The sequence below is a fragment of the Ruminococcus sp. genome, from assembly GCF_017650195.1.
Lineage (GTDB): Bacteria > Bacillota > Clostridia > Oscillospirales > Ruminococcaceae > Ruminococcus.
This window is the reverse complement of sequence record NZ_JAGCFH010000035.1, coordinates 1-40435: the sequence shown is the minus strand read 5'-3', so window position 1 is coordinate 40435 and position 40435 is coordinate 1. Positions and strand designations below refer to the sequence as shown.

General features: G+C 44.1%; 32 protein-coding genes and 2 tRNA genes. 7 read left to right on the top strand and 27 right to left on the bottom strand.

Annotated elements, in window-relative coordinates:
* Positions 1-222: 222 nt before the first annotated feature.
* Together J6U00_RS01590 and J6U00_RS01585 are read right to left on the bottom strand one after the other, a co-directional pair.
* Positions 223-311: transfer RNA gene (locus J6U00_RS01590), tRNA-Ser, on the bottom strand.
* 4 nt (positions 312-315) lie between these two features.
* Positions 316-400, bottom strand: a tRNA-Leu gene (locus tag J6U00_RS01585).
* A 191-nt stretch (positions 401-591) separates the two neighbouring features.
* Here J6U00_RS01585 and spo0A point away from each other — a divergent pair.
* Positions 592-1344, top strand: coding sequence for a sporulation transcription factor Spo0A (gene spo0A / locus J6U00_RS01580; protein WP_296577944.1), 753 nt, complete (start codon positions 592-594; stop codon positions 1342-1344).
* A 202-nt stretch (positions 1345-1546) separates the two neighbouring features.
* On the opposite strand, the gene J6U00_RS01575 is transcribed toward spo0A, so the two are convergent.
* Positions 1547-5173 carry a glycoside hydrolase family 3 N-terminal domain-containing protein gene (locus J6U00_RS01575; RefSeq protein WP_296577942.1) on the bottom strand — a complete coding sequence of 1209 codons (3627 nt, stop codon included), beginning with the start codon at positions 5171-5173 and terminating at the stop codon, positions 1547-1549.
* Positions 5174-5807: 634 nt separating this feature from the next.
* On the opposite strand from J6U00_RS01575, the gene J6U00_RS01570 reads away from it, so the two are divergent.
* Positions 5808-6677, top strand: coding sequence for a hypothetical protein (locus J6U00_RS01570; RefSeq protein ID WP_296577940.1), 870 nt, complete (start codon positions 5808-5810; stop codon positions 6675-6677).
* Positions 6678-6910: 233 nt separating this feature from the next.
* On the opposite strand, the gene J6U00_RS01565 is transcribed toward J6U00_RS01570, so the two are convergent.
* Genes J6U00_RS01565 through J6U00_RS01545 form a run of 5 tightly spaced genes read right to left on the bottom strand, consistent with a single transcriptional unit; the run spans position 6911 to position 12399 of the window.
* Complete coding sequence (locus J6U00_RS01565) at positions 6911-7897, bottom strand: ion transporter (RefSeq protein ID WP_296577937.1); 987 nt, start codon at positions 7895-7897, stop codon at positions 6911-6913.
* Positions 7890-9314, bottom strand: a complete 1425-nt coding sequence (locus J6U00_RS01560; RefSeq protein ID WP_296577934.1) for a deoxyguanosinetriphosphate triphosphohydrolase — start codon at positions 9312-9314, stop codon at positions 7890-7892. The genes J6U00_RS01565 and J6U00_RS01560 overlap by 8 nt, the downstream gene beginning before the upstream one ends.
* Positions 9289-10017 carry a DNA/RNA nuclease SfsA gene (gene sfsA, locus J6U00_RS01555; RefSeq protein WP_296577932.1) on the bottom strand — a complete coding sequence of 243 codons (729 nt, stop codon included), beginning with the start codon at positions 10015-10017 and terminating at the stop codon, positions 9289-9291. Before sfsA ends, J6U00_RS01560 begins: the two co-directional genes overlap by 26 nt.
* Entirely contained in the window at positions 9989-11629 is a 1641-nt protein-coding gene (locus tag J6U00_RS01550; protein ID WP_296577930.1) for a hypothetical protein, read from the bottom strand. The genes sfsA and J6U00_RS01550 overlap by 29 nt, the downstream gene beginning before the upstream one ends.
* Positions 11626-12399: an AraC family transcriptional regulator gene (locus tag J6U00_RS01545; RefSeq protein WP_296577928.1), complete on the bottom strand. Its 774-nt coding sequence runs from the start codon at positions 12397-12399 to the stop codon at positions 11626-11628. The genes J6U00_RS01550 and J6U00_RS01545 overlap by 4 nt, the downstream gene beginning before the upstream one ends.
* 164 nt (positions 12400-12563) lie before the next feature.
* Between J6U00_RS01545 and J6U00_RS01540 the strand changes: the two genes are divergently transcribed.
* The 4 genes from J6U00_RS01540 to J6U00_RS01525 all read left to right on the top strand — a co-directional run bounded on the left by J6U00_RS01540 (position 12564) and on the right by J6U00_RS01525 (position 17871).
* The gene (locus tag J6U00_RS01540; protein ID WP_296577926.1) at positions 12564-13928 is read left to right on the top strand and encodes an MATE family efflux transporter; all 1365 of its coding nucleotides are present in this window, start codon (positions 12564-12566) and stop codon (positions 13926-13928) included.
* A 311-nt stretch (positions 13929-14239) separates the two neighbouring features.
* Entirely contained in the window at positions 14240-16423 is a 2184-nt protein-coding gene (locus tag J6U00_RS01535) for a heavy metal translocating P-type ATPase (protein ID WP_296577924.1), read from the top strand.
* Positions 16424-16571: 148 nt separating this feature from the next.
* Positions 16572-17057: a sigma-70 family RNA polymerase sigma factor gene (locus J6U00_RS01530; RefSeq protein WP_296577922.1), complete on the top strand. Its 486-nt coding sequence runs from the start codon at positions 16572-16574 to the stop codon at positions 17055-17057.
* Between the two features lie 4 nt (positions 17058-17061).
* A complete protein-coding gene (locus J6U00_RS01525; protein ID WP_296577920.1) occupies positions 17062-17871 on the top strand; it encodes a zf-HC2 domain-containing protein in 810 nt (269 codons plus the stop codon).
* Between the two features lie 129 nt (positions 17872-18000).
* Here the strand turns inward: J6U00_RS01525 and J6U00_RS01520 are convergent, their stop codons facing one another.
* From J6U00_RS01520 to J6U00_RS01480, 9 genes are all read right to left on the bottom strand, one after another.
* Entirely contained in the window at positions 18001-18957 is a 957-nt protein-coding gene (locus J6U00_RS01520) for a GTP-binding protein (RefSeq protein ID WP_296577919.1), read from the bottom strand.
* A gap of 18 nt (positions 18958-18975) precedes the next feature.
* Positions 18976-20139, bottom strand: coding sequence for a GTP-binding protein (locus J6U00_RS01515; protein ID WP_296577917.1), 1164 nt, complete (start codon positions 20137-20139; stop codon positions 18976-18978).
* Positions 20140-20262: 123 nt separating this feature from the next.
* Positions 20263-22344, bottom strand: coding sequence for an elongation factor G (gene fusA / locus J6U00_RS01510; protein WP_296577915.1), 2082 nt, complete (start codon positions 22342-22344; stop codon positions 20263-20265).
* A 108-nt stretch (positions 22345-22452) separates the two neighbouring features.
* Positions 22453-24000, bottom strand: coding sequence for a polysaccharide biosynthesis C-terminal domain-containing protein (locus tag J6U00_RS01505; RefSeq protein WP_296577913.1), 1548 nt, complete (start codon positions 23998-24000; stop codon positions 22453-22455).
* A gap of 239 nt (positions 24001-24239) precedes the next feature.
* Positions 24240-25004, bottom strand: a complete 765-nt coding sequence (locus tag J6U00_RS01500; protein ID WP_296577911.1) for a zinc ribbon domain-containing protein — start codon at positions 25002-25004, stop codon at positions 24240-24242.
* A gap of 166 nt (positions 25005-25170) precedes the next feature.
* The gene (locus J6U00_RS01495; protein ID WP_296577909.1) at positions 25171-25914 is read right to left on the bottom strand and encodes a glutamine amidotransferase; all 744 of its coding nucleotides are present in this window, start codon (positions 25912-25914) and stop codon (positions 25171-25173) included.
* Entirely contained in the window at positions 25911-27248 is a 1338-nt protein-coding gene (locus J6U00_RS01490) for a Mur ligase family protein (RefSeq protein WP_296577908.1), read from the bottom strand. Before J6U00_RS01490 ends, J6U00_RS01495 begins: the two co-directional genes overlap by 4 nt.
* A gap of 16 nt (positions 27249-27264) precedes the next feature.
* Positions 27265-33036: a DUF4011 domain-containing protein gene (locus tag J6U00_RS01485; protein WP_296577905.1), complete on the bottom strand. Its 5772-nt coding sequence runs from the start codon at positions 33034-33036 to the stop codon at positions 27265-27267.
* 157 nt (positions 33037-33193) lie between these two features.
* Positions 33194-33859, bottom strand: a complete 666-nt coding sequence (locus J6U00_RS01480) for a UDP-N-acetylglucosamine pyrophosphorylase (protein ID WP_296577902.1) — start codon at positions 33857-33859, stop codon at positions 33194-33196.
* A 181-nt stretch (positions 33860-34040) separates the two neighbouring features.
* Between J6U00_RS01480 and J6U00_RS01475 the strand changes: the two genes are divergently transcribed.
* Complete coding sequence (locus J6U00_RS01475; RefSeq protein ID WP_296577900.1) at positions 34041-34961, top strand: SGNH/GDSL hydrolase family protein; 921 nt, start codon at positions 34041-34043, stop codon at positions 34959-34961.
* A 26-nt stretch (positions 34962-34987) separates the two neighbouring features.
* Here the strand turns inward: J6U00_RS01475 and hisE are convergent, their stop codons facing one another.
* From hisE to hisH, 10 genes are read right to left on the bottom strand one after another with little or no spacing between them, the layout of a single operon-like run.
* Positions 34988-35326: a phosphoribosyl-ATP diphosphatase gene (gene hisE, locus J6U00_RS01470; RefSeq protein ID WP_296577897.1), complete on the bottom strand. Its 339-nt coding sequence runs from the start codon at positions 35324-35326 to the stop codon at positions 34988-34990.
* Positions 35326-35676 (bottom strand): phosphoribosyl-AMP cyclohydrolase, encoded by a 351-nt coding sequence (gene hisI, locus J6U00_RS01465; protein WP_296577895.1) that lies wholly within the window; start codon positions 35674-35676, stop codon positions 35326-35328. The genes hisE and hisI overlap by 1 nt, the downstream gene beginning before the upstream one ends.
* 2 nt (positions 35677-35678) lie before the next feature.
* Positions 35679-36407: an AAA family ATPase gene (locus J6U00_RS01460; RefSeq protein ID WP_296577892.1), complete on the bottom strand. Its 729-nt coding sequence runs from the start codon at positions 36405-36407 to the stop codon at positions 35679-35681.
* Positions 36407-37162 (bottom strand): imidazole glycerol phosphate synthase subunit HisF, encoded by a 756-nt coding sequence (hisF, locus tag J6U00_RS01455; protein WP_296577890.1) that lies wholly within the window; start codon positions 37160-37162, stop codon positions 36407-36409. Before hisF ends, J6U00_RS01460 begins: the two co-directional genes overlap by 1 nt.
* 21 nt (positions 37163-37183) lie before the next feature.
* On the bottom strand, positions 37184-37735 hold the full coding sequence (locus tag J6U00_RS01450; protein ID WP_296577888.1) for a hypothetical protein: 552 nt from the start codon (positions 37733-37735) through the stop codon (positions 37184-37186).
* A 7-nt stretch (positions 37736-37742) separates the two neighbouring features.
* Positions 37743-37901, bottom strand: coding sequence for a hypothetical protein (locus J6U00_RS01445; RefSeq protein WP_296577886.1), 159 nt, complete (start codon positions 37899-37901; stop codon positions 37743-37745).
* 44 nt (positions 37902-37945) lie between these two features.
* A complete protein-coding gene (locus J6U00_RS01440) occupies positions 37946-38512 on the bottom strand; it encodes a hypothetical protein (RefSeq protein ID WP_296577884.1) in 567 nt (188 codons plus the stop codon).
* A complete protein-coding gene (gene hisA / locus J6U00_RS01435) occupies positions 38505-39230 on the bottom strand; it encodes a 1-(5-phosphoribosyl)-5-[(5-phosphoribosylamino)methylideneamino]imidazole-4-carboxamide isomerase (RefSeq protein WP_296577882.1) in 726 nt (241 codons plus the stop codon). The genes J6U00_RS01440 and hisA overlap by 8 nt, the downstream gene beginning before the upstream one ends.
* Positions 39231-39276: 46 nt before the next feature.
* Complete coding sequence (locus J6U00_RS01430; RefSeq protein WP_296577880.1) at positions 39277-39720, bottom strand: hypothetical protein; 444 nt, start codon at positions 39718-39720, stop codon at positions 39277-39279.
* Positions 39717-40337: an imidazole glycerol phosphate synthase subunit HisH gene (gene hisH, locus J6U00_RS01425; protein ID WP_296577878.1), complete on the bottom strand. Its 621-nt coding sequence runs from the start codon at positions 40335-40337 to the stop codon at positions 39717-39719. Before hisH ends, J6U00_RS01430 begins: the two co-directional genes overlap by 4 nt.
* Positions 40338-40435 lie beyond the last annotated feature (98 nt).

Genomic DNA, 40435 nt, shown 5'->3' with positions numbered 1-40435 from the left:
AGGGATAGTAGGTCTTAACTGACTTACTATCCCTATTTTATATAATATTACTATTAGCGGTTATAGCCTTATATAAACTTATAGTCCCAAATAATCACTTACAGTTGCCAATTAGCAAAATAGATTAGCATGGGCAAATATTCTTTAAAAAATGATATTTGGTTAATAAAACAGAAAAAGTCTTAAACAGCTATTTACAGCCATTTAAGACCTCTCTTAAAGCGGACAGAGAGGGATTCGAACCCTCGATACGCTATTAACGTATACACGAGTTCCAGTCGTGCGCCTTAGACCAGCTCAGCCATCTGTCCATTATGGTGCGAGTAATGGGACTTGAACCCATACGTCTCTCGACACACGCCCCTCAAACGTGCCTGTCTGCCTATTCCAGCACACTCGCAAAGTACTATAATATTATACATCAAACGGAATTAAATGTCAAGCAAAAATAATAAAAAAATTATTTTTACTATTTATGCAACTTAAATAATAATACTTTTTTTCGACATTTTACGCTAAAATATCTCCTTGAAATTCAGTTTTACCTGATGTAAAATAGATATCGTAGAAAACAAGAAAGGAGAGTCTACTATGGAAAACGAATCTATCAAAGTGCTAATTGGCGACAATTCAGCGGCAAACGGGGTAAAAGCAGCAGCAAAATTAAGAGAAAACGGCATAATAGCCTACACCCGAAAAATGGATGGGCAGGTAATATTCGACTCTATACTAAGGGACAAGCCCGACGTAATTATCACAGCGCTCACCATGCAGGACACAGATTCTATCGCACTGATGAACCGCATAAGAGATAAGTTAGTAAATGTACCTGCCTTCATTGTAGTATCAGATATCAGAAACAGCTTCATTGAACGACAGGTAATGGAGAACGGTGCGTCTTATTACCTGTCAGCCCCATTTGATCTTGACACGCTTCCAGCGATTGTCAAATCAGTCTGTAACAAGCCAGTAACTTCGAACTGCACTGACACGGAAATAATGGTGACCGACATTATACAAAAGCTTGGCGTTCCCGCACATATAAAAGGCTACCATTATCTCAGAACTGCTATAATAAGCGCAATAAACGACTGTCAACTTATGGAGAGCGTCACAAAGCAGTTATATCCATGTGTAGCACAGAAATACGCCACGACATCATCGCGCGTTGAAAGAGCCATACGTCACGCTATAGAAATAGCATGGGACAGAGGCAATACAGAAACAATAAACAAATTCTTCGGCTACTATGTTGATAGCTACCGCGGACGTCCCACAAATTCTGAGTTTATAGCACTTGTAACCGACAAGATTCGCCTTAAGCTGAAAGTATCGCAGATATAAGAATAATATATCTTCTATTGCTCCAATATTTACTTTTCTTGACCATTATTTATCCAAATCATAATAAGACAAACGAATATATCAATAGCAGCACGCTGAAAACATAGTGATATCAGTGTGCTGCTATTTTTTAATTTTTTCAGTTCATTTTACATGGAACTATTTTAGAATATCCGTGCTTGTTATAATAAGAACATTATTTTTATTTATTGAACCATGTCTCTATGAATTCGGAAGAATCGACATCGGTTTCCACTTCTATAACACATATAAGGTTGTCATCTAGCCTTCTTACATAATATGCGATAACTTCACTGTACTCCTCCCCTGCAGATATCGTATATTCCTCTCTTATGTATTCTTTACCGCCAAGGACTACTTTTGCTCTGTCCTTATATACATGAGTGATGCCCGCTTCTTCATCCCAGTATGTGTCGAAGACCTTGATGTAATCAAGATACTCTTCCTCTGTACACTGCGGATCATCAGGGAATCCCATAGCTGTATTCACAAACTTATATGTAACAGCTGCGTCGAAGCCGTTTTCAAAGATATCGTCCCAGATGACTGCGGAATTATATATCATTTCTTCTTCGGTACTGCTTCCTTCAATAGTATTCTCAGCAATTATGGAAAGATAAACTTCGTTTATCATACTGAAATCGTCGGGGATATCAGCAGTTATACCTGCATACTCGTTTGAATAAACGCCGTTTTCAAATACTCCCTTTGTATAGTTTGTACCTTCCGCTATCGCATCAAAGCCTTCATCTTCCGAAACCGGATCAGGGATCGCCTCAGGCTCTGTACGCGGAACAAAGCCCTCCGGGTATGAGAGACCGTATCCAAGTCCGAAAACATTTTCGTCAGTACCTATCTGCTCTACAGAGCCATACCATGGTTCGGGAAGTCTGCCGGTAAAGTCCGAACAGCCGCAGATAACGTCAGAAACACCTTTGCCCTCTGAACCCGGCAGGTAACACATTACAACGCTGTCCCAGTTACTGTAGTCTTCTTCGTCGAGTATGACCTGTCTACCGGCGACAATACAGGTAACGGTGGGCTTGTCAAGTGCCTTTGCTTCATCAATAGCTTCCCTGTTGCCGTTGAGACCGAGCATTCCGCAAAGCTCAAGGTCTGTTGTATCGCCGTACCATTCTGCGTATGAAGTTTCACCTACGCAGAGCAGTACAACATCAGCATTCTCTGCCTGCTCAGGATCGGTGATAACTTCTATGCCGTAATCCTCTGCATATCTCTCGAATGCCTCCAGTATAGTTGTAACTCCGCTGATATTCTTTGTCGGGCTCTCAACCCAGCCCATGGTCCAGCCGCCGCACTGAACACGCGGATTGTCCGCAGAAGGTCCTGTGATATAAACCTTTGTACCCTCTTTGATAGGCAGTGTTTCGTTCTCATTCTTTAAAAGGACAAGGCTCTTTTCCACGAGCTTTTCAGCAACAGCTCTGTATTCCATAGAACCTGTTTCCTGCTGAACAGTTTCAATTTTTTCACAGAATGGATCGTCGAATATTCCCGCATCCTGCTTTACCTTGATTATTCTTTCAACAGCGTCATTGATACGTTCTTCACTTATTTTTCCGTTTCTGACCGCGTCGATTATGCTGTTTCTTGCGTCATCATATCTGTCAGCCTCCATGAGCATATCTATACCGCTGTTTATTGCTGATGCGACCTGATCCTCGTAGGTCTCCGGCGATGTGAATTCTATAGCCTGATAGTCGCTGATGATGAAGCCTTCAAAGCCCATTTCATTTTTGAGTTTCCATATATATTCGCCGTTTTCATGCATCTTCACTCCGTTAAGAGAAGAAAAGCTGACCATGATCGTCTGGACGCCTGCATCTATCTGCGCCTGATATACCTTGAGGAGTTCGTCTATTTCTTCTTCGGTGAGCTGAGAGTCGCCTCTGTCCATGATACGGGGATAATCTGTCTGTTCACCTGTACCGTAAACCACGTTTCCGTCGCCGAAGAAATGCTTTGCGCAGGCTATGACTCCGCCGTCAATAAGTCCCTTTGTATAAGCTGTACTGAGTTTTGTTATGATATCAAGGTCTGAGCTGTAGCACTCATAAGTCCTTCCCCATCTTGGATCAACAGACTGTGCAACACAGGGGTAAAGATTCCACATAAGGTGGCAGAGCTTGCTTTCATCGGCAGTGATACGACCTACCTGATAAGCGAGTTCCTCATCGTTTGCGGCACCCTGTCCGATATTGTGCGGGAAGTAAACTGCGTCACGGCAGTATCCGAGACCGTGCACATCATCAAGCGCCATAATGTAAGGGATTCCGGTTTCCGAATCTACAGCTCCCTTCTGAAAACCGTCTACAAGCTCGCGCCATTCAGCCGAGCTGTACATACCTGCGTCTCCGTAAACACTTCCGTAGCACTGCTCCTGCATTTCTTCATCGCTGGTCATGTACGCAATAGACTGCACCATCTGAGCCGCCTTCTGCTCCAGTGTCATTTCCTCAACGATCTGTTTGGGAGTCATTTTTGCATATCTTTGGTATGGTTTTCCTACATAAGCCTCTGCCGCCATGGCATAAACATAAGTTGCCTTTGCCATATCGGTGAGAAGCGTGTTATCCTTGGCATTCTGATTGTTCAGTACTCTGTGAACGTATGACAGAGCGCTACACTTGTAATCAGTTCCGTCAATAGTGATCTTGTGGGGAGTGCTGAGCTTCTGAGCGCAGATATTGGAGATCTCGTAGTACTTGTTTCCGCCCTTGTACCTGGGTTTTACTGTCTCATCGTCGATAAGCACATCATCGCTCTCTGTGTAGATCCTTAAGGCAGCTGCGGAATTGAGCACCAGTGAGAGCTTCACGTCGGAGCCGAGGTCTGTTGCGTAATCGCTTACGCTGTCTGCGGTCACATTTTCGATACCGGCAATTGTATTGACGGTGCCGTTGAAGTAATTCTCGGCAGCCTTGCAGTAATTTTCAAGACCGTTAACAAGAGGCTCAAGAGTGGGAGGAGCTTCATACAACCCATATTCCTTGATCTGGTCGATATAGCCGTAAATTGTACATTCGACCTGTGAGTGATTGCAGAGTCCGTAGATTTCATTGAATAATATGAGGCGTCTGCCGTCTTTGTCATAAGCTTTGAGAGTGATCTGCTCATTTCCCTGAGTAGCATTTATGGGATATGAGAATTTGCAATCACCGTTTTCCTGCGTGATGCCTGTAAAATCAGTATATACTCTGTTACCGTTGGGACCGCTCATTATGACCTTTGCAAGGTTCTCGCAGGGTTGGAGATAAACGTTTACTCCGATATTTCCGTCAAGAGTAACGCTGTTGCCTCTAACTATGCAAATACTTGGGTCAAGAGCAGTACAGCCTTTGAACATCCCCAAATAGCTATCATTATATTCACTACTTTTTGTTGTATCAAATCCTGTAACATCAATATATTCAAGACTTGAACAGTTTTCGAACATATAATCCATATCAGTAACATTTGATGTATCAGCATTGGAAAGGTCAATATATTCTGCCCCAAATTGCTCAAACATATAACGGCAAACTTCAGGGAATATTGTACCTTCTTTACAAACTACTTTTTTAACATTTTCATTTTTTGACCATGCTTGTACATCTTCATATACAACGTTTCCATGCAAAGTAAGAACGCCTGTATCATAATCAAATGTCGCGGTAGATGTCTCTGCAAAAGCTGTAAGAATGCTGCCTGATAAGCTACTTTTGTCTACGGGTGCGCTGACAGCTGCGCCTATCATGGCAAAAGCCATTGCTGCTGCGGTGATCTTCCTGATCAGTTGTTTTTTCATTACTACATCTCCTTTTCGAATGCAAGCAGAAAAACTGCATTGCGTGTGATAAAATTGGCTTACTGAGTATAATATACTTATCATAAATATTCCCCGTAATATAATAAGCATTTTATACAATAGATATAAACTTGATGAACTAATTGTATCAAATAATGCATTTTGTGTCAAGGCATTTTAACTTTTGTAAAGGTTTCTTAACCTTTTGTAAAGATTATTTAATAAGATACAAGCTGACAATCTGAAGCAGACATGAGCAATGATTTTTTCAACCAGAAAACTCTTTCATCATAGGATAAGTTTTCGTCAAGTTCAATTTTTACTTCACTTCGCAGTGCATTCATACTATTTCAGTATATAGGAAATTACATATCTCATATGTGTATGTGATCACAAAGATAAAATGCCTAAACGTGAGGCAGTGTAACATGATACAAAAAGCTGCAATAATCCTATGTTATTGCAGCTTCCAATACCATTAAAGTTGACCGTGAATTGACCATTTTATTCTATTGCAAGCTCAAATTACTCTTAAACGACGTATTTTCGCTACAAGGGTTGATATTTGTATTTTAATATGTTATAATAATTCGGAAAGTGAAACCTAGAAAAACATCTATATGGAGTAATCGCTATGTCTGAACTAATCTCAAACAAGTTTAAGAAATGGGAGCAAACCTGCAATGAGCGATTTGACAAGCTCAGAGAAAACGAAGAAAAGCTCAACCGCTTTTTTATTGAGCTTTACGGGATAGGCGAAGAAATATCCTATGAAGTAGACGAGCATGACGTTACAGTACGAAGAGCTGAACTCCAGCGTGAAATAAAAAGTCTTTTAAGCTACGCTGTCGGATGTCTTTTCGGCAGATACTCTCTTGACGCTGAAGGACTGTGCTACGCCGGCGGCAAGTGGGAAGCCTCCTTATACTCGACCGTTATACCGTGCTCCGACAATATTCTTGAATTGAACAGCATGGACAGCGGTCTTGCCGCTGATCTAAAAAAGTTTATAGAGACCGTATATGGTTCCGACACTCTTGAAGAGAATCTCCGTTTTATCGCCGAAGCCCTCGACGGAACCGGAAGTCCTGAAGAGGTCATTTTTAAGTATATTCAGAAGGGATTTTTTGCCGACCACACAAGAATATACAAAAAGAGGCCAATATACTGGCAGTTCAGTTCTGGCAGCAAGGGGGCCTTCAAAGCGCTGATGTATATCCACCGCTACGATATTAATCAGCTTGCAGTACTTGAAAGAGACCATGCTGTCCCACGCTATGAGCAACTGAAAAAAGAACTCCGCCATCTGAACGAAAGCTACAATATCTCATCTGGAAAAGAGCGGACATCTATGCACCGCAGCATAAAAAGACAACAGGCACTCTTGCTGGAAATGGAGAGGTTCCTCCCAAAACTGCACGAGATTGCCGAACAGAGGATTGAACTTGATCTCGATGACGGAGTAAAGGTAAATTACGAAAAACTCAGGGATATTCTTGAATAGTATCCCCATAAAAGGACAAAAGCTGTATTCGCCTATGAATACAGCTTTTCTGATCTGTCCCTCTTTTTCTTACAAAGGAAAAACCTCGGTACAGCATATGTACAGACGCCGACCTTGGTCACGCTCAAATAATAACCCAATTATTTTCGCAATTATATTATATCATTTACAGTCACACTTGTCAATAAGAATGAGCAGTATTTATACAACCCATACAAATAATTCCACAGTTTTTATTTGTCATTTTTTCCCTTGATAAGCTTATCAGTTTTCACTATGATAATATCGTTCTTTTTTATCTTAAGCATTCCGTTCGGCACTACAGTAAGCTCTCCGCGAAGTATCACAAGTATACGTATATTGTACTTTTCGTTTGCCTCCATAACCGACATACCATTAAATGGACTTATTTCATCGACCAGCACTTCACCAACATCACTGAGATCGCTGAACCTTGCGTCGGAATACTGCTTTTTCGTGTACTGCTCAACAAATCCGGCGCTTATAATACCTGTCGGGATAGCAACGACACCAACGCCGAGAAAGGCTATCAGAATCGCCATTATCTTTCCTATCACGGTTATTGGATAGATATCTCCATAGCCCACTGTAAGAAGTGTAGACACGCTCCACCATATACCAGAAAATGCATTGCTGAATGCCTCAGGCTGGGCTTCGTGTTCCGCACTGTATATACCGAGAGACGAAGCGAGCATAAGGACTATTATAATAAAAACTGAAGAGAATATTTGATTCTTTTTTTCAACAAGTACCGATGTGATGACATGGAAGGAATCATAATGTACATTTACTCTGAAAAGATGAAGTATACGCACCACTCTCAGCATTCTGAAAACTATGAAGCCGTCAAGGAAAAAGAATGGCAGTATAGTCAAAAGATCCACTATACCGTCAAAGGAATGTAGGAACCTCAGCTGTGCTTTTATCCCCTTTTTCTCAGGATAGAGCATATCCGCCGTCCATATGCGAAGTATATACTCAACACAGAACACCGCCACAGTAACAGCTTCAATAGTTCTGAAGAAAGACCTTAAGCCGGCAAGCTCCTCAAAGGTATCGAGGAAGACAGTGAGTATATTTAGAATGATTATCGTAACTATGAACCAGTCAAATGAACGGCTTATAAAATCGTCCTTGTTTCCAATCTGGATTATATCAAATATACGCCGTTTCAATGTTTTTTTCTTGACATCAGCCAATTCCGCTCAACTCCATATAAAGTTTTTTCGCATAACCGTCTGTCATACCGCATATAAAATCAGTCACGAGTATAAGCCGCAAATAAAGCTTTTCCTCATCACTCCTGCCCTTTGAACCGATCCTGTAGGCGCTTATATAGTTCTCCGAGACCAGTTTCATTATTAGCTTATCTATGGTCGAAGAAGGATTATCCGTATCATATACCACAGCAGCCCGTGTAAGCTTACTGAGGAGGAATTCATATATCTCCCCTGCTGCTATTTCAAGAGTGTATATCTCCTTTGAACAGAATACGAAACGGGAAGCGATATCGCTGAGGGCAAAAGCAATAACACGGCCGTCAGACGCTGCTAATAGCTCCTTTTGAAATTCTCCGTGCATGATATCTCTGTAATTATCGGTAAAAGAAAGAGATGCACACCTCAGAAGCACCCCTTGAACATATATTATCCAGCGCTGAACAGCATTCTGCTCAGGTAAAGATAAGTCCTTCTCCAAAGCCTGTCCGTAATAGTATTCCAGTCTGCTTACCGCATCATCAAGAACACTGCGCTCACTGTCGTTCATGCATTTATCTTGATATGTACCCTTAAGCTCGGAAACTAGCTTATTATAGCTTATAAACCCCTTTTTCACAGCGTCCTCTATATCTGCTGTCGTATAGGCTATATCATCGGCAGCTTCGAGCACAAAAGCCAGCGGATGACGGCAACCGACCGTTCCGGTGCTGCTGACGATATCATCGAATATCTCCCTATCTGCATAATAGTATCCCATTTTCTTTTCCTTGATATTGCCGCTTTCTTTGTTTACAGCAGTTGATGGCACGGGATACTTGATTACTGTATTCAGCAAACCGTAGGTCAGGTTCATTCCGTTTTCGTCCACAAGGAAGTGAAGTTTTGTAAGTATTCTGAGAGCCTGCGCATTGCCCTCGAAATGGTACAGATCCTCCCTCATCTGAGGACTAAGTATATCCGCAAGCTTCCTGCCGTCAAGCTCCATAACAGGGAGATTGCGCCTGAACCAGCCGCGGACATAGTCCTCGCCGAAGTGGCCAAAGGGCAGATTGCCGATGTCATGAATAAGTCCTGCACATTCCAGTATACTGCATATTTTTTCTATATCCTGTTCATCAAGCTCGCTGTCTATGCCAGAAGCCGTTATCTTGCGGAATATCATCTGTCCCAATGACTTTGCAAATGAGGAGACCTCCAGTGAATGGGTCAGACGTGTTCGCACAAAGTCTCCTCTGTCAAGTGGAAATACTTGTGTTTTATCCTGTAAGCGTCTGAATGAAGCGCTCCCAATTATGCGGTGATAATCCCTCTGAAACTCGTTTCTCGGGTCGTCGCTGAGCGAGGTGGTCGAATATCCTCTGCGTCTTTTCTCACATAATAATTTTTTCCAGTTCATCGTATCTCTCCGTAATGATTCGTACAGGTTTATCAATTGCTATGCTTTCCGGCGTGACAATGCAGTCATACGCCAGCAGCTCCACACCTTCGAGCTGAGCTCTCCTGAGAGCGTCGCCAAAGGCTTTATGAGTAACATCATTAGGTCTGAATTCATAGATATCCTTCATCTGTATAACAAAGAGCACATAAGCGCCGAAGCCTTCCCTATGAGCTTTAATAAGCTCGTTGATGTGCTTTAATCCGCGTTCGGTAGGAGCGTCCGGAAAGAAAGCAACTCCGTCATATTCAAGAGTGACGCCCTTGACTTCAAGGAAAGATATCCTACCATTGTCCTCTATGCAGAAATCAAACCGTGATGCTCTGTAGGTATACTCTCGCTTTATCACCGCGTCTGCGGAGAAAAGCTCTCCGCGCCTCAGCCATTCCTCAACCGTGGCATTTGGTATCTGTGAATCCATATTCACCAGAAGATTATCTTTGCCGTTGCGGACCTTTTCCACAGCCACAAGGTCATATCCCGTCCTGCGTGCAGGATTGTCTGACTTTTCAAGATAAACGGTACATCCCTTTGCAAGAAGCTCCCTACACCTTCCCGTATTCTTTACGTGTACCTCTTCTATGCGTCCGTCTATACGTACCCTAGCTATGAAACGATTCGGACGCTCTATGAACTCAGCCTTCCTTATATGACGGTACAACATAGTCTTTTCCGTAAAGCTCCTTATAGGTGTCTTTTGTGCAGTATACCCATACGTCGCACATTTCTTCCTTATCCTTGAAGATACGTCCTGCTTTTCCATAATATGCTTCTGCAATGAACTTTTCATCAAATCCGCCGATCATGCAGATATTTATAGTCTCTCTTGGAGCATCGCATACTATGAATTCAGGAGCACCGGTTGATCTTATCATATCCTCATATTCCTCGTTCTCCTTCTGTCCGGCAATGATATGGGATATGTAGCTCTTGTCGTTATATATGTTATAATAGATGTTTTTTTCAAAATAAGCCTCTGAGGCCATTGCTGAAGCCGAATACATGTGAGTATCATCATTTAGCCATGCAGTCATGATTTTTCTGCCTTCAAGACCGTTTTCCTTTATCCAGTCCGCAAGGCCGGCTGAGGCGTCATAAGCGCCTGTTATCTCACGATAGAAGCTGAATCCGTCCCAGTAGAGATTAACCGCTGCAAACGCCGTCACACCGATAACTGCAACTCTTTTTGAAAGCTTTTCGGAAATGCCCGCCTTTTTCAGTGGCTCTGTAAACTCACTGAGCTTTATGGGTTCAATATCCGAAGCTGTCCACAGAATAAAGAGCAGATACATTAAAAACGTACCGAAATGATGCGGATATGAATATGAAGTAAGGAGTACCGAAATACAGAAATATGGTATTATCATTTCCGCTATCATTTTTCTCCTGTAGCATATTCTAGTGAGCAGAGCCCACACGATGACTGAAACAACAGCCGCTCCGAACATATCCTGAAAGGGATTGACCTCCATCTGCATACTGATGACCTCTGACGAAAATGAAGTTATAAGCGCCTCGGCCGGGATAAAGAACCAGCACTGCAAAAACAGAGCAAAAACACTGTGGTTTCTTCTGTTTACTACAGTTGTGCCGAAGGTATCAGAGTACGGCATTATATCAGCAATTGTAAGCACTGCTATTATAAGAAGAATTATATAACATACAAGGAGCTTCCTGCTCTTAAAAATATCACGTATACATTTTACAACGCTCCGCTGTCTTATTGCTTCGCCCACCATGTCTGCAACAACTATACCACCTGCAAGGGCAATACCATAGGAATGACATAGACACATAAGTATCAGCGCAAGTGTATAGCGAACAGGCTTTTTCTTTCTGTCCCTGTAAGCTGCTGCCGCAGCAAGCGTTGCAAATAAGAGCAGAATATATGGCCTTGACGTAACGCCATACTGATATAAGATGAAGAAACTCATAGGGATAATGATCTTTGCCGGTCTTCTAAACGGCGAAAAAAACTCTATCATTATCAGCACAGCCTCATAGCATATAAACTGTACGGATTTTAGCGCCAGAGGGTACGGAAGTCCAAGCAAATGTGCAACCTTAAGCATAAGATGCCATAAAGGCGGATGTCCCTCATAATGAGTAAGGTAAAACATTATATCATGAAGTGAGGCGTCCCTTGCAATAAGATAAGCCTGAGCCTCATCATACCATGTCTCGTGAAAGCAGAGCCCGATGATGACAACTACAGTAAATATTAAAGTAACTATGCAGCTCATTATAAGATCATTTTTCTGAGTTTTCATATTCATTTCTGTAACTTTCTCCTGTTTTCCTTTTCATCGAGCACCTTTAAATAGTACTGTTCCCTGTATTTTTTTGGAGTCATGCCCTTTTCCTTCCTGAAAACGCTTATAAATGCGCTCTGAGACGAAAAGCCAAGGGCGAGCGAAATATCAAGGCACGAAAACTCGGAATCCGTAAGCAGGTTTTCAGCAGTAGCGACTTTGGCTTTAATAATGAAGGATTTCACGCTCATTCCTGTTTCCCTCGAAAACAGCTTCGATAAGTAGGATGGATTAAGTCCTGTCTGGTCCGAAAGCACCTTCAGTGTAAGCTCCTCATGGAGATGCTCATAGATATAGTCAATGCATTTCCTTACATGGATAGATATTACGTTCTCTTTTTTCAGAGTTTTCATGCGCTCCGCAAAATCAAGCTGCATCTCAAGGAAAAGATCGACAATCTTTTCCACATCGTTAAGCTTGTCTGCACGCTGTATGTATATATCGCTCAGAGTATAGGCAGTATCGTGACCAAGACCGCCCTCAACACAGAAACGCGACACCATTGCCACAGATGTGACAAAATGGTACATTGTATTTCGTACAGGGTCTTCGGATAGAGTGCCCTTTCCAACAAAGAAAGTACTGCGTAGCTTTTCAAACAGCTCCCTAACAGCTTCTGTATCGCCTGCCCTTATCAATCTGTAAACATTGAGCTCACGCTCGAAGGGACTTCTTGTGAATCCATCGTTGCGCTGTATATAAAGCCTGTAATTCAAGTCGCGGTCAGTTTTCATAAGCTTACCTCCCGTTTTTGCTTTATTTACCAAAATTTGTGATATTCTTATTATATCTCATTTTTGATACAAATGCAATATTTCTGATATAATTTCTTAATGCCATTGATTATAATAATCACAAGAAAGATACAAAATAGAACAGCGTTTATGGAGGCGTTTATATGGCAAAGGCAAATGATCTGACAAACGGAAGCGTTACTGCGCTTATCCTCAGATTCTACTTTCCCATGTTACTTACAAATATGCTACAGCAGATGTACAGCATAGTTGATACAGCAATAGTCGGCAAGGGTCTCGGCGATACAGCTCTTGCGGCTGTCGGCAATATCGGTCCTCTAACATTTCTTATATTCGGATTCTCCATGGGACTAGCTAACGGTTTTTCGGTCGTTATCGCGCAGAGCTTCGGCGCAAAGAATTATTCAAAGCTCCGCCGCTCAGTTGCTTCTTCATTTCTTCTTTGCATGATGATAGCAGTGATACTCACTGCACTGAGCGTATCATTCCTTAAATCTGTACTGCACATTATGCGGACAGACCAACTAATAATGCAGGATGGTCTGATATACGGATACTGTATATTCGGCGGACTGACAGCAACTATCGCCTACAATCTATGTTCCTGTATACTCAGGGCACTCGGTGACAGCAAAACGCCATTCATAGCTATAATAATATCCACAACTGTAAATATAATCCTCGATACTTTCTTCATCTTCGTACTGAAAACAGGAGTTGAGGGTGCTGCGGCAGCAACTATAATATCACAGATAGTTTCCTCGTTTATATGCTGGCGCAAAATACGCAAGATCGATGTACTTGAAATAAACAGTAATGATTTCCACGGAAACGGCAAGCTATATATAGAGCTTTTCAAAAACGGTCTGCCAATGGCTCTTATGAACTCTATAACCGCTGTTGGCTGTATGGTGATACAGTATTTCATCAACGGTCTCGGAGTAGCTTATACTACGGCATACTCAGCCTGCAGCAAGTTCACAACTCTCTTTATGCAGCCGGCTTGTACCTCAGGCTTTGCCATGTCAGCCTTCACCAGTCAGAATTACGGCGCAGGCAAGTTCAGTCGAATACGCGAAGGACTCCATGTATGTCTTGCTATCGCCACAATATCTTATGTAATCCTCGGTTCTCTGATGGTATTCTTCCCCACAAGGCTCGCCGGAATCATGGTGAGCGGCTCTGAACCGATAAGTATAGCCAAAACTTATCTGCCGATATGCGGAATATGCCTCATAGGAGTGAATTATCTATTTGTATTCCGCAACGGCTGTCAGGGCTTTGGCAAGCCCCTTGTACCTATGATATCAGGAGTTCTTGAAATGGCTCTAAGGATAGGTGTAATCGCCTTACTAATCCCCATTGTAGGATTCAGAGCCACAGCTTATGCAGAGGCCTCAGCATGGATCGGAGCAATGATTCTTAATATGCTTGCGTTTGAGTACAATCTTAAAAAAAACCTCAGTCGTCCTGCCATAAAGCATAAAAAAATCATTAATGCTGCATGATCCTCGACTGATCCGCAGTCGATTTCCATATCACTCCTCACCTCCGCTGTCTGCTTTCTCTCGCAGACAGCATTTTTTTGCAATTTGAGCTTTAGACGGACTGCCTGATAAGACCCTGCGGTTAACCAGAGTTAACTATGCAAAAAGTTTATTCGTTCTTTCAGATCGCGCAGCAGCGCGATTTACGAATTTTTTTATCTTTGATTTATCGGTTGAATTCAAAAAGAACACTTTCCCTATTGACAAATCCTCTAAGTTGTGATATATTAATCATATGAACAAGTATTCATATATGAAAGGACAGTGATCTTATGGAAAAGGATTTTTCTGTAATCAATCTGGACTGCGCACACTGCGGCGCTAAAATAGAAGCTGCAATAAATAAGATAGATGGCGTTGAATCGGCAACACTTAACTATCCTCTGAAAAAAATCAGGATCAGAGGCGATATAACCGATGAACTCGTCGAAAAGATAAATACAGTCGCTAATTCAATAGAAGCGGGCGTGGTCATCTCTCCTGCCGGGCATGAGCACCACCATCATCACCATGAGCATTCACATCATCATGGTCACGATGAAGAATGCTGCTGCGGTCACGATCACGAACATGAGCATAACCACCATGAACATGAGCATATTGAAAAGAATTCTCTACCTGCAGGTGAGCTTTTCACTATTGTAGCAGGGATATTATTATTCACAGCTGCTGTCATATCCGGCAGAGTTACTGATATAAAGCCTCTTGCCATCGCTCTGTATGCCGCTGCATACCTCGTACTCGGATACAGCATAATCATTGCAACTATCAGGAATATCAGAATAAAGAACTTCTTTGACGAGAATTTTCTCATGTTCATTGCTACGGTAGGTGCCTTTGCTCTCGGAGAGTACGCCGAAGCAGTCGGAGTCGTCCTGTTTTTCAGGATAGGCGAATTATTTGAGGACTATGCCGTTTCAAGAAGCCGCAGGGCTATTACTGATGTCGCCGCTCTTAAAGTGGAAGAAGCGGAAGTTATGCGCAATGGTGAATTCGTGCATATCAGCTCAGACGACATTCAGATCGGAGACATACTCAGGATAAAGGCAGGAGAACGTATCGCTGCTGACGGTATTATAGAATCGGGAGAGTCAAGGATAGACACCTCAGCTGTAAACGGCGAACCGGTACCGTTGTCTGTCCGCAGCGGTGACAGCGTACTTTCAGGCTGTATAAACCTCTCGGAGACATTAACGCTGCGTACTACTGCCGCCGCCGCTGACTCAATGATATCCAGGATAGCGGAAGCGGTCGAGAATGCGTCAGCCTCCAAGCCTCATATCGACCGTTTTATTACCCGTTTCGCAAAGATATATACTCCTATCGTCATAACAACAGCTCTTCTTACAGCGATAATCCCATCCCTTGTTACAGGCGAATGGAGCAAGTGGATATATTCCGCTCTTACCTTCCTTGTAATCAGCTGCCCCTGCGCACTTGTACTCAGCGTACCGCTTGCGTATTTCTCAGGTATAGGCGCTGCTTCCAAGCTTGGTATACTCTTCAAGAGCGGAAGTGCCATCGAAGCTCTCGGCAAAATAAAGGCCGTTGCATTTGACAAGACAGGAACCCTTACAAACGGCAGCTTCGATGTTACGGATATAAAATCCTACGGCAATATGAGCGAAAATGAACTTCTCATGCTTAGCGGCAGCTGTGAACAGTGTTCGACACACCCTGTTGCCGAAAGTATAGTAAGCCACTGCCACATTAATGGTATTGAGCTCATCTCTCCGGAAAAATCAGCAGAAAAAGCCGGACAGGGAGTTACAGCCGTAATAGACGGCAGATGCGTGCTCTGCGGAAATCACCGTCTTATGGCAGAAAACGGCATAGCTCTTCCCGCTGATGATATACCTTCCGGCAGCGTCGTATATGTAACAGTCGACGGTAAAGCAGAAGGCAGGATAGTTGTTTCCGATACGATAAAGAAAACCTCCGCATCCGCTGTTTCAAGACTTAAAAGAATGGGTATAAAGACATTTATGCTCACCGGCGACAAGACCGAAAACGCTTCGGCAGCAGCAAAGAATATCGGCATAGATTCTGTCAAGGGAGACCTGCTCCCCGACGGTAAGCTCGCTGAGATAGAGCGTATTCGCAAAGAGACCGGACCTGTGATGTTTGTTGGCGACGGCTTCAACGACGGACCTGTACTTGCAGGAGCAGATGTGGGCGGCGCAATGCAGAACGGTTCAGACCTTGCCCTTGAAGCCGCGGACGCTGTATTCATGAATCCGGAGCCGGAGTCAGTCGTAAAAGCCAAAAATATCGCTGACAAAACGATGCGCATAGCTTACGAGAACATTATATTCGCACTGACTGTAAAGGCGATAGTCCTGATACTCGGACTTATCGGACATCCCAATATGTGGTTTGCTGTTTTTGCAGATTCCGGAGCGGCAATGCTGTGTATACTAAACTCAGTCAGGGTCCTCAGCACAAAAAAGTATTGACATAATACCTACCTGATATGTTATAATAGAACAGATCACCGAGCTCATATTTCGGGCTCGGTGTTTTTTTATAAAATCATGTAACGCTTTTATTCCTCAGGGTACTAATATACAGAAGCTTCTGAAATCAATGAAAGGAGGACGGCGGATGAATAAGGAGATCGAAGACTATTATCAGAAATACGGTCAGAAGGTCTATGCATATCTTATAAGTATATGCCGTGAACCTGACACAGCACAGGATCTGACGCAGGAAACATTTCTTCAGGCTCTGCGCTCCCTTAACAAGTTCGACAACAAATGCTCAGTCTGTACATGGCTCTGCCAGATCGCAAAATTCCTCTGGCTGAAGGAGCTGAAAAGGCGCAAATATCATCCGTCCGTATCCAAAGAGCTTGATATCGCGGAACTCGATATCAGTATCATTCCCCCTGACGACCAGATAGAGAGTGCCGACACAAAGATGTACGTACTCAGACAGATACACGAACTGCCCGAACGTGAAAAAGAGATACTGCTTCTCAGAGCAACAGGAGCTATGTCATTTGAAGAGATTGGTCAACTTTTCGGCAAGAACGCAAGCTGGGCAAGAGTAACGTACTATCGTGCAAAGCAAAAGCTCAGAAAGGAGTAACATTATGAGGTGTGAGATAATAAAAGACCTGATTCCTTTATACTGTGACGACGCACTCTCTGAAATCAGCAAAGAAGAGGTTGAAAAACACATTGCTGAATGCAGTGAATGCAGAAAGGAGTATGAGGATATGAAAAACGGCGATATAAAGATCAATACATCTTCTCAAAACATAGAACCCATGAAAAAAGTAAAGAAAAAAATGCGGCTCACAAAAATACTGTTCGGACTTATACTGGCTGTCGCAGTTCTTCTCGGAACAACCTATGAGCTTCTCTGCGCACATCCGAGACTTGCAAAGTCCGACCAGATATCATTTATACCTGAGGTAACGAATTACGGAATAAAATATGAATATCCAAATCCAGATGAAGACGAATTTCACCCATTTGTTGTTGCGGTGCGCAATAAGGAAGAAAAAGATGTCAGAATAGACAGAGCAAACAACTGTGTATACGTAGGCGATGAAAAGCTCCTTGACGATGACGGCAAGCCTGTTCCCGCAAACGGAAAAGTTGTCCCCTGGGGCAACATACGTGTCGGAGTCCATGTTAATACCGGGTTCCAAGTTGCAAAAGAAAAAATAGAAGAAACATCACGCAATGAGAACAACATACCCAATTTTATAGTGGAGTTAAGGCCCTGCCTGCCGTTCAGACAGGATATGCATAATTGCATCTACGACCCTGTCACTGCGTATTTTGATTATCCGCTTGAACACCTGACATTAGATACAACACTTACAATTCGCTGCCGTGATAGAGATATACCGTTCAGACCTTATGCGTTCAGCGGTCTGATAATCGAAGATTAGGGCTTCGACCTTTATCAACATCTTATATATGCAATTTAAATATAATGATTCAAGATGTGAAATAATATTTCAACATATTGTTGAAACAGATGTTAAAAGTAATGCTCCCTTGAAAAAGGGAGCATTTTTTTAATAAAACGTAGCTACAGGCTGTTCGGGAGCAACTGCCTCTTCAACAGAGCTTACAAGCAGCAGCGGACCTTTTCCGCGGTAGAGCTTGTGCTTCTGCACGCTTATTCTGCCGGAAACATTTATCCACGTCTTGTTTGCAGGCTCATTTCCGTCATCCACCTGAGCCGCAAGCCAGCAGTACTGTATATCCTCGACACAGCAGGTCATTATATGACGTCCTACTGCAAAGGTGTTCTCAGGGAACTTGTCGTTTTTAGCGGTAAGAGCCTTGAAATGAACGATCTTTCCGTCATACTTTGCAGGCTCCTCCATGATATCCCTATACCAGAGAGCGAAATCCTTGTCCTCTATGGTTATTTCATCGGCTTCCACATCAAACGGGAGCGGATCCTCTATATCGTCGTAGGCAACTCTACCGTCGGTATACTCATATACTATCTCAGCACGTCTGCTTACGCCTCTTACGATCTTGTGATACTCGTTGGGATCGAACTTCTCGCTGAAACGGTTGAATATCACCATTTCAGCCACATTCAGCTTATCCACCACAAGACTTCTCATATTGGCATTGTAATTGCTGAAGGTAGTCGCGTCCACAAAATACATGACCTGAGCGATAGTTGTCTCGTCGGGCATTGCCTTGTAGAAGTCGTCCATGAGCCACATTCCGTTATACTCCACAACAACGCGCTCTGCGCCGCTTTCTCTGAGAAGCTTTGTGAAGTTCTCCATTGTGAACTCCGACTTGTCATCAAAAACATGAGTTATGATGTTTTTCTTTGGCATACGGGAGATATCATACTCCTCCACGCCTTCCTCGCATATAAGCAGCAGGGTCTTCTCGCCCTTGTTGAAGCGCTTGTCCTCAAGGGTCTCCTGTATGAACTTTGTCTTTCCGGCTTCAAGGAAACCGAGAAAGAGGTATATCGGTATTACATCATTCTGATCCGGCACGTTGAACGCTCCTTTCGGTCAGGCCTTGAAAAGCTCTGATATAGCTTCCTCGTTTATCTTTGAACCGATAACGCAAAGCCTTCCGATAGTGCCTGCGCTTCCGGTACGTACATCGGGTATTCCCGGTACATAGTCATAGTGTATCCACTTACCGTCAGTACCTGCAACAATGCCCTTTGCACGGAGTATCATACCGTACTTTTCCTCATCTCCGAGAGCTTCAAGAGCGGACTGTATCTCCTCAGGAGTATAAGATCTTGTAGTTTCCCTGCCCCAGCTTGTGAAAACTTCGTCAGCATGGTGATGGTGATGTTCATGATCGTGGTCATGATCGTGACAGCCGCAGGTGCAATCGGGACCGTGATCGTGGTGATGTTCATGTTCCTCGTCATAGTCATGGTGGTGGTGTTCATGCTCTTCATCGTGGTCATGGTGATGATGCTCATGCTCTTCATCGTGGTCGTGATGATGATGCTCATGCTCCTCATCGTGGTCATGGTGATGATGCTCATGCTCTTCGTCATGGTGGTGGTGATGATCGTGATGTGCAGCCTCTTCAAGAAGCTCCTTGAGTTCATCATCAAGTGTATTCTTCTGAGTCATCGCGTCAACGAGCTGCTTGCCTGTGAGCTCATCCCACTCTGTAGTAACGATAGGAGCGGAAGGATTCTTCTCGCGGAGGCTCTTTACACAGTCGTCAAGCTTATCCTGCGAAAGACCGCTTGTGTGGCTGAGTATGAGACAGCTTGCGTAAGTAATCTGGTTATCGAAGAATTCGCCGAAGTTCTTCATGTACATCTTGTACTTCTTGGCGTCAACAACTGTGGTAAAACCGTCAAGCTCAACATCATGAGCGTTGATGTTCTGAACCGCGCGGATAACATCACTAAGCTTTCCTACGCCTGAGGGCTCAATAAGGATACGGTCGGGAGCATAGTCCGCAAGCACCTTTTCAAGAGCCTTTCCGAAATCGCCCACGAGACTGCAGCAGATACAGCCTGAGTTCATTTCAGTTATCTCAACGCCTGCGTCCTGCAAAAAGCCGCCGTCAATGCCTATCTGTCCGAATTCGTTCTCGATAAGCACGAGCTTTTCGCCCTTGTAGCCCTCCTGTATGAGCTTCTTTATGAGAGTGGTCTTTCCCGCACCGAGAAAGCCTGAGAAGATCGTGATTTTTGTCATGTGAACAACACTTCTTTCATATTTTAGATTCAAAGAATATTATATCACACTGACAAAAATAAATCAAGCCCCGAAAGGACATAAAAACGGCTGCCGCAGTTGTGGCAGCCGGAAACAACATATTTATTCAACAGCTCCAACGGAAGAAATAACTTCTGTAAGAAGGTTTGCAGGGAGCTGCTCATATCTTACGAAATCAAAGGTGAAGCTTCCGAGACCTCTTGTGGTCTGACGGAGATACATAGCAAAGTCATGCATCTCACGCATTGGAACTTCTGCCTGGATAGCGGTATTGCCGCCGCCCACAGGCTCCATTCCGAGAACTCTGCCCCTGCGCTTGTTGAGCTCACCCATTATATCACCGGTATTATCATCCGGAGCAGTTACCTTGAGCTCACCGATAGGCTCCAGCATAACAGGGTCAGCCTGTCTCAGACCTTCCTTGTACGCTATAGAAGCAGCAGTCTTGAACGCCATTTCCGAAGAATCTACAGGGTGATAGGACCCGTCAACAAGTATAGCCTTAAGTCCCACAACAGGACAGCCTGCAAGAACGCCCTTTCTAACGCTCTCTTCAAGACCCTTCTGTACAGCTGGAAAGTAGTTCTTGGGTACGGCTCCACCGAATATCTTTTCCTCGAATACGAGTGTATCGCTTACGCATGGCTCAAACTCTATCCATACGTCTCCGAACTGACCGTGACCACCGGACTGCTTCTTGTGTCTTCCCTGTACCTTGACCTTCTTGCGAATAGTCTCCTTATAGGCTATCTTAGGAACCGTCAGGTTTACGTCAACGCCGAATTTGCTCTTTAGCTTGGCAGCTGCAACTTCGATATGCTGTTCGCCAAGACCGCTGAGAATCTGCTCCTTTGTAGTATCGTCCTGAACATAAGTCAGAGTAGGATCTTCTTCTATAAGTCTCTGTATACTTGTCGATATTTTAGCCTCGTCGCCCTGAGCCTTTGCCTTTACAGCCATAGAGTAGCAGGGTCTCGGGAATTCCATTCCGCCAAACTCGACTACCCTTGAATTATCAGAAAGTGAATCTCCTGTATTTGCGGATATTTTTGAAGCAACTACAATATCTCCTGCAAAGGCAGCCGGAACCTCTGTCTGCTTCTTACCGCATAGAGTATAGAGTTTACCAATCTTCTCGCTTGAACCTGTTGTTGAATTAATCACTTCAGAGTTGGAGGAGAGCTTGCCCGACATAACTCTAATGAAAGACATTTTACCTACAAAGGGGTCGGCAACCGTCTTGAACACATAAGCCGAAAGCGGATCTTTCACGTCGCATTCTATCTCAACGACATCCTTTGTTGCTGTGTATGCCTCGGCAGGGTATACCTCGTTAGGCGATGGAAGCAGCAGCTCTATCTCCTTAAGAAGCATATCTATGCCTGCAAGGTCAGCAGCAGACGTGCATACGACTGGGGTTATGATACCTCTGTTCATACCGTCGTGTATACCGTCTATGAGCTCCTTCTGAGTAAAAGTTTCACCCTCGAAGAACTTCTCCATAAGCTCCTCTGAGGTCTCTGCAACAGCCTCTGAAACAGCAGCTACAAGTCCATCAACACGATACTCGAACTTTTCCGATATCTCTGCCGTAGGCATCTCCGTTTCGATAGGATTGCCCTTGTTATCATATTTATAGCACTTCATTTCTATGAGGTTTACGTACTCAACGATAGCGCCATGGCTTACAACAGGAACTACAACAGGGCATACGGTAGGACCAAACACTGTCTTGAGCTCTGTGAGAACATTAAAGAAATTAGCGTCCTTATCGTCAATCTTGGTGACAACGAACATCTTGGACTTGCCTTGCTTCACTGCCTCTTCATAAGCCTTTTTTGCGCCAACCTTTACGCCGGACTTTGCCGATACAGTTATCATAACGGTATCCGAAGCTCTTATACCCTCTATCATTTCAGCAGCAAAGTCAAATAATCCCGGTGTATCAAGAATATTTACCTTGAGGTTGTTATATTCAAAGGAAGCAAGAGACGTACCGATTGATATCTGTCTCTTGATCTCCTCAGGATCATAATCACAAACAGTAGTGCCGTCAGCAGTCTTGCCGAGACGGTCAGAAGCTCCTGCTTTGTATAGGATCGCTTCAGCAAGAGAAGTTTTTCCCGAGCCGTTGTGACCAGCAAATGCTATGTTTTTTACCTTGTTTACATCATACTCTTTCATGACATAGTTTCTCCTCTTATTTGGTTTATCCGTCTTATATCCACGGCATACAAATATTATAATTCATTAATAAAAAAATTGCAATACTAACATAAAATTTTCTACATTTCATAATATACCGCTAACATTTTGTTGTGAACAATCACCAAAATTATCTACTCCGCATTTATCAAAAAGCTTTACTTTTCCTAATGCGGAGAAAGTACTGAAATATGCTCCTCCCCAGATAAGTCCGTAAAACAGCATATTAAATGGGCTGCTCTCCGAGGCATCAGTTAACATGAAAAACATTTCTCCTGCAAACATCGTAATATAAGCCAGTATTACGGGAAAAACCAGTGTTCCACAAAGTACCATCCGTGCACCTGTAACTCTTGTTACCTTGATGAACCGACTGCAATTTCCAAAAATGTTGCTCGCATAGTAAGAAACTACTATCCCATAGAAGCCTATACGAGGTATCAGTATCAACACAGCAGCGATACGTATGACATATTCCATAAAGTAGTTCCCCGAGGAGAAGCTTTGCAGCCCCAACCCCTTTATAAGAGCTTCAAGCACTATCTCCATATATATGAAAGGCACAACCGGAGCTATAATAGTTATCATTCTGCCTGCTAGCTCACCACCGCCGAGTATCTCCCCTATCGCTCCGCCGAACCTCATCAGAAAAGCTGCCGAGAATACCGAAAACATCAGCGTCCATGCCTTGATCCTCTTTGTAAAGTATCTTATCCTTATTTGTTTTTTTGCAGCCCTTGCTCTTGCGGTTTCACTTATTATTATACCCGACATCGAGCATAATATAACTGATGGAAAGAAAAGTGTAGGCAGGACTATAGCTTCAAATATTCCGAACTTGCTCAGCGCCTCCCCTGCCGAATCGCCATACTGCCTCAGACACACAGGTATAAGCGCGTCATTTGTGCTGCTCAGTACAGCCGTAAGTATACTGCCTCCCATTATAGGAAGGCAGTATCCAGTGTACTCCCGAAAGCTCAAACTACATCGTCCGTTTTGCCTCTGTCTAAGCATAAGGTATGCTATAACAAGCAGTAGAAGAGACGAGCTATTGCATGCTATTATGCTTCCCACAAGTATCCCACACACTGTTTCCTCCGTTACATTATTAGATAGCCCAGTCATTATCACTATCACAGCCGATTTTACCGCAAATCCGGTTATATCGCATGCCGCAGTGACCGCAGCCCTGCGGCAGGCATTAAAGTACCCCTTAAAGCAAGCCGACACCGATCCCGTGACTAGAGCAACCGGCATGAAACGCAGGGCAGCGATCATTCCGGTGCCGCTGAAGAATCGCAGACTGATAGGCTCAGCAAGAAAGAATACAGCAGCGGATGTAGCGGCGCTCAGAAGCAAACACAGTCTGATACCGTATCCAAGTATACCCTCGGGATCTCCTCCTGTTTTTCCAAACTCCTCTGAAACCAGTCGACTTATGCAGAGAAACGCGTTGCCGTTTGACAGAATACCTGCAATTCCAAGAAAGGACCCGGTAAGGCTAAGTATACCTATGGCGGAGGCGCCTAGCTGCTTTGTAATAAATACATTCAGCAGAAGAGCCGCCGAATCAAGAAATAGTTGCATCGCTGTCAGTAACGCCGTATCACGGACTATCTTGCTTTTTATTATCATAGCATCCTCCATTGTTTACTAATGCATTTTATGGAAGAAAATGATGAAAAATGACAAAACGGACAGCAAAGCTGTCCGTCAATTAATAATGCACAAAAATCGTATCCTATATTTGTACTTGTCTACAAAGTTCAAAATACTTTTTAATATTTAATAGTTTTCCTATTGAATGTCAGTCCATTCCAAAAACTTTATAGAAGCGGCAGTAAATTTGCAGAAGCAGAACTACGGATTCCCTCTCATCTTTTCTTGTAAACAATGAGTTCGGGAGCTTCTCCGTCTTTGACATAAGTACTTACAAGGAGGAATTCCTTGTTTGCCAGTATGCCGAAACAGCGACCGTCGCTGGACTCACTTTCCAGTTGATTGCCGAGGTACGTTGCACCATCATCCAGAAATCTCACGCTGTTTCCGTTAGGAAGTGGGTATGCTAGGTTAACGTAGCTTCCTACTAAAGCATTTAGACTTTCCACCCTTGGCATTCCATTGATGTTCAGAGCGTTAAATTCGTCTATGAGCTGCTTTTTAAACCTCTCGAACTCGCCTCCGTCAGCAAGCTCCTTGTGATTCTTCCAGTAATTTAGCTTGGGAAGCATATCCTTCATGTACGCGCGAACTTGCTCCTCTGTATGGCCTTCACCGGTCATATTCTTTACGCATACCTCTATTAGCTCGTCCATATCATGATAGTTATATTGACCGTCAGCATAGCACCATTTGCAGTACTCCTCATTGAAGGAACCATCTGTCTCCCTGCTTACAGCAGCGTCCTCAAGAGGCATACCACAGCACTGACACACAAGCTTTCTCGGCGAGCCTAGGATTGTATTTATAGATACGTCAAACAGTTGAGAGAGTAGCTTAAGAGTTTCAGTATTGGGTACGGTCTCGCCTGTCTCCCAGCGTGATACAGCCTGACGTGTAACATAAATCTTTTTGGCAAGCTCCTCCTGTGACATACCTTTTTGTGTTCTCAGTTCAAGTATGATATTTTTTGTATCCATATTCATCACCTCAACTACATTATATCACAGTAAGCCATAAATGCAAGCAACTGTCTGTTGCTTTATATAAGCTAATAGCATTTAGGTGCGGACACATGATAACTGTGAAGTTATCACGGCCGACAGCACACCTCACGTCAACTACTCTCTACTATCTAATTTCTACTTATTTTCTAAGCAGTCTGTCAAGCATTACCTGCCTGCATTCCTTTTCGAGATCATCGTTGAGAGGTTCGAGAGCGATATGTTCCTTTTCTCCCCTGTTTATACAGTACTCTATCATATAGTCTGATATCTCGGGATTCTTCGACAAACATGGGCCATGCAGATATGTTGCTATAACATTTTTTTCGCAGTAGCCCTCAGCCTCGCTCTTTGAGCAGTTGCCGTTTCCATACAGTACCTTTCCGAAGGGAGTTTTCACTCCTTGTGTCTGACCACCGTGATTTTCAAATCCCACCACCTTCACAGGCTTGCCAGCAATATCGGTCTCAATAACTATATTGCCTATACAGCGCTTCCTTCGGCTGTTTGGAGCAACAGTGAAATAATCGAACAATCCTAGACCCTTTATTTCGTTCCCGTCAGCATCACGATAGTATTTTCCCATGAGCTGATATCCACCACAGATAAGAAAAAGGAATGTGCCCTTTTTATATGCGTCGATTATCCCCTCCCTGCATTTAAGCAGATCAGCTGAGATATGCTGCTGTTCAAGGTCTGCTCCGCCGCCTATATATATAAGGTCGTAAGAGCTGAAATCTGGTATTTCCGAATCAATGGAGTACTTGTCTATCTGACAGTCGATTCCCCTCTTTTTGCAGCGGAAGGAGAATACCTCCATATTACCGCTGTCGCCGTAAAGGTCAAGCATATCGGCATACAAATGTATTATCCTGACTGTTTTCATTTTTTACCTCCATGCTTTGCGATATAGCGCTTAAGGGCGCTTCTTGTTGGCTGGACTGCAGTATAGTTGGCAATAACGAACTTTCTTCCCTCAGTGCTCGCAAGCTCCTCAACCGCCTTATCAAGGTCGGGACGAACTACTATTTTAGCCGGGTCGTAGCCTGCCGTCTTTATGCGGACAGCTATATCGTAAGCCCTCGTGCCCGAAGTCACTACTCTTGTTACACGCTCAAATATACTGAAATTGATATCGTATATCCACGATACGTCTAGACCATCGGCAATATTGTCGTTGAGCACGAAAAGCAACTCCTTCTCTCCCTGCATCTCGTTCATGACGCGAAGCGTCATATTTGCTCCCACGGGGTTCTTTGCAAGATTGAGAGTAGCCTTGCTCTTTCCAAGCATGAAGTTTTCCATACGTCCATTTTTCACGGTATAGCTGTTGATAACACCGTCGGTTATCTTCTGATCAATATCATAGAGCTTTGCCGCAGCCGCAACAGCGGTCATATTGTAGATATTGTAGATACTGTTCAGTTTGGGCGAATAGGTATGACCATCCGCAGTGAACACAGGCTTTTCAAGGTCGATATCCTTTGCAGTGATATATGGCTCATGGCTACCGAAACCACACTTTTTACAGATAAACTTTCCGATGTGTGAGTACTGATAGTACTCGTATTCAAGAGGCTCTCCGCAGAATGGACAGAAGCGTCCCTCCGAGGCTTCAAATATCTTCTTTGTAGCAAAGGCGTAGGGCTCCGCATGAAAGTATCTAACGTTCTTATTACCTGGATTAGCCCTGCCAAGACGAGCAGTATTCGGGTCGTCGCCGTTGAGGATAAGATTGCCCTCAAAGGTCTTACAGAAGCCGTTTATCTTCTGTATCAGTGTCTCCATTTCGCCATTTCTATCAAGCTGGTCGCGAAAGAAGTTCAGCACCACAAGAGTATCCAGCTTCAGCTGCGAATATACCACTGGGACGTGAGATTCATCAGTTTCAAGTATCAGCATATCAGCCTTTACTCTTCCCGACATATCACAGTATTTCAGAAGCATGGAGCATATACCCGTATCCAGGTTATTGCCCTCCTTGTTGATGATTATCTTCTTTCCGCTGCGCTCAAAAAGCTGAGCGATACAGTTTGTTACGGAAGTCTTTCCGTTAGTTCCTGTTACCGCTATTATAGGGCAGTCAACCTTGAACATGGATACCGCCTTATGCCCTGAAAGATGCCACAGAACGATACCCGGAAGGTTTCCGGCGTTCCTGTGCAACAGTTTCAGGAGCTTAACTATGATTTTTCCTATTAGTATCAGAATACGTTTCAATTTAATTCTCCAAAAATCAATTTTCCGTGCAGGTTACTCTTCCGTCCTCAGAGAAGCCTACCCAGCCGCGGTTCTTAGCCGCCTTTATGCCAAGAGATACAGAGGTCTCCAGTGAGGGAGTTACCCTTGTGAATCCGAAAAGATGAGCAACCTCGCGGAGAAGATCCTCACGAGCCATAGCCACCTGTCGAGTCATTATCTCCCTAATGCCCACAGCTATTTCCTCAGGCGCAACATCGTCGATATCTCGTTTGTCGTCGTTCTTATATACCGTCCTGCACCTGTCGTACTCCTCAGGTTTCTGAGAAGCAAGCCATACATACTCGTTCTCACCTGCCGCAGTCACCTTTGCGTCAGCTTTTTCAAAGGCTGACTCGAATAACGCTTTCATATTTGCGCCGGGACGAGAAATTCCCCAGCATGAGAAAGTCTTTTTTGCAAGGCTCTTCTTGTTCATGGGAGCTTCAACAGAAAGAATATCGTTTATGCATTTGGTTATTTTGGCGGAAGCAACCTCGGTAAAATTCTCTGAGGTACCCAGAGCCTTTATCTTGAAGGACTTGAACTCGTCAAAACTCTCGGTAAAGCTGCTTACTTCCTCTGTCTCGAAGACTATCTCCTGCTTTTTCTTTTCCTCAGCTGCCGGAGCAGAACCAGGATCACGGTATTTTGCTATAGCAGTGTCTATTTCAGTCTTTATCTTAGCCAGTACCTTTTCCTTATTGTCGAGCCAGTCGATGATATAAACGTTCATGACATTCCAGCCAAGCCCCCTGAGTACAGATGGCTGTGAAAGACTCCTGTCGCTTGCTGTGCCATTGTGAAAATAAGCCTCATTTCCGCAGTTTATTCCCATGATATAGGTATCTGTCTTGTCTGGATTAACAACTGCCACATCTACCTTGTAGTCTGAGCAACCCACGCTACACTTGCAGTCATAGCCAAGCTTTTTGAGCTCTGCCGCAACTACAGTTTCAAAGCCCTCGGTGCCGCTCTTTGAACCTGCTCTCACCGGAAGAGCGCTCCTGCCCTTTGCGGCAAATTCAAGGAAGCCTTTAAGTCCCTCTACACCGTCAGAACGTGTTCTTGAAAGATCTATCATATCAGGAGTGATGACAGAGAACACTATCATCTTACACTTTGAACGTGATATGGCAACATTAAGTCTTCTCCAACCTCCGTCGCGGTTAAGCGGACCGAAGTTCATTGATACCTTGCCCTCCTTGTCGGGACCGTAACCGATAGAGAACATGATAACGTCACGCTCATCACCCTGTACGTTTTCAAGGTTCTTTATAAGTATGGGTTCGTACATCTCGTTAGCATATTCCTCAAGTTTCGGATCGTCACGGTAAGCGTCCATGAGCAGATCGTCGATAAGGTTCTGTTGAGGCAGACTGAACGTAACTACGCCTATACTTAACTTTCTTAGTTTTTCATCTCTAAGTCTGCGGCATATCTCTTCAACAACTGTCTGAGCCTCCGCCTTATTAGTACGTGTTGAACTCTTGTCGTAGTAGCCCTCAACATGTACCCAGCTGACCTCCGATACCTGATCGTCAGGTGACGGGAAAGTATATAACTTGTTCTCGTAGTACTTGGAATTGCTGTATGCAATAAGGCTCTCGTGGCGAGAACGGTAATGCCAAAGAAGGTGCTTCTGCGGCATAGAAAGTGCAAGACAGTCGTCAAGTACGCTTTCAAGATCTTCCTTCTCATAGTTCTCCTCATCTACCTGATTTGAAGCAAAGAAGCTCGTAGGCGGAAGCTGTTTCGGGTCGCCAACAACGATAACATTGTCACCTCTTGCGATAGCACCAACTGCCTCGCAGGTGGGGAGCTGTGAAGCCTCATCGAATATAACGAGGTCAAATTTAGGGTAAGATGGGTCTATATACTGAGCCACTGAAATAGGGCTCATGAGCATTACAGGACACATTCTGCGCAGAAGGTTTGGTATGCTGTCAAAAAGCTTACGTATGGACATCATTCTGCCGCCTGACTTTATTGCCTTCTGGAGTATTCCTATCTCAGAACTGTTAGCCGAGCTGCCCGGAGTTGGTATCTTCGCTGATAGATCAGCTGCAAGCTCCTTTATTGACAGAGTCGAGAAGTTATCGAGTACCTCGCCGAATTTTCTTATCGTATCCTCGAACAGTGTTCCCTGGAATTTAGCAAGCTCGCTTGTACGGGAAATAGTACTTGTGACCATTGCCTTGCTGATATCGCAGTCAAATGCTGGGATAAGCTCCTCTGTAGGAACCTCACCATTTATATAGGCATCAGCAACATTTCCTATACCATACTCTCTCAGCTTGTTGCAGATAGTAACGATTCCAGTCCACTCTTTAAGCTGCGGCAGAGCCTCAACAACAGCGTCTGCCTTCATCTGAGCGTCGCTGCCCCAGTTCTCTCCGGTTATGAGCTTGTCCGTATTTATTCCAAAGCTGCTTCTCAACTCTGATGTTACTTTTTCAAGTGCGGAATAATCAGCGGTTATCTTTGAAGTGTCGCCGTTTACACCCGTTGTAAGGCTCTCGCATAGCTTCTGTTTTATATCAGCACTGAAAGTTGAAGCTGCAACTCTCTCCCCAAGCTCTGTGGAACGAGAAACGCAGCTCTCAACCGCATTCCAGTCGGTATTTTCATCTAACCTGAAACTGCCGAAATACTTCACCAGATCAGGCTGAGCCGATGCTATCTGCTCTTTCAAAACACTGAACTGATTTATCTTATCGTAATACTGTGTGATATTATCCTTAGTTACCGATGAAGATGTTTTAGCGTGAGCCGCAAGCTCTTTTACAAGCTTCTTACTGCCTATGCTCTTCGCAAGGAACCATTTGCTCTGTGCTGTCTTCCACTTTACAAGAGCGTCGGAAGCGTTATAGTTCAGCACTGACGACTCAAACTGTGACATGAGCTCATCCTTTACCTGTGAAAGCTCTTTACCAGTAGATATAAGTGCCTGCGCAGGCTCCTTGAAACCGTTCCAGCGGCTGTCGGAAATTATATCCGGCAGGAGCTGCTCACCGTTAGCAGAGGCTGTAATTATCTCTGCGGCAAGCTTGCACTCCTCAAAGGTCATTTCATCGCTTCCGGTAAACGAAGCAAGCTGTGCGGTATCACTTTGTGCAGTGGCAAGCGCTTTTTTAAGTTCGCCGAGCTTTGCTTCCATAGCTCCCCTTGTTTCGGGAGTGCAGGAGGTAAGCTCGCACACTCCGAGAGCAGTAGTGGTAACATCACCAAACTCTCTGCCTGCCGCAGCAAGGCTTTCAAGCGTTTCACGCCACGCAGAATATGAAGTCTCGCTCATAGCGTCCAGCTGCTCATTAGTAAAAGTGAACTTTCCGCCAAAGCTGCTGTTCTTCTCGTATCTTACAGCTGCGTCATACATAGAACAGCCGAAATTGCGCTTTTTGTGTATCTCCTCCATAGTGCCGTTGAGCTCTTTCCTCATTTCGGCTATCTTGTCAGCCTGTGCCTTGTACTCGGCAGGCTTTTTGATACGTCCCACATTGAGAGTTTCCTCAAGTTGCTTTAGTACTGCTCTTTTCTGCGCCTTATTGGAGTGGAGCTCTATACAGAAGGGGCCAAGACCAACCTTGTTCAGTCGCTTTTCAACTACCGACAGAGCAGCCATTTTCTCAGCGACGAAAAGCACAGATTTCCCCTGGTACAGAGCACTTGCTATCATATTGGTTATAGTCTGGGACTTACCGCTTCCGGGAGGTCCGTGAAGCACGAAACTCTTGCCCTGAGAAGCAGCATATACCGCCGCAAGCTGAGACGAATCCGCACTCAGCGGCACAACTAGATCCGTTGGAGCTACATTGTTGTCAAGGTCTAGGGGAGATATGTAGAGATCGTCCCCTTCCCACTCGGTCTTGCCCGAGATAAGACTTGCAACTACCTTATTCTTTGCCAACTCATCAGCACGGTTGCGTATATCGTTCCACATAATGAAACGGTTAAATGAGAACTGTCCTATAAAGGCATAGTCAACTATATCCCAGCGAGGCTGAGACATAATATTCTGTCTTACAGTATTTAGTATGAGCTGGAGGTTTACTCCGTTCTCGTCCTCGGGAACTGGATCAAGTCCCTTAATATCAATACCGAAAGTCTGACGTATATACTCCAGCATGGTTATATTAACCTGGGTATCCTCGTCGCGCATACGTATAACATATGTCTTTTCCTGTACCTTGCGGATAATATCTATAGGAACAAGTACAAGCGGAGCATATCTTGGCTTGTCGCTCTTTTCAGTCTCGTACCAACGAAGGAAACCAAGTGCCAGATAGATAGTGTTTACACCGTTTTCTTCCATGCTAGTCTTTGCCTGCCTGTGAAGCTTCTTCATTATCTTTTCAAGGTCTGCTTCCTTCATAAAGGTGCGCAGACGGTGACTCTTAAACTCCGACTCGGATATTGTGGTTATGATATCTTTTTCGTTTTCTATCTCGTATATCTTGCTATCGGACATCTGAAGGGTCATATCATTTGGCATGGGCATTATCTTGAAGTCCTCGCCCTTTGATATCTCGTCCTCCAGTACGCCAAGGTCGTTTATCATTAGCTGAACACTCATGGCTGTAGCACGGAAGTTCAGAAGACTGTTCCTCAGGCTCATGTCAAGGAGCTTTCTCTCCCACATCACCTGCTTTGTGACCTCTCTTGCCTCTCCGCTGACTGCCTGTGCGGAAATATCTATCTCATTTGGAGCCGAAGTTATCTCCGACTTTTTGCGTGCGCCGTAGTCAACAGCCTTGAAAGAGCCGTCCTCTGATACTCTCGATGGAACGGGACGTATGCCGCTGGAACGTGTACGGCTTATATCTATGGCAAAGCAGAATTTCGACTCATCATCAAGATGAGCGGCTGCATGGTTCTCAGCACTATCAAAATCAGTATTCTTTCCTGCCACGAAGTCGGTACACTCTACTATGCTTATTGCATCTATACCGTGGGCTATGCGCTTTGTGAGAGCCGACATATCATACTGGATGCAGTCAGAGTAGGTCTCGTTTTCAAGCCAGCAGCCTGCAAAGGCGTGTCCCTGTATTATAACTATCATAGGATTAAGTCCGACAGCCTCAAGGCATGAACAGTACAGTACCGCAAGATCAAGGCATGTACCTTGTTTTCCTTCAAGGACCGTATCGGGCATTCGTATGCGCTGAGCTTCCTCAAAGCTTGCAGGCGGCATGGTATAGGCTATGTTCTGCTCCTGGAGGGCTGCATATATCGCCCCCATCTGCTGCTTAACTATATTCGGGTTCTTTGTCTGATATCCTGTAAAGGCAGGATCTCCGCACCATTTTTTCAAGTAAACACCGGCTGCGGCAACTATCTCCTGAACCTTTGGGTGATTGGGAGAAACAAAGGCTGCGACAGTCTCAGGCATGAAATTAATTCCTGACCACTGGTCGTAGGCAAGGAGCTCTATATTACGGCTCTCCTCGGCTATGACCTCTTCGCCTTGCAGTGCCTGTATGGTAACGTTTCCCACAAGCTTTTCCGTCAGACTGAAAAGATAGTCCGAAAGCAGTATTATATTGATAGGAGATATCTCCACAGGCTCGGACGGTTTGAGATCGACGGGAACAGCTTCAAAGGTCTTGGCAAATTCCGGCTCAAATCTTATCCTAAGACGCACATTTTTAAGTTCCTCGCCAGTATTGTTGGTCATTACCATATTTCTGAACACGGGAACATAGTTCTGCTGCATCGCAAAATTGATCTGCGCGGTCATATTGCCGCCAAAAGTTATCTTGTTTTCCATACAGTCCTCCATTCTGCCATAGGCGAAACATAATGCTATTTCTATAATACCACATTTTTATCTTTTTTACAATATCAAGCGCGAAAAAAGTAAACAAAAAGCTGCCCGAAGGCAGCTTCAAAGCTTTCTATTACGTTATATCTCTGCGGCAAGCTCGTCAGTTCTTATGAACAATGACTCCGCCTGTCTTGTATATGCTGTCGGAAGGTATAACGCCCCTTACGCAGCTTGTGGGGTATATATTGGAGTTACGTCCGATAACTGTTCCCGGATTGAGAACGCTGTTGCAGCCGACCTCTACGCAGTCACCCAGCATTGCGCCTATCTTCTTTATACCAGTCTCTATGCGCTCATCTCCAGACTTGATAACAACATTCGTCTTGTCCGACTTTACATTTGAGGTGATGGAGCCTGCTCCCATATGGGACTTATAGCCGAGTATGCTGTCGCCGACATAGTTGTAGTGTGGAGTCTGCACATTGTCGAAAAGTATAACATTTTTAAGTTCCACAGAGTTGCCAACTACGCAGTTTTCACCTACAAGAGCACTTCCTCTGATGAACGCGCCGTGACGCACCTCAGTGCCAGCGCCGATAATACAGGGAGCTCCGAGATATGCAGTGGGAAAAACCTTTGCAGTCTTGTGCACCCATACATTTTCCGAAGGGTTGTCATACTCGTCAGCACTGAGAGTCTTTCCGAGTTCGATAATAAAGCTGCTTATTCCCTTAAGAGCCTCCCACGGATATGTGAATTTGCTTAAATAATCCTTTGCAGCTGTGTGAGAAAGGTCATACAGCCCGGATATTGTGATATTGTTCATTTCCATTCCACTCCTGATATTCATTATATTGCACATATAATTATACTCTCCACACAGCACAATGTCAAGAATTTAGCTACTATTTATTCAGCAGCTCTTCCTTGCTTTACATTTCACGGAAAATATGGTAAAATATTAAGTGTGCGGATATTCCGCATAAAACACAGGAAGTGCAGATAAAATGATTAGAAAAATAATAAAAAAAGCAAGAGTACCTGTTATACTCCTGTTTTTTCTGCTGACAGCCATGCTGTCATTTATACTAACATCATCACTGAGGAAGAACATGAGCGAAAGAAGTCTCGCCGGAAGTTATACTTCAGCAGCTGTTAACGACGCAGCTGATGTACTGTATTGTGAACTTACTTCCTGCCCTGCGGGAACCTCAGAGTTGCGGACAACAGTAACAATCACTGCCGTCACAACAGTCTCAGCTACCACAACAGTCACAACTTCTGACACTGCTCTTGCTCCTGACAGATACGTTGGCACCTCGCCAAACAGTGCCTTTTATCAGGAAAGACTATTTACCGCAGGTGATTCCATTGCCCTCGGACTTAAATACTACGGATTTATACCTATTGAACACAGTATAGCCGGAGATTCCGTATCCATGTGGAACCTTGCGCATTTCACTTTCACTATGGGTACAGAGAAACTCGGTCTTGTGGACGCTGTTGAATACGCCAAGCCTAAACTGCTCTATATGTGGCTAGGCATGAACGATGTAAACCTCAATTCTCCCGACAAGTTCATAAAGCGCTACCGTGAGGTTATAGACGAGATAAGGGAGCGTGTACCCGGTATAAATATCATCGTTGCCGCAATAACTCCCGTAGGCTCCGGATGCAGAGTAGTAAAAAACAGTATCATACGTGATTACAATGCCGCGCTCATAGAAATGGTTAAGCGGATAGACTCTCCCGACGTATACTTTTTCGACGACTATTCCGTGATATGCGACGATAAGCTCGAGCTTACAAGCGGCTACAGTTCAGGTGACGGGATGCACCTTTATATTCCCTGCTATACGGATATAATGACTGCACTTTTTGATTACCTTGATACTACCGATATAAAAGCAAAACTTGAAACCAATTGAAAAAGCTGCCTTATGGCAGCTTTTTCTCATGTATTCTTGTCTACCTCGTGAAACTTCTTGAGGTTACCTATTTTCTCATTTCTCTCGTCAAGCACCTTCTCAACATCGGACCAGTCAAGTCCCTGATTTGCGCAGAGCACCATTACATGGTAAAGAAGATCGTTTATCTCGTTCTTGAGCTCGTCATTGTCACCGTTCTTTGCAGCAATGACAGTCTCTGTGGCTTCCTCACCAACCTTCTTGCAGATTTTGTCAACGCCCTTTTCAAAGAGATAACAAGTGTAGGAATTCTCAGCAGCTGTACCGTTCTCGAACTGCTTCTTCCTTTCCTTAATTACTTCAAAAATTTCCTGATATACTGTCATTATTCATTCTCCTCCGTATTGTATATTTCATTGAAAAAGCAGCTGTAGCTTCCTGTATGGCAGGCAACTCCTGTCTGCTCAACATTTACAAGCAGTGTGTCGTTGTCACAGTCGCCGTATATTGATACGACCTTCTGAAGGTGTCCTGAGGTCGCGCCCTTGTTCCAATACTCCTGACGTGAGCGGCTCCAGAACCATGTATAGCCTGTTTCAAGAGTTTTTTTCAGACTCTCCTTGTTCATATACGCAAGCATAAGAACTGTTTTTGTATTGACCTCATAGCATATCGCAGGGATAAGCTCGCCCTTTACGAAAAACTTGTCGAGGTCGTTGATGTCTATCTTTATCATAGCTACTCCTTTTCAAATAAATGATCTATCATACGCTCAGGACTGTCCATAAAAACTTTCATAACGCTGTATATTTCGGTGTTTTTGTACTCCGTCCTGTTTATGCCGTCTTCGGTAAGCTCATATATCACCGAACCGGGATATGCAAGCACTATAGGCGAATGAGTTGCGATAATAAACTGGCTTTCCTGTTCCGCAAGCTCATTTATCCTTACAAGTAGTGACATCTGTCGTGACGGCGAAAGTGCCGCCTCAGGCTCATCAAGGATATACAGACCGTGCCCCTTAAAGCGATTCATAACAAGCGAGAAAAAACTCTCGCCGTGGGACTGCTCATGAAGCGATACTCCTCCGTATGCGTCAAGTATTGTGCTGCCTAGAGTATCAATATATGATGCCGCATTGTAAAAGCTCTCAGCCCTGAGAAAAAAGCCTGTTCTCGGTCTCTCAATGCCGCGCACGAGCTTTACAGCGCTATAGAGCGGCGAGTGGGTCTCTTTTGTGGCAAAGGAAAAGTTCAACGAACCTCCTTCTGCGTTAAAGCCGTACTTTACAGCTATCGCTTCAAGCAGAGTGGATTTGCCCGTGCCGTTCTCGCCCACAAAATAAGTAACAGGGCTGTTAAATGCAAGCTCCCCTGCCGTCGCAAGACTTTTCACAGCAGGGATCTTCGCGGTATATCCAAGCTCTTTTGTGAGTTTTTCAAGCTTAATGCTTCTGATGTAATTCATCAGCGTACAATAACACCTTTATCACGGCAATAATCCTTGACTTCACCGACTGTAAGTTCCTTGAAGTGAAAAAGTGAAGCAGCAAGAGCAGCTGTTGCTCCGGTCTTCTCGAATACTTCATAAAAGTCGTTTATCTTTCCGGCTCCGCCGCTGGCAATAACAGGTATGGAGCAGTTGTCGCATACAGCCTTAAGCATGGGGATATCAAAGCCTTCCTTGGTTCCGTCTGCATCTATGGAATTAAGACATATCTCACCTGCTCCAAGCTTTTCTATAGTGTGTACCCAGTCGATAAGGTCGATTCCCATATCCTTTCTGCCGCCGTTTATATATACCGTCCACTTGCTGTCGGCAATCTTCTTGGCGTCGATGCCTACACAAATGCACTGGCTGCCGAATATATCTGCTCCGTCTTTTATGAGCTGAGGATTCTGTACAGCCTGAGAGTTTACGGATACCTTGTCCGCACCTGCTCTCAAAGCCTCGCGGATATCGTCAACTGTCTTGATACCACCACCTACTGTAAGCGGTACAAATACCTTTTTCGCCGTATCTCTTACAACGTCAAGGAAAACTCCGCGTCCCTCGAATGAAGCAGTTATATCATAGAATACTATCTCGTCAGCGCCCTGTTTGTTGTACTCCTCAGCGCATTCAACAGGATCGCCTACGTCGCGTACTCCCTCAAAATTTACGCCCTTGACCACCTTGCCGTTTCTTACATCAAGGCAAGGGATTATTCTCTTTGCGAGCATTATTCCGCCTCCTTTTTATTATCACAGCCACCACGGACTGTAGTCGCTAAACAATGTATCCGACAATTCACCATTGAAGATAAAACCAAACCTCGGTTCTTTCATTGCAGCGACGTAAAGCTTTTTCATTGTTATGTTCCAGACATCTTCCGCTTTTGTATTGAGTTGCTCAAAAGCCTTGTCACGACTCTTTTCCCAGCCTTCCATGACTTCGTAACAGCTCATGTATATCTCTCCCATTACCTTTTCTCTGTTTTCCTCAAGGAAACAATCAGAATAAAGGTATTCCGCAAAAGTCGGAAAATTCAGGAGCAGAGAAAAGAGATCCTCTGCATTTTCGGCTATTCTTCCTGCAAAGCCTTCATAATTGATATAGCCGACTGTTCCGTCACTCAAAAGCAGAAAATCACAGCCATCAGCCGACCTTCCGATGACTTTACCATCAATACTTAGCTTTATACCCATACCTTTCCCGTCGTATTCTTCTGGTTCAGACAGGAAACAAATATCTGCTGTATTTTCAAAATATTCGCTAAGTTTTACGTCTTTTGATATTTTTTCAAAAACATTCATTGATATATTACCATTTAAGATTTTCGGTGATGATAAATGTCTGTCCGCACTCTCTGAGGTCTATCTGCATATTTTTTAGATCAACATCTCCGCCGTCTGTCCAGACGATAAGCCTGTCATCACTTGTTCTGCCCAATAGATCTGTCCTGAAAGAAACTCTGCACATATCAAGTACCTCTTTAAGATCCATCGTTTACATCGAGTACTTCCTTAAATATTGTTTTTCATTACCCTTACTAATATAGCCACTGCACAAAAAATGATCTCAGCTATAATTATAAACATTTTCGACTTTTTCAGTCTTACTTTGCTGTCAACAGCCAGAAAAGCTCCTATTATTATCAATAATGGCAAAGTCTGAAAATTCCTTATGGGTATACCGAATGTGAACATTCTCGTCTGATGAATGACACAGTGCGCCCATATGGTGTAAAACACTGCCCAGAACAGCTTCATAGCATCAAGAACTGCAATAAAAGTCATTCTGATAAAACTGTCATCTTCTGCGCTCAGCTTTTTGCTGGTATTTTTGATCCTTCTAGCTGCTATTCCTGCTAAAGAAAAAATTCCCACAAGTCCAAAGCCTGCCATAAACGGAAAGAAAGCCAGCCATTTGGAAGTGTAAACATCAAATTCGTTGTCCTCGCCGTAATGTATACCTATCTGTTCGGGGAAATCACTGTAAACCGAAATCATATACAAAAAATATACAGTCAGCATACCGAATGAAATGATATTTACGGCAATATTAAGCTTTTTAAAAGCCTTATCACTCATTTGAATACTCAATTGCTTCTTTAAGATTCAATGTTCCCTTGTATATGGACTTTCCGCAGATAGTACCGTAAAGTCCCATTTCCTTGCAGGCAATTATGTCGTCCATAGTATGAACTCCACCGCTTGCTACGATATTTGCTCTGCCCTCGGTTGCGTCTGCAAGCTTTTTGAGCTGTTCGCGGTTCACTCCAGAAAGAGTTCCGTCCTTGGAAATATCGGTGAATATAAAATATTTCACGCCTGCTTCTATCATCTTATTTGCTAGGTCTATGTAGTGTACATCAGAACTTTCCAGCCAACCCTCTGTTGCAACCATTTCATGCATTGCGTCTATCCCAACGACTATCTTTTCGCTGCCGAACTTCTCAACGGCTTCGCATACCAGCTTCGGATTTTTCAATGCTACGGAGCCGAGGATAACTCTTGTGATACCCATGTCAAGGTACTCCTGTATAGTCCTGAGGCTGCGGATACCGCCGCCCAGCTCGACTTTGAGTTTGGTCTTTTCGGCTACGTCTGTGTATATCTTTGTGTTGACGGGTCTGCCCTCCTTGGCACCGTCAAGGTCTACCATGTGTATCCACTCTGCTCCTGCCTTCTCGAAGCTCTTTGCTGTTTCGAGGTAGTCTGAAGCCACCTTTTCAACTGTGGAAAAGTCGCCCTTGAACAGGCGGACACAGTTGCCATCCTTTATATCAATTGCGGGGAAAATTATCATTTTTTATTCTCCTTGGATAAGTTTATTTCATATCATACAGACGTACTCAGCCGATATCAACATTGTTTGAACCGTAAACGGTCTTGTCTTTTCTGTTCTCGTCGAAAGTGATATTTATCACGCCTTTTGCGTGTTTCGCCTTGACTTCTATAACATATCTGCTTGATTCGTCTGCTGTCAAATCGGTATCAGTATCTATGATACCACGTATGCTGAATCCTTTGTTTTCTCCCTTACGAAAGAACTTGAAATCCGCATCGCCTTTTTCAATATGAGAATCAAGGTGTATCTTTTCACCTTTTTCAAGCTGTATCTCAAACGAATCCTTGCCGTTGAAGTTTTCAAAATCTGCAAAGTAACCGTTAGAATTGAGGGTTCTTCCATTTGGACCTGTTGTGAAATTATATGAATTGTCCCAGTATAAAAAAACGCCTGCTCCGGCTGCCAAAACTGCTCCTGCAATAATTGCTGTGATCTTTTTTCCTGTCATTGTTTATACTCCAATTTTATGAGATCTCCGAAGCTGCGGAGTATCTTAAGCCCTGTCTCACCGCTCTTTTCAGGGTGGAACTGTGCTCCGTAAACGTATTTGCCGTCGTATACCAGTGCCGGAACTCGTCCGCCGTACTCAACATAGGCAGCAATATCCTTGTCCTCGCAGTGAGCCTTGTAGGAGTGAACGAAGTAAACGTACTCGTTGTCCCCAACGTTTTCAAGGAGCGGACAGTCATTCAGCTTTTCAAGCTTGTTCCAGCCCATGTGAGGAATTATGAGCTCAGGCTCCTCCATTTTGCGGACGCTTCCGCCGATAAGTCCAAGACCGTCGCACTCCTCGAACTCGTAGCCCTTTTCAAATATGAGCTGCATACCGAGGCAGATACCGAGGAAGGGCTTCCTTGCAGCCTCCTCCTTGATAGTGTCCACAAGTCCCGTGGCTTCAAGCTTTTTCATCGCTGCAGGGAATGCTCCTACCCCCGGAAGTATAACAGCGTCAGCTGCCTTTACGGACTCCTTATCGCTGACAAGGCGGCTTTCAAGTCCGAGGTAGTCAAGAGCGTTTTTCACACTGAATATATTTCCTGCGCCGTAATCGATTATCGCGATCATCAGAGAACTCCTTTCGTGGAGAGCGTTGAGCCGTCCTTATTCTCGGTAACGGCTGTTTTCAGTGCGTGTGCAACTGCCTTGTAGACAGCCTCTGCCTT

Coding starts and splice junctions, on each gene's coding strand:
- spo0A (WP_296577944.1), top strand. CDS start 592: ATGGAAAACGAATCTATCAAAGTGCTAATTGGCGACAATTCAGCGGCA.
- J6U00_RS01575 (WP_296577942.1), bottom strand. CDS start 5,173: ATGAAAAAACAACTGATCAGGAAGATCACCGCAGCAGCAATGGCTTTT.
- J6U00_RS01570 (WP_296577940.1), top strand. CDS start 5,808: ATGTCTGAACTAATCTCAAACAAGTTTAAGAAATGGGAGCAAACCTGC.
- J6U00_RS01560 (WP_296577934.1), bottom strand. CDS start 9,314: ATGAACTGGAAAAAATTATTATGTGAGAAAAGACGCAGAGGATATTCG.
- sfsA (WP_296577932.1), bottom strand. CDS start 10,017: ATGTTGTACCGTCATATAAGGAAGGCTGAGTTCATAGAGCGTCCGAAT.
- J6U00_RS01550 (WP_296577930.1), bottom strand. CDS start 11,629: ATGAATATGAAAACTCAGAAAAATGATCTTATAATGAGCTGCATAGTT.
- J6U00_RS01545 (WP_296577928.1), bottom strand. CDS start 12,399: ATGAAAACTGACCGCGACTTGAATTACAGGCTTTATATACAGCGCAAC.
- J6U00_RS01540 (WP_296577926.1), top strand. CDS start 12,564: ATGGCAAAGGCAAATGATCTGACAAACGGAAGCGTTACTGCGCTTATC.
- J6U00_RS01535 (WP_296577924.1), top strand. CDS start 14,240: ATGGAAAAGGATTTTTCTGTAATCAATCTGGACTGCGCACACTGCGGC.
- J6U00_RS01530 (WP_296577922.1), top strand. CDS start 16,572: ATGAATAAGGAGATCGAAGACTATTATCAGAAATACGGTCAGAAGGTC.
- J6U00_RS01525 (WP_296577920.1), top strand. CDS start 17,062: ATGAGGTGTGAGATAATAAAAGACCTGATTCCTTTATACTGTGACGAC.
- J6U00_RS01515 (WP_296577917.1), bottom strand. CDS start 20,139: ATGACAAAAATCACGATCTTCTCAGGCTTTCTCGGTGCGGGAAAGACC.
- fusA (WP_296577915.1), bottom strand. CDS start 22,344: ATGAAAGAGTATGATGTAAACAAGGTAAAAAACATAGCATTTGCTGGT.
- J6U00_RS01505 (WP_296577913.1), bottom strand. CDS start 24,000: ATGATAATAAAAAGCAAGATAGTCCGTGATACGGCGTTACTGACAGCG.
- J6U00_RS01500 (WP_296577911.1), bottom strand. CDS start 25,004: ATGGATACAAAAAATATCATACTTGAACTGAGAACACAAAAAGGTATG.
- J6U00_RS01495 (WP_296577909.1), bottom strand. CDS start 25,914: ATGAAAACAGTCAGGATAATACATTTGTATGCCGATATGCTTGACCTT.
- J6U00_RS01485 (WP_296577905.1), bottom strand. CDS start 33,036: ATGGAAAACAAGATAACTTTTGGCGGCAATATGACCGCGCAGATCAAT.
- J6U00_RS01480 (WP_296577902.1), bottom strand. CDS start 33,859: ATGAACAATATCACAATATCCGGGCTGTATGACCTTTCTCACACAGCT.
- J6U00_RS01475 (WP_296577900.1), top strand. CDS start 34,041: ATGATTAGAAAAATAATAAAAAAAGCAAGAGTACCTGTTATACTCCTG.
- hisE (WP_296577897.1), bottom strand. CDS start 35,326: ATGACAGTATATCAGGAAATTTTTGAAGTAATTAAGGAAAGGAAGAAG.
- hisI (WP_296577895.1), bottom strand. CDS start 35,676: ATGATAAAGATAGACATCAACGACCTCGACAAGTTTTTCGTAAAGGGC.
- J6U00_RS01460 (WP_296577892.1), bottom strand. CDS start 36,407: ATGAATTACATCAGAAGCATTAAGCTTGAAAAACTCACAAAAGAGCTT.
- hisF (WP_296577890.1), bottom strand. CDS start 37,162: ATGCTCGCAAAGAGAATAATCCCTTGCCTTGATGTAAGAAACGGCAAG.
- J6U00_RS01450 (WP_296577888.1), bottom strand. CDS start 37,735: ATGAATGTTTTTGAAAAAATATCAAAAGACGTAAAACTTAGCGAATAT.
- J6U00_RS01445 (WP_296577886.1), bottom strand. CDS start 37,901: ATGTGCAGAGTTTCTTTCAGGACAGATCTATTGGGCAGAACAAGTGAT.
- J6U00_RS01440 (WP_296577884.1), bottom strand. CDS start 38,512: ATGAGTGATAAGGCTTTTAAAAAGCTTAATATTGCCGTAAATATCATT.
- hisA (WP_296577882.1), bottom strand. CDS start 39,230: ATGATAATTTTCCCCGCAATTGATATAAAGGATGGCAACTGTGTCCGC.
- J6U00_RS01430 (WP_296577880.1), bottom strand. CDS start 39,720: ATGACAGGAAAAAAGATCACAGCAATTATTGCAGGAGCAGTTTTGGCA.
- hisH (WP_296577878.1), bottom strand. CDS start 40,337: ATGATCGCGATAATCGATTACGGCGCAGGAAATATATTCAGTGTGAAA.